Genomic DNA, 57,671 nt, shown 5'->3' on the forward strand with positions numbered 1-57,671 from the left:
GCGACTCCAGCCGCCAGTAGCGGACCTCGGTGGTCGCCGACCTGGTCACCCGTACCAGTCGGCCCGGCCGGACCTCGTTCAGCCCCCGGAAGAGCCCGTGGCCGGCGGTCGGGGCGGCGGGCAGCGCGAAGAGCTCGGCCACCCCCTGGGCGTCCAGCTCGGCGCGGAACAGCGGATTGGCCAGCAGCGCCTTCGGCTCGGAGCCGAACAGCACCCCCGAGCGGTGGGCGTGCCAGTAGAGCGGCTTGATCCCCAGGTGGTCCCGGACCAGCAGCAGTTCCTCATCGCGGGCGTTCCACAGGGCGTAGGCGAAGATTCCGTTGAAGCGCTCGGGGGCGGCGGCGCCCCACTGGAGATGCGAGCGCAGCAGCACCTCGGTGTCCGAGTCCGTCCGGAAGACGTGCCCGTGGGACTCCAGTTCCCGTCGCAGCTCACGGTAGTTGTACAGCTCGCCGTTGTAGCCCAGGACGACCTGCGGGGCGTGCGGGGCGTCCGCCAGCGGCTGCACGCCGCCGTCCAGGTCGATCACCGACAGTCGGCGGTGGCCCAGCGCGAGGTGCCGGGACAGCCACACCCCCTCGGCGTCCGGGCCCCGGCACACCAGGGTGCGGGTCATCTCGCGGACCGTCCGCTCCTCGCGGCGCAGGTCCGCCTCCCAGTCCAGCCAGCCCGTCACACCGCACATCACGCCTCCTGGCGGGGGTCGGAATCGGAAGGGGCCGAGGACTCCCAGCGGCAGCCGTGGCCCGTCGGGCCGCTCAGCAGCCGGACGGCCGGGCGGAAGCCCTTGGCGCGGATGTTGGAGGACACCGCCTCCGTGCAGTACGTGCAGGGGGAGGCCAGGGTGAGGCGGACACCGGAGCGGCGGGCCTGCTCGCGGTAGTCCCAGATGGCGCAGTGGGTGATGGTCAGCGCGGAGTGCTCCGCAGGGTCCTGGCCGGTGCCGTGGTCCTCGTCGAACTCGTAGTCGGAGCCGTACAGTTCGGCCTGGCGGGCGAGGCGGTGCATCGGGTCGGCGGCGCCGCGGCCGTAGTCCGGCTCCACCTCGCGGTGCACCTCGGCGTTCGACCGGGCCCACTCGGCGAGCACCGGCTCGCCGTACCGGGACACCAGGAAGCGCTCCATCAGCGCCTGGCCCCGGAAGAACACCCGCTGCCACTCGGGCGCGCCGGCCGAGCCCTCCTCGGGGAGGTCCGCGAACACGGCGGACTGCAGGGCGAACCAGTCGGTCAGGTGGACCTCGTCCCCACGGGACACCAGGAACCTGGTCAGGCCGGCCTCGGCCTCGTGCAGGCGGCGGCGCCACAGTGCCGAACGCTCGGCGTCCGACATCGAACGGTACGGGGACCGGGGCAGCTCGGGCGGCAGACCGGGGCCGGCCGCCGGCAGAACGGCGGTGGCCGGTGCGGGCGGTACGGCACCCTCGGGCGGAATGCTCAACGGGTCACTCCCTTCGGCGGATCGCGGTGTCGCAACCGTATGAAGGGGGGTGGTGGGGGGAGTAGCCCCGAACGGACCCACTGGTGGCGACGATCGGAGACCGGGAGTGCGCCGAAGGTCGCCCTCGGGGGCGTGCGGTGGCTGGGGTGGGTGGGGTGGTTGCGGGTGGGTTGCGGGTGGGGTGGGGGTCTGGCGCTGCGCGTGGTTCCTCGCGCCCCCGAGGTCGGTGGTGGGTCAGCCGGCCAGGCCGTGGCGGTGGGCGTAGAGGGCGGCGCGGAGACGGTCGGAGTGGCCGGTCTTGCGCATGGCGGAGGTGAGGTGCTTCTTCACGGTGGCCTCCGCGAGGGCGAGTTCGCGGCCGATCTCGGCGTTGCTGAGGCCCCGGGCGAGCTGGGCGAGGACTTCGCGTTCGCGTTCGGTCAGGCCGACCTGCTGGAGGGGTGGTTCGGCGGCCTGGCCGGCCAGGCTGGCGGGGTGGACGCGGGCCGGGGGCGGGGCGGGGAGGAAGACCGAGCCGCCGGCGGCGGCGAGTTGGACGGCGCCGATGATGCGGTCCTCGGGCAGGTCCAGCGGGAAGCAGCCGACGGCGCCGGCCAGCAGGATGCGGCTGGCCTCGGCGGTGGACTCGGCGCGTCTCAGCAGGACGACCCGGGTGTCCGGGGCGCCCTCCGGCCCGCGCAGGGCGGCGGCGGCGGCCAGGTCCTCGCCGAGCGATGCGCCCCGGCCCAGCAGGACGAGGTCCGGCCGGACCCGGCGGACGGCGGCCACGGCGGCGGCCGGGTCCCCGGTGCTGCCGACCACGGTCAGCCCCGGCGCCGTGGCCAGTACGGACCGCAGGCCGGCACTGGCCACGGGGTGCCGTTCGACCAGGAAGACCCGGGTGGCGCCGGCCGCGGCCTCCTCCCTGCCGCACATCGGGTGCCCGCAGTCGCAGGCGGCGGCCGGTGCGGTGGGCTGCGGGCCGGGCTCGGCCAGCAGCTGGTGACCGACGATCAGGTCGAGCGGGTTGTCGATCTCGCTGTGCAGTGCCTCGGCCCCGATCACCGGGCCGACGCCGATGTGGGAGAGCCGGCGGGCGCTGCCCCGGTGCGGGGCCCGGTGCGGATGCGGGTCGCGGGCGCCGGTGGGGAGGGCGCGCTGGGGGGCGTACTGCGACAGGGCGTACTGCGGCATGGCGGGTGCGGTCCCCTCGGACGTGGCGGGCCGGCTCGTGGGCACGGCTGCTGCGGCGGGGCCTGGTACGGAGGTCGCGGGCCGGAGGCGGCGGGCGGCGGGGCGTACGGGCCTGGTGCGGGAGCGCTGCTGCCGGGGTCGGGGCTCGGCGTCAGCGCTGGAGAGCGCGAGGACACAGCTCGTCGAAACACCTGCGGTGCCACGAGCCGCCGATACCGACCAGGGTGAAGCCGGTCCGCCGGATTGCCATGCCATCAGGGTAGTTCCGGGCCTCGTAGCAGGTCAAGGACGGGACGGCGGTCCGGCGGAGGCGGTAGCCGGTTACCCCGCGCGGCCGATCCTATGACCAGGGGTAACAGCATGAATTGCTGACTGGCTGTCAACGCCGCCCATCAGCGACCTTCATGACGTCGGCCTTCCGTCGCCCACCCGGTGCGCCGAGCTGTTCCGACGTACCCCGGACCGTTCCGGCGCGCCCCGGCCCGCCGCCAGGGCCGCCCCCTCGAAGGTCCCCCGCAGACTCCCCGCCGGTGCCACCGGCCCCGTCCGGAAAGGAATTCCGCCATGCCCGCCGCCGACCACCGGACGGCCGCCCGACCCGGCGCGGCCCAGCCCCGAGGGGTGAGCGGATGACCGGGTTCCTGCTGCGCCGCCTGCTGCTCGCGGTGCCGACCCTGCTCGGGGTGACGGTGGTGGTGTTCGCCACGGTGGCCCTGGTACCGGGCGATCCGCTGACCGCGCTGCTGGGGCCGGGCGCCCCGCCGGAGGCCCGCCTCGATCTGTCCGAACGACTGGGCCTGGACGAGCCGTTGCCGCTGCGCTACCTCCACTGGCTGGGCGGGGCGGCCGGCGGCGACCTCGGGGTCTCCGTATCGGCGCAGCGCCCGGTGGCCGAACTGCTCGGCTCCGCGCTCGGCCAGACCCTGCTGCTGGCCGGCGCCGCCTTCCTGCTGGTACTGGCCGGCGGGGTGCTGCTGGGGGCCCTCGGCGCGCTGCGGCCGAACGGCCCGCTGGGCCGGCTCTGCGACGCGCTGGGCACGCTGGCGGTCTCCGCGCCGCAGTACTCGGTGGCGCTGCTGCTGATCGCGGTGTTCGCGGTCAACCTGCGCTGGCTGCCGGCCGGCGGCACCCACGACGTGTTCGGCGGCGGCGGCGCGGGCGACCTGCTGCGCCACCTGGTGCTGCCCGCCGTGGCGGCGGCACTCGTACCGCTGGGCCTGACGGCCAAGGTGTTCCGGGCGGCGCTCTCCGCCGTGCTGGCGGGGGAGTTGGCGGACAGCCTGCGGGCCCGCGGCCTGAGCCGGTTCGCGGTGCTGCGGCACTGCGTGCACAACGCCTCGCCGGCCCTGCTGACCATCGGCGGCCTGCAACTCGCCTACCTGCTGGAGGGCGTGGTCTTCGTGGAGACCCTGTTCGCCTGGCCGGGCGTCGGCCGGCTGCTGTACGACGCGCTGACCGCCCGCGACCTGCCGCTCGTTCAGGGCGGGGTGCTGGTGGTGGCGGTCGCCTTCGTCGGGATCAACCTGCTGGTGGACGCCGCGCACGCGGCGATCGACCCGCGCGTGCGGAGCTGACCGTGACGCTGGCCGCCAAACCCGCCAAACCTGCCGGACCCGCCAAACCCGCCGGACCCGTCGAGCCCGGAGCCGTCCGGCGCGCCCCCCGGGACGTCCTGCTGCTGCTCTCCGCCGGGGCCGCCGCCCTGCTGGTGCTGCTCGCCCTCGGCGCGCCGCTGGTGGCCCCGTACGACCCGGCGGCCGGCTCGCTGGAGGACCGGCTGCTCGACCCGGGCGCCCCCGGCCACCTGCTCGGCACCGACGGCCAGGGCCGGGACGTGCTCAGCCGGCTGATCTGGGCCGGCCGGGCCTCGCTGGTCGGCGGCCTGGTACCGGTGCTGGTGGCCGTCACCGCCGGCACCCTGCTGGGCATCGCCGCCGGGCTGGGCGGCCGGGTCACCGAGCAGGCGCTGCTGCGCACCCTCGACGTGCTGTACGCCTTTCCCGGGGTGCTGCTCGCCATCGCGGTGGCCACCCTGCTGCGGCCCGGCCTGGGCGCCACCGTGCTCGCGCTCTCGGTGGTGCTCACCCCGGCGGTGGCCCGGGTGGCCTTCACCGAGGTGCGGCGCATCCGCACCGCCGAGTACCTGGAGGCCGCCCGGGTCAGTGGGGCCGGCGGGCTGGACCTGGCGGTGCGCCAGGTGGTGCCGGTGGTCGCGCCGGTGGTGCTGGTGTACGCGGCCTCGCTGGTCGGCCTGTCCGTGGTGTACGCGGCTGGGCTGTCCTTCCTGGGCCTGGGCGTGGCGCCGCCCACCGCCGAGTGGGGCGCGATGCTCGACGAGCTGCGCCCCAGCCTGTTCACCCACCCGTGGGTGGCGGTGCAGCCGGCCCTGGTGATCCTGCTGGTCTCGGTGGTCTTCAACACACTCGGCGAGCGGCTGCGCCGACGGATCGGCGACAGCGGAGCACACCTTCCGGAGGCGGGCCGATGAGTGTCCTGGACGTGGCCGGACTGGCCGTGGAGTACCCTGGCGGAGTCCGGGCGGTGGACGGGGTCTCCTTCTCCGTCGACGCGGGCGAGGCGCTGGTCCTGCTGGGCGAGTCCGGTAGCGGCAAGACCACCGCCGCCCGTACGGTGCTCGGCCTGCCCGGGCGCGGGGCCCGGGTCAGCGGCTCGGTGACGCTCTCCGGCACCGACCTGCGGGCCCTGGACGCCCGGAGCTGGTCCCGGGTGCGCGGCGCCCGGATCGGCTACGTCCCGCAGGACCCGACCGGCTCGCTGGACCCGCTGCGCCGGATCGGCCCGCAGCTCGCCGAGGTCCTGCTGCGCCACCGGCGGGCCGACGGCCGCCGGGCCGCCCGGGAGGCCGTGCCCGCCCTGCTCGCCGAGGCCGGGGTGGCGGAGCCGGAGCGCGTCGCCCGCGCCTACCCGCACGAACTCTCCGGCGGGCTGCGCCAGCGCGCGGCCATCGCCATCGCGGTCTGCTGCGGCCCCGAACTGCTGATCGCGGACGAGCCCACCACCGCCCTGGACGCGCTGGTGCGGGGCCGCGTCCTCGACCTCTTCGACGAACTGCGCCGCCGGCGCGGCATCGCCCTGCTGCTGGTCACCCACGATCTGACGGCGGCCCGCCGGATCGGCGGCCGGGTGGCCGTGCTGCGGGCCGGCCGGATCTCCGGCACCGGGCCGACCGAGCAGGTGCTCGGCGCGAGTCCCGCCACCGCCGCCGATGCCGATGCCGATGCCGACCCTGCCTCCGATGCCGCCGACGGCCTGGCGGTCGCCGAACCGGGAGGCCGTCGATGAGCGCCGAGTCCGCCGCCGGCACGCCGCTGCTGGAGGTCACCGAGGTCCGCAAGGGCTTCCGCCGGGGCACCCTCGCCCTGGACGGCGTCAGCCTGCGGGTGGCACCCGGCGAGACGGTCGGCCTGGTCGGCGAGTCCGGCTCAGGCAAGTCCACGCTGGCCCGGCTCGCCCTGGGCCTGCTCGCCCCCGACGAGGGCACCGTCCGGTTCGCCGGACAGGACCCGTACGGGCTGCGCGGGCGGCGGGCCCGGCCCGTCCGAGCCCGGCTCCAGTTCGTGCCGCAGCACCCGCGCGGCTCCCTCAACCCCGCGCTGCGGGCCGGCGAGGCGGTGGCCACCGCGCTGCGCCTGCACGGCACCCCGCGCCGGGAGCGGCCCGCCGCCGTGGCGGAGCTGTTCGGGCAGGTCGGCCTGGGCGCCGAGCTGGCCGCGCGCTACCCCCGGGAGCTGTCCGGCGGGCAGCTCCAGCGGGTGGCCGTGGCCCGGGCCCTGGCCACCCGGCCGGACCTGGTGGTCTGCGACGAGCCGACCTCCGCCCTGGACCCCGCGGTGCAGGAACGCCTGCTGGACCTGCTCGCCGGACTCCAGCAACGCACCGGCCTGGCCTACCTGTTCATCTCGCACGACCTGGCGGTGGTCCGCCGGATCGCGCACCGGGTGCTGGTGCTGAGGCACGGCCGGGTGGTCGAGGAGGGCGGCGCCGACACCCTGTGGTCGGCCCCCGCCCACCCGTACACCCGGGCCCTGCTGGCGGCCGCCGAGTGCGGGACGGCACCCACCCTCCAGGGCGCCCGCGACTGAGCCCGTCCACAACCGCACGTCCCGCCGCCCCATCGCCGCCCTTCCAGCCCCCGACCGCGCGCCCTGCCGCCGCACCTCCGCCGCCGTTCTCCCGTCCCCGTACCGCAGACCCGTCCCCGTCCCCGTACCGCCGACCCGACCAGCGACAAGGAACAGCCATGACGCACCACCGCCCCGCCCGCATCAGCCCCAGAGCCGGCGCGCTGCCGGCCGTCGCCGTCGTGCTGCTCGCCACCGCGGGCTGCGGCTCCGGGGCGGAGGCCCCGGCCGCCGGCGGCGAGGGCCGGGGCGGCACCCTGGTGGTCGGCGCCACCGGCAAGCTGCCCAACCCCGACACCGTGATCGGCGGGGCCGGCTTCGAGGGCAAGCGGCTGGTCAGCTTCCAGATCTACGAGGGCCTGACCCACTACGACCTGTCCGGCACCGACCGCCCGCCGGCCGTCACCGGCGCGCTCGCCGAGTCCTGGAAGGTCGCCGAGGACTCCCGCACCTGGACCTTCAAGCTGCGCAAGGGCGTCACCTTCCAGGACGGCACCCCCTTCGACGCCGACGCCGTGCTGTTCAACCTGGACCGCTACCTCAACAAGCAGAGCGAGAACTACACCGACGCGATCGGCGCCGCCGCCGCGGAGTACGCGGGCTCCATCACCACCTACCGCAAGCTCGACGCCGACCACGTCGAACTGGTCACCAAGGACCCCAACGGCCACTTTCCCGAGGACCTGGCGCACGTCCTGATCGCCAGCCCCACCGCGGTGAGGAAGACCGGCTCCAAGGACTTCGCCAAGCAGCCCGTCGGTACCGGCCCGTTCTCCTTCGTCTCGCACACCGAGGGCCAGCAGATCGAACTGGCCGCCAACAAGTCCTACTGGCGCGGCGCGCCCAAACTGGACCGGCTGATCGTCAAGCCGCTGCCGGACGCCGCCGCCCGCACCGCCGCACTGCGCTCCGGCGGGGTCAACTGGATCGAGTACCCCAACCCTGACGACATCGAGAGCCTCCAGCGGGACGGCGTCCGGATCGCCACCAACAGCTACGACCACATCTGGTACTGGATCCTCGACACCTCCAAGGCGCCCTGGAACGACCCCCGGGTGCGCAAGGCAGCCAACTTCGCCGTCAACCGGCAGGCCATCGCCGAGAAGCTGCTGCGCGGCACCGCCGACCCGGCCCTCCAGGCCGCCCCGCGCGCCACCTTCGCCTACGACCCGGCCGGCGACGCCTACGGCTACGACCCGGCCAAGGCCAAGGCGCTGCTCGCCGAGGCCGGGGTGGCCGGCGGCTTCAGCACCTCCGTCACGGTTCCCACCGGCGGCTCCGGCAACCTGCTGCCCGTGCCGATCTCCGAGGCCATCCAGCGCGACCTGGCAGCCGTCGGCATCAAGGTCGAACTGCGCACCACCGACTGGTCCACGCTGATCGGTGCCGAGGCCAAGGGCCAGGTCGCGCTCGGCTCGGACGCCATCGCGCAGTCCACCACACTGTTCCAGTCCGAGGCGCTGCTTCCGTTGTTCATCGGCTCCAAGAGCCCGTTCTGGACGGGCCACTACAGCAACCCCAAGGTCGACGAACTGCTGAAGTCCGCCTCCGCCCAGCCCGACCAGGCCAAGCGGCAGGCCGACTACCGGCAGGCGCTCTCCCTGGTGACCGCCGACGCGCCCTGGCTGTTCGTGGTCAACGACCGCAACCCGCGCGCCCTCTCGCCCAAGGTGCAGGGCCTGGTGCAGCCGCAGTCCTGGTTCATCGACCTGACCACCGTCTGGGTCGGCAAGCAGTGATCCCCGTACGAGAGAAGGCCGCTCGATGACCACCACGCACGCACCCGACCGCCGCGCCGAGCCGCCGAAGTGGGGCATCACCCTCCCCCTGCCCGGCCTGACCATCGACCGGCACCGCTTCATCGTCGAACGGCTGCCGGAACTCGGGTACACCGACGTCTGGAGCGCCGAGGGCGGCGGCACCGACGCCTTCACCCCGCTGGCCGCCACCGCCGCCTGGTCCCCCTCGCTGCGGATCGGCACCGGCATCGTCCCGGTTCACACCAGGGGCCCCGCCGTACTCGCCCAGACCGCCGCCACCCTGGCCCAACTCGCCCCCGGCCGCCTGCTGCTGGGAATCGGCGCCTCCGTGCCGGCGCACGTCACCGACATCAACGGCATCCCCTTCGACGAACCGTTCAAGCGCACCCGGGACGTGCTGCGCTTCCTCACCCGGGCGCTGCGCGGCGAGCACATCGCCGGGGACTTCGACACCTTCTCGATCACCGGCTACCGGCTGCCGCACCCGCCCGTCGAACCGGTCAAGGTGATCCTGGGCGCGCTGCGCCCCGGCATGCTGAAGCTCGGCTTCAACGAGGGCGACGGCGCGATCACCAACCTGCTCTTCCCCGAGGACGTGCCCAAGGTGCTGGACGCCGTCGGGCCGCAGCCGCCGGGCAAGGAACTGGTGGTCAAGGTGTTCGTCTGTCCCACCGAGGACACCGACTACGCGCACCGGGCCTCCCGGCCGTTCCTGGCCTGGATCCTCAACCGCGAGCCCTACCGCAAGTTCCACGAGTGGCTGGGCCACGGCGAACTGCTGAAGGAGGCCCACGAGCGCTGGGCGGCCGGCGACCCGGAGGGCTCGCAGCGGGCGCTGCCGGACGAGGTGGTCGACGGCCTGTTCGTCTCCGGCTCGCCCGAGGAGTGCCGGGAGCGCATCCTGCGGTACCACCGGCCCGGCGTCACCACCATCCAGCTGTACGTGTCGCTGCCGCCCGAGGTGTTCGTCAGCCGGGCCCGGCTGCTGGACACCCTGGCCCGGCTCGGCCCGGCCGCCGGGTAGCGCCGCCGGGCAGCGCGCCCCGGCCCATGGCACCCGGCCCCTGCCCAGGTACGGCCCGGCAGGGGCCCCGGGCCGGGCGCGCACCCCCCGTACACCCGCGAACGCGGAGGCAGAGCAATGGAGTTGGAGATCCGGGGCGGCGTGAGAGCCGCCCCCGTACACGGCCGGACACCGCGCGAGCGGCAGGCGCTGCGTTTCGCCCCGGACCTGCGGGAGCGCGCCGCCGACCCCGTGCACGTCGCCCGGACGGCCCGCGAGAACGAGGAGGACGGGCTGGACAGCGCCCTCGTGGTGCAGTCCAGCTCCTGGCCGGACCCGTGGCTGGTGGCCACCTGGGCCCTGGCCGCCACCAGCCGGCTGCGGATCGCCGTCGCCCACCGCGTCGGCACCACCGCGCCCACCGTCGCCGCCCGCCAACTGGCCACCCTGGACCGGCTGTCGGGCGGCCGGGCGGCGGCCCACGTGATCGTCGGCTCCAGCGACCTCGACGTCGCCCGGGACGGCGACCTGCTCGGTAAGCAGGACCGCTACCGGCGCGCCGACGAGTACCTCACCCTGCTGCGCCGCTCACTGGCGGCGGAGGAGGAGTTCGACCACAGCGGCGAGTTCTACCGCGTCCAGGGCGCCCGCCCCGGGCTGCGGCCCGAGCCGCGCGGCGAACTGCTCTCCTTCGGGGGCTCCTCCCCGCAGGGCGTACGGCTGGCGGCCCGGCACGCCGAGGTGTACGCCGTACCTGTCCTGCCGCTGCCCGACACCCGCCGCCGGATCACCGAAGTCCGGGAGGCGGCCGCCGGGTTCGGGCGGACGGTGCGGATCTGGCGGCACCTCACCCTGGTGCTGGCCGACACCGACGAGGCCGCCCGGGACAAGGTCCGCGAGCTGCGCCGGGAGGCGCTGCGGCTCACCGCCGGCCCGGACGGCCACCGGTTCGCCCAGGCCGTCGCCCTGGACCGCGACCGCGAGCGGGGCCGGGCCGCCGAGGAGCGGCCGGGAGGGCAGGTGGCCGCCTACGTCCGCCGCTCCTTCGCCGCCGCGTACGCGGGCTCGCCCGCCACCGTCGCCCGCCGGATCAACCTGCTGCGGGCGGCCGGGGTGGACATCGTCCAGCTCGACCTGTCCACCGAGACCGACCAGGACCGGGCCCTGCGGCGGGAACTCGTCGCGCTGCTCCGCTCGCCCGGGGCGGCGGCCGCCCGACGGCGGGGCTGGTAGCCGCGGGCCCGTTCGAACCGCTGTGTACCGCTGCGGTCCGCTGTGAAGCGCCATGAACTGTCATGACCCGCCACGACCTCGGGGACAACCAGATGGCCAAGGTGCGGGAGGAGGTCCTGGAGATCGGCTACGACTCCTCGGGGAAGGGCTTCGACGGGGCGTCCTGCGGTGTGTCGGTGTCGATCGGCGCGCAGTCGCCGGACATCGCGCAGGCTGTGGACACCGCGTACGAGGCCAGGGTCGGAGGCGCCGGCGAGGGCCAGGAGGGGGACGACCTGACCCACGTCCGCCCCACCTCCCCACCCCCACCTGACCGGCCCACCGCCCGGCACCGGACAGACGTCACCGGCGCTCCGTCCGGTACCGGGTCACCCCTGCCCGGTGCGCCACCCGAGCGACCGGATGGCCGGCCGACCGGCCGACCGGCAGCACCGGACACCGCGCCGGGTTCCACGACAGCCGACAGGAGACCGATGCCCGGCCGGCTCGCCCCGCCGCAGGCCGAGCCCATGCCCTCGGCCGTACCGAGGCCGAGGGCCGGGCTGCTGTTCTGGGCCGTCGCCCAGTGGCCGCTGGCGGGGACGAGGTCGCGCTCGACGCACGCGGCTACGTCTTTGCGCGGCCTCCGGAGCGGTGCGACCGCCGGACCGTCCCGTGGCTCGGGAGGACCTCCGGGCATCGCGGGAACCGGGCTAGGCGGGCGGGAGCACCTCCGAGAGCGCCTGCAGGACCGGTTCGCGGCGGATGTCGATGTGGGCGTAGGCGAGCGCTTCGGCGAGTTGGGGGCGTCCGGAGTAGATCACGCGGCAGATCTCCCGGTGCTCCTCGCAGTGCAGATGCGGGCCCGCCTCGGTGGAGGTGAGGCGGAACAGCCAGTGCATGAGACCGAGGGAGGGCTGGAGGGAGGCCTGCAGCAGCCGGTTGCCGGTCATGGTGATGATCTCGGCGTGGAAGGCGGTGTTGGCGGCGGCGATGCCGGCGGCGTCGCCGCGCCGTGTCGCCTCCTCGGCCCGGTCCATGATCTGCTGCAGCTCGGGAGGGCGGTGCCCCTGGGCGCAGCGCTCGGTGGCCCGGCGTGCGGCGAACACCTCCAGGCTCAGACGCAGGTCGAACAGCTCGTCCACGTCCCGGAGGGTCAGCTGGCGTACGGTTGCGCCGCGCCGCGGCTCGGTGACGACCAGGCCCTCCGCGGCGAGCCGCACGAGTGCCTCGCGCACCGGGATGCGGGAGACGCCGAGGGTCTCGGAGAGTTCGCGCTCCCGCAGCCGGGATCCCTGCGGATAGCTGCCGGAGTGGATCCCGGCCCGGATGGACGCTTCGGCACGGTCCACGTGCGTCGAGGTGGAGGGTTCGGCGGTCATGCCTGGATTCGGAAGTCGGGGAAGGTGGGCGGGAAGAGGGTGTCGGCGTCGCGGCCCATGACGTCCCGTTCGCCGTAGGCCGCCCGCATCTTATCGAAGAGGCCCTGGGCCTGCCGCCGGAGGGCCGGGAGGTCGATGCCGGGGAGCGCGCGGTCCACGAGGACCGGCCGGCCCGCGACGACGGAGTGGGTGGCCTGCCGGGCGGTGCCGCTGAGGAGGAAGGTGCGTACGGGGTCGTCCTGGACGCCGTCGCGGATGTCCCCGAGGTCGAAGGCGACGAGGTCGGCCTGCGCGCCGGGCTCGAGCCGTCCCAGGTCGGCGCGGCCCAGCGCGCGGGCGCCGCCGAGGGTCGCGGCCTCGACGTAGTGCTCGGCCGGGGCCGCGTCGAACCGGTCGTCGACGATCTTCGCGAGGTGCACGCCGACGTCCATCCCGCGGACCAGGTCGGGCGGGAAGGAGTCGGTGCCGAGGCAGAGGTTCACGCCGGCCGCCCGGTACGCGCCGAAGGAGTGCAGGACCGACCCGTAGCGCAGGGACGTCAGCGGGCAGTGCACGACGGACACGCCGGCCCGGGCCAGCCGTTCCAGATCGCCGCGGTCCTCGCCGTGCACGGACGGATGGCGGTCGACGAGCACGGTGTGGGGGATGAGCAGCCTGGTTCCGAACAGGCCGGTGTCCTCGATGAGTTGGATGGGCGTCGTGCCGTGCAGACGCTCGACCACGTCGCGTTCCAAGGCGCCCTGCAGGGCGTGCAGCCGCACCAGGACATCGCGGCGCTTCGCGATGTCCGCCGTCTCACGGAGCAGTTCCGCGGTCAGGGTCTCGATGCGGCACGGCAGCAGGACGCCGGTGAGCAGCGGGTCCGCGAGCCGGTCGAGGTGGTCGAGGAAGCGGACGGCGTCCCGGAGGCCGGCGCGGCCCCGCTCCTCGTCGAAGGCCACGTCCCGGCCGCCGTCCGGCAGCGCCACGTTGACGCCGGAGCGGTAGGCGGGCCCGAGGTAGCCGCGCAGCCCGATGCGGCGCGAGGTCTCGGCCATCGCCACGAGCTCGTCGTACGGCTCGGCCCAGGAGCTGTGCACCTCGGAGGCGATCGGCATGTAGGTGGTGATGCCGTGCAGGGCCAGCTGCGCCAGGGCGTACTCGCGCACGATGCGCCGCTCGTCGGGGGTGAAGACATCGTGGCGGCGGTGGCCGAAGTAGTCCTGGGACCACTGCAGCCCGCCGCCCATGGTGGGGCCGTGCCAGGAGTCGAGGACGAGGTGGTCGATGTCGGTGAGCGCGTCCAGGTCGATCAGACCGGGCATGACGAGCGATTCGCCGAGGTCCACCTCGGTGTCGACCGGGCCTTCGTAGCGCCCGCCGACATGGACGATGACGTCGTTCTCCCACACCACCTCCCCGTCGCGCAGCAGCGCGTGGCCGCCGTTCTGGTGGGCGAGTACGTGACGGGCGCGCCAACGCGTGCGCATGTGACCTCCTGAAGGCTGTCGGACACGGACAACCTAGAGCCTGGCATACCAAACGAGGAAGGGGCTGGCTTCCGGTGTTCTGATCGTGAGACGGAGTGCGACGCGTTCCGGCTTGGCCGGCCGTTCGGCCAGGTTTGCTATTTCCGCAGGTCAGAGTGCACATTGGCGGCCTCTTTGGAGAGCGGAGGAGGCCGAAACCGGCACGCCGTGGGATTTTTCGGTCGCGTCAGGTCTGGTGGCAGCTCCGAATTTCGGTATACCGTCCGGGGCACCCCCACCCCCTTGAGCGCCGGAGGACCGACGTGTTGGATCCGCATGTGCCGCCGAGCCGGACGCCCCGTGCCGACCCGTCGGAGCCCACTGCCGAGCAGGTGGCCACGCTCTCCCCGCCGTCCGCCACGACGCCCCCGGCACCCCCCGCCGCCGAGCAGGCCGGCGCCCGCACCCTCCTGGGCACGGCCTGGCTGCGCATCCGGCGCAGCCGCGTCGCCGTCGGCTCGCTGGTCGTGGTGGCCCTGATCGTGCTGTTCGCGGTCCTGGCCCCGGTGCTGTCTGCCATCGAGGGCCAGGACCCGTACACCTCCCTGACCGGGCCCGACTACCTCGACGAGGTCGACACCCCGGGCCTGCCGCTGTCCTACTACCGGTACCCGTCCACGGACCACTGGCTGGGCCTCGAACCGGGCCTGGGGCGCGACATCTTCGCGCGGATGGCCCACGGCGCCCGGATCTCGCTGGTCATCGCGCTGCTGTCCACGATGGTGTCGGTGTTCCTCGGCACCGTGATCGGAGCGGCCGCCGGGTACTTCGGCGGCAAGGTCGACATGGTGATCAGCCGGGTGATGGACCTGTTCCTGGCCTTCCCGCACCTGCTGCTCGTCCTGTCCCTGACCCCGATCCTGCAGTCCCGCCTCGGCGGCACCGCGCTCGACTCCGGAAGCCTGCTGCCGGTGGCCTCACTGGTGATCATCCTGGGCTTCTTCGGCTGGGCGTACCTGGCCCGCGTGGTGCGCGGACAGGTGCTGTCCCTCCGGGAGCAGGAGTTCGTGGAGGCCGCCCGGGCCTACGGCGCGTCCCGGCGCAGCATCATCTTCCGGCAGATCATCCCGAACGTGATGGGTGTCGTGCTGGTCTACGCGACCATGCTGATCCCCACCAACATCACCGCGGAAGCGGCCCTGTCCTTCCTGGGCGTCGGCGTCAAGGACCCCACGCCCTCGTGGGGGCAGATCCTCAACGCGGCCCAGGCCGGCAACTGGTACCTGTCCGACCCGTGGTTCCTGGCCGTCCCGGCGGGCGCCCTCGTGATCACGGTGCTGGCCTTCAACCTGCTCGGCGACGCCGTCCGTGACGCGCTGGACCCGAAGTCCTCCCGCCACTGAACCCTCGCCCCGCCCGCTCTCCCACCCGTTCCGAGCCCCTTCCGGCTTCGAGCCCTCATGCGCTTGGAGCCCCCACTCGTGGCGTTCGACGCCTCTCCCACCCTCACCCACCCACGAGGAGCCCCCAGTGCAACGACGCATCGCAGCGGCAGTCGCCCTGTCCCTGACCACCGCGATGGCCCTGACCGCCTGCAGCGGCAGCAAGCCCGCCCCCGGCGCCGGCGCCAAGAGCGCAACCGGCACCTTCGACCCCGTGCACGTCGGCAAGGGCTTCAGCACCAAGGGCGGCAACGTCAACGTCCTGATGTCCACGGACTTCCAGACGCTGGACCCCGGCAACAGCAACTACGTGCAGACCGCCAACGTGGGCCAGCTCTACTACCGCACGCTGACCATGGCCAAGGAGACGGCGGGAGCGCCGCCCACGATCGTGCCGGACCTCGCCACCGACCTCGGCACCCACTCCGAGGACGGCCTGACCTGGACGTACACCTTGCGCGAGGGGCTGAAGTTCGAGGACGGCACCCCGATCACCAGCAAGGACATCAAGTACGGCGTCGAGCGCACCTACGCACGCGACGTCTACACCCAGGCGCCGCAGGAGCTGAACTCCGTGCTCTCCGACGACACCTACAAGGGTCCCTACAGCGGCGGCGACTTCAAGGGCATCGACACCCCGGACGACCGCACGGTCGTCTTCCACCTCAAGCAGCCCTTCGCCGAGTTCCCGGCGCTGGTCTCGCGGTCGAACACGGCGCCGGTGCCCAGGGGCGCGGACACCAAGCTGGACTACACCAACCACCCCGTCTCCTCCGGCCCGTACAAGATCAAGTCCTACCAGCGCGGCCGGGCGATGCAGCTCGTCCGCAACGAGCAGTGGGATCCCGCCACCGACCCCAACCGGCCGGCCCTGCCGGACACGTTCACCTTCAGCCTCTCCACCGCGCAGGCCACCATCAGCCAGCAGCTGATCGCCGACTCCGACCCGACGGCCGTCACCCTGGACAGCAACGGCGGCCTCCAGGTCTCCGACGCCGCGCAGCTCAACACACCCGAGGTGAAGAAGCGCACCGCCGCCGGCCTGCTCGGCTGCACCGACGTCCTGGACCTCAACACCCGGACGATCACCGACCCGCAGGTCCGCAAGGCCATCGCCCTGTCCATCGACCGCAGCGCCATGCACCTGCAGTACGGCGGCACCCGGTTCGGCGCGCTCGCCCAGTCCTACATCAACCCGGCGCAGCGCGGCTACGTCGAGCAGCACACCGCACTGGACCCGTCCGGCAAGCCGAACCCGGACGAGGCCAAGAAGCTGCTGGAGGGCAAGACCTACCCCAAGAAGCTGGTGTACGGCTACGCCGACAGCAGCCCCCGCTACAAGAACATCGGCACGACCCTGCAGCAGAACCTCAAGCAGCTCGGCATCGACCTGGAGCTGCGCCCCATCCCGGCGGCCAACTACTTCACCACCCTGGCCGGCGACCAGATGCCCGACATCGCCCGCAGCGGCTGGTGCGGCGGCGCCGACAGCGGCTCGGTCCGCACCACGATCGACCCGAACCTCGGCCCGAGCGTGGACGGCACGACCTACGGCTTCTCCAACGTCCCGCGCTACTACGACCCGGAGGTCTCCCGGGCCATGTACGAGCTGCGGGGCGCCAACGGCACCAGCGAGGAGCTGGGCAAGAAGTGGGCGACCCTGTTCGACCGCGCCATGCAGGACTACCCGCTGGTGCCGCTCGTGCGCACCTACACCAACAGCGTCGTCGGCTCGAAGGTCCGCGGCGCGCAGGTGGGCTACTTCTTCGGCGGCATCGACCTGTCGACCGTCGGCGTCGAACGCTGACGCCCACCCCGCCACCCGACGCGACCACCCGCCTTCGCAGCCCATGAGAGGTACCACGGTGAGTTCCCTGCGAGCCGACAGGCCACGCCCATGACCGGATTCCTGCTGCGGCGTTCCGCCGCGATGATCGCCCTGCTGCTCGTCATCAGCTTCGTGACGTTCAGCCTGTTCCAGCTCGGTCCCGCCGACCCGGCCGCGGCGGCCTGCGGCCAGGAGTGCACCCCCGCCCGCGTGGCCGAGGCCCGGGTCGCCCTCGGGATGGACAAGCCGTTCCTCACCCAGTACGCCGACTACATGTCCGGCCTGCTGCACGGCCGGATGATCGGCGCGCCCGGCACCGAGACCCTCTGTGAATGGCCGTGCCTCGGCAAGTCGTTCCAGACCAACGAGGACGTCACGGCCGTCCTCGAACGGGCCCTGCCGTACACGCTCTCCGTGGCGGGCGGCGCGATCGTCCTGTGGACCGTGGTCGGCGTGGGCCTGGGCCTGCTCGCCGCGCTGCGCAAGGGCCGGTTCACCGACAAGCTGATCGTGGGCGCCGCCTCGGTCGGTGTGTCCCTGCCCATCCCGGTGACGGGTCTGTTGCTGCTGCTGGTCTTCGTCAGCACGCTGGACGTGCTGCCGTTCACCACCAACGCCATCTCCTCGCCGTTCGGCGCCGCCGGCCCGGGCGCCTGGTTCCTCAACTACCTGCTGCCGTGGGTCGCGCTGGCGGTGCTGTTCAGCGCGCAGTACATCCGTGTCACCCGGAGCAGCATGCTGGAGACCTTCGGCGAGGACTTCATGCGCACGGCGCGCTCCAAGGGCCTGGCGCGGCGCGGCATCGTCCTGCGCCACGGCGCCCGGGCCGGCCTCACCCCCATCGTCACCATGCTCGGACTGGACATCGGACTGCTCCTCGGCGGCGCCGTCCTCACCGAGCAGATCTTCTCCGTCCCCGGGGTCGGATTCACCGCGGTGCACGCCGCACAGTCCGGTGACCTGCCCGTGATCATGGCCATCACGATGGTGGCCGCGTTCTTCATCATCGTCTCCAACGTGGTCGTCGACGCCGTCTACGCGGTCATCGACCCGCGAGTGAGGGCTGCCTGATGACCACACCACACGCCGCGCCCCTGCTGGACATCCGCGATCTGCGGGTGAGCTTCCCGACCGACGACGGCCTCGTCCACGCGGTCAACGGGATGGACCTGAGGCTGTCGCGCGGGGAGACCGTCGGGATCGTCGGCGAGTCCGGCTCCGGCAAGACCGTCACGAGCCAGGCGCTGATGGGCCTGCTCAAGGACACCTCGGCCGTCGTCACCGGGCAGATCCTGCTCGACGGGCAGGACCTCAACGCGCTGACCGAGGCGCAGATGCGCGCCTACCGGGGCAAGAAGATCGCGATGATCTTCCAGGACCCGCTGTCCGCGATGCACCCCTTCTACCCGGTCGGCGTGCAGATCGCCGAGGCCTACCGGGTGCACAACACCGTGACCAGGAAGGCCGCGGCGGCCGCCGCCGTCGACATGCTCGGCCGGGTCGGCATCCCCGACCCGAGGAGGCGCTACGACGCCTATCCGCACGAGTTCTCGGGCGGCATGCGCCAGCGCGCGATGATCGCCATGGCCCTGGTCTGCGAACCGGAGCTGCTGATCGCCGACGAGCCCACCACCGCCCTGGACGTCACCGTGCAGGCGCAGATCCTCGACCTGCTCAGCGAGCTGCAGGCGGAGACCGGCACCGCGGTGATCATGGTGACCCACGACCTCGGTGTGGTCGCCGAGGTGTGCCACCAGGTCGTGGTGATGTACGGCGGGCTCTGCGTCGAGCGGGCCACCGTCGCCGACCTGTTCAAGGAGCCCCGGCACCCCTACACCCAGGGCCTGCTGGACTCCATGCCGTCGCTGACGGGCACCGGCGAGCGGCTGCGTCCGATCCCGGGATTCCCGCCCTCGCTCCTGGCCCTGCCCGAAGGCTGCCTGTTCGCCGACCGGTGCCCCCACACCGGCCTGGTCCCCGACGACGCCTGCCACACCCGCCGGCCCGAGCCGGCCGGCCCCGCGGCGCACCCGTCGCGCTGCCACCTGACCCGCCCGCAGCCGGCCCGAGAGGTGGCCCGATGACGCCGTTGCTCGAAGTGACCGACCTGACGAAGCACTTCCCGGTCCGCTCCGGAGCCTTCCGTTCCGGCGTCGGCGTCAAGGCCGTCGACCGCGTCAGCTTCTCGGTCGACGCCGGCCAGACCCTCGGCCTGGTGGGGGAGTCGGGCTGCGGCAAGTCCACCACCGGACGCATGCTCATGCGGCTGCTTCAGCCCACCTCCGGCAGCATCCGGCTGGACGGCCGCGAGATCTCCGAGCTGCGCCGCTCCGACCTCCAGGAGTACCGGCGGCAGGTGCAGATGGTCTTCCAGAACCCGTCCTCCTCGCTCAACCCGCGCCAGTCCGTGGGCAGCGCGATCGCCGCCCCCCTGCTGGCCCAGCGGATCACGCCGCGCGGCGGCGTCAAGGCGGCCGTGCGGGACCTGATGGACCGGGTCGGGCTGCGTCCCGACCACTACAACCGGTTCCCGCACGAGTTCTCCGGCGGCCAGAAGCAGCGCGTGGGCATCGCCCGGGCGCTCGCCCTGAACCCGCGGCTGATCATCTGCGACGAACCGGTCTCCGCACTGGACGTGTCCGTGCAGGCCCAGGTGATCAACCTGCTGGAGGACATCCAGCGGGAAACCGGCGTCGCCTACGTGTTCATCGCCCACGACCTGTCCGTGGTCAAGCACTTCGCCCACCGCGTCGCCGTGATGTACCTGGGCCGGATCATGGAGCACGGGGAGACCCGCGAGGTGTTCGACACCCCCCGGCACCCCTACACCCGGGCGCTGCTGTCGGCGGTCCCGAAGGCGGACCCGGCCGCGGACCGCAGCGGGCGCATCCGGCTGACCGGCGACCTGCCCAGCCCCACCGACCCGCCCTCCGGCTGCGTGTTCCGCTCGCGCTGCCAGTTGCGGCCGCGTCTCGATCCCGAACGCGCCGCCCTGTGCGCCGACAGCGTGCCGGGCGGCACCATCGCCTGCCACCACCACACCACAGGAATGTGACCACAGAAAGGTGACGACAACCGTGCTGATCCGTAACGTCCGCCCTTGGGGCGGCGAGCCCAGCGACGTGGAAATCTCCGGCTCCCGCATCGCCGGGATCCGCCCGTACGACCCCGCGGCCTCTTCGGTCCCTGCCGCGGGGGAGGTGGTGGAGGGCCGCGGCAGGCTGCTGCTGCCGTCGTTCAGCGACGTGCACGTCCACCTCGACTCGACCAGGATCGGCCTGCCGTTCAGGCCGCACACCGGAGGCCCGGGGGTGTGGACGATGACGATGAACGACCGGGACAACTGGCGCTCGGCCGAGGTGCCGCTCACCGAACGCGTCGCCGGCACGCTGGAGCGGATGATCGCCCACGGGACGACGCGGGTGCGCTCGTACGCGCAGGTCGACGTGGACTGCAAGCTTGAGAAGTTCGAGGCCGTGGTGGCCGCGAAGGAGAAGTTCGCGGGCCGGGCCGACGTCCAGATCATGACCTTCCCGCAGGCCGGCATCCTCCGCGAGGAGGGCACCGTCGACTACCTGGAGGCCTCGCTGAAGGCGGGCGCGGAGGTCATGGGCGGCATCGACCCCTGCACCCTGGACCGCGATCCCAGGAAGCACCTGGACATCGTGTTCGGCCTGGCCGAGAAGTACCAGGTCGAGGTCGACATCCACCTGCACGAGCCCGGCCACCTGGGCGTGTTCTCCACCGACCTGGTCATCGAGCGCACCCGGGCCCTCGGCATGCAGGGCAAGGTCACGATGTCGCACGCCTACGAACTCGGCTCGGTCGGCGAGTCCGTCAGCCGCCGCATCATCGACGAGTTCGCCGAACTCGACATCGCCATGGCCACCGTGGCGCCGTCCGGCCGCGGACACCTGTCGCTGGTGGACCTGGTGGAGGCGGGCGTGCGGATCGGCCTCGGCGAGGACGGCCAGCGCGACTACTGGAGCCCCTACGGCAACTGCGACATGCTCGACCGCACCTGGCAGCTGGCCTTCGTCAACAACTTCCGGCGCGACGACCTGATCGAGATGTCCCTGGCGGTCGCGACCCTCGGCGGTGCCTCGATCATGGCCCACGAGGTGCCCCGCCTGAAGGGAACCACCGACCGGCCCGGCCTCGCGGTCGGCGACCGTGCCGACCTCCTGCTGGTCGACGGCGAGACCCCGACCAGCGCGGTCATGGACCGCGGCACCGACCGCACGGTCCTCCACGACGGGGTGGTCGTCGCGGACCAGCTGTCCTTGACGAACGCCTGACCGGCGGGAGGCCGCGCAGCCGCCAGGCCCCGCCGACCTTCGGCGGGGCCTGGCGCGTCGCGCGGGACCAACCTCCCTGTGATGACGACGCGGCCTCAGACGGCGAAACAGTGTGCACGTCGATCTGGCTATCGGCTCGACCGCCATCAGCCGGTTCCACGCCTTGGTGGCGACCACGATGTTGTCGTAGTTCAGGAATAAGTCGACCGACATCGAGTCGTGGAAGATCCAGTTGCGGGGCCTCAGCAGCGAGTAGAAGCCGTCGACGGTGTCGGCCACGAGATCAGCCTGCTGCTGAAGAGCGGCGAGGTCCGGCCGCCTGTCGGCCGGCCTGAGCCACTGTGAACGGACGCCGGCCACCTCGGGAACGCGAGGGCGGGGCAGATCGATCGTTGTTCCGACATGTCGGCCGCCTGACCTGAATCTTCAAGATCCCTGCAAAACCCGCCGGGACCGTTGACACCGCGTTAACGGCCCGAGTAGCGTCACTGATCATCGCGCTGATAATACGTATTATCAGCGACGGCTTCGCAGCCTCCGGAGGAGTTCCCCCGTGTCAAGGATCACGCAGCGTGACATCGCTCGCCTCGCCGGCGTAAGCCAGGCGGTGGTCTCGCTCGTGCTGAACAACAGGACCGACGCGACGACCCGCATCGCTCCCGAGACCAGACAGCGCGTCCTCGACGTGATCCGGGAGACCGGGTACGCGGCCGACCCCGTGGCCCGCCGCATGGTGCGTCAGCTCAATCAGATCATCGGCGTGTTCACCTACGAATCGGTGTTCCCGAGCACCAGCGCCGACTTCTACTACCCGTTCCTGCGTGGCATCGAGGAGTGCGCCGAGCAGCTCAGGTGTGACCTGCTGCTGTTCACCAGCGCTCCGGTCATCGACGGGCGGCGCAAGGTGTTCCACGAGAACAACCGGCTGCGGATCGCCGACGGCTGCATCCTCCTCGGCCGGGACATACCGCACGACGAGCTGGCCCGGCTGAATCGCGAGAACTACCCGTTCGTGGCCGTCGGCCGCCGCGACGACGCGGGTGGCCCGGTGCCCTGCGTGGGGGCGGACTACGCCGCCGCCACCCGGAAGCTGGTCGAGCGGGCCCGGGAGCTCGGGCACCGGGAGTTCGCCTACGTCGGGGCGGGGGAGGGAGCGGAGTCCGCCGACGACCGGATGAAGGGGTTCCGCGCCGGCACCCGGGGGAGCGGCCGGCACGAGCCGACGGCCGGCCGATCCGCGGGGGAGACCCTGGACGCGCTGCTCGCCGCCGGGGTCACCACCGCCGTGGTCGAGGGCTACGCCGACGGGGTCGCGCTGATCCGGGCGGCCCGCGAGCGAGGCGTCGACGTGCCCGGTGACCTGTCGGTCGTGGTGACCGGCGTACCGGCCGATTCGGCGGACGCCGACATCAGGAGCACCGGCTTTCGCATTCCGCGCCGGGAGATGGGCTGGCAGTCGGTGGAACTCCTCGCAGCCTTACTGGAGGACCGGTCGACCACCACGCTCCAGCGGCTTCTGCCATGCCACTTCGTCGAGGGGCAGACCCTCGGTGAACCGAGAAAGGACCGTTCTTGACCGAGATACGCAGTGACGTGCTGGTGGTCGGCGGAGGGCTGGGCGGCGTCGCCGCGGCGCTCGCCGCCGCCCGCGCCGGCCGGACCGTGGTGCTGACCGAGGAGTTCGACTGGATCGGCGGGCAGCTCACCAGCCAGGCGGTGCCGCCGGACGAGCATTCCTGGGTGGAGCAGTTCGGCGTCACGGCGAGCTACCGCGCCCTGCGCGACGGCATTCGCGACTACTACCGCCGGCACTACCCGCTCACCGAACGGGCCAGGGCCCGCCTCGAACTGAATCCCGGTGGGGGCTGGGTGAGCAAGCTCTGCCACGAACCGCGGGTCGCGGTGGCGGTCATCGAGGCGATGCTCGCGCCCTACCGCGCCAGCGGGCGGCTCACCGTCCTCCAGCCGTACCGGCCGACCGCCGCCGACACCGACGGCGACCGGGTGACCGCGGTGACCCTGACCCACCGCGACACCGGCGAGAAGGTCCACGCCACCGCCTCCTACGTGCTGGACGCCACCGAGACCGGCGACCTGCTGCCCCTCACCGGCACCGAGTACGTCACCGGCTTCGAGTCCGCCGCCGACACCGGCGAGCCGAGCGCCCCGCAGGTAGCCCAGCCGCTGAACATGCAGGCCGTATCGGTGTGCTTCGCCATGGACCACGTCGACGGCGACCACACCATCGACAAGCCCGCGGACTACGACTTCTGGCGGTCCTACCGGCCCGAGGTGTGGGGCGGACCGCTGTTGTCCTGGCAGTACCCGCACCCCAGGACACTGGAGCGGGTCGGGCACGACTTCAGCCCCAACCCCAGCGACGACCCGCTGGCCGTCAACGCCGACCAGCGCGTCAATCCCGGCAACGCCAACCTGTGGACGTTCCGCCGGATCGCCGCCCGACGCACCTTCACCGACGGCGCGTACCCCAGCGACATCACCCTGGTCAACTGGCCGATGATCGACTACCTCGAAGGACCGGTCCTCGACGTCCCCGACGCCGCCGACCACCTGCGCCGGGCCAGGGAGCTGAGCTTCGCCTTCCTGTACTGGATGCAGACCGAGGCGCCCCGCCCGGACGGCGGCACCGGATTCCCGGGGCTGCGGCTGCGCGGCGACATCACCGGCGGCACCGACGGCCTGGCCCAGGCCCCGTACATCCGCGAGGCGCGCCGGATCAAGGCCGACTACACCGTCGTCGAGCAGGACCTCTCGCTCGCCGTCCGAGGGGAGCGGGGCGCCGTGCGCTACCTGGACTCCGTCGGCCTCGGCATGTACCGGATCGACCTGCACCCCTCGACGGGCGGCGACAACTACATCGACGTCGGCTGCAGCCCGTTCGAGATCCCGCTGGGCGCGCTCCTCCCGCAGAGGGTCGAGAACCTCCTGCCCGCCGGCAAGAACATCGGCACCACCCACATCACCAACGGCGCCTACCGGGTCCACCCGGTCGAGTGGAACATCGGGGAGGCCGCCGGCGCGCTCGCCGCCTTCTGCCTCGCTCACGGGACCGGCCCCCGCGCGGTCAGGGAGACCCCCGAGCTGCTCTCGGCTTTCCAGGACCAGCTCATCGCGGCCGGCGTCGAACTGCGCTGGCCCGACGTCACGGGCTACTAGGCCCCACGCACCACCGAGGAGAACACCATGTCGATTCGAAGAGGGCTGGCCACGGTCGCCGCCGCGATGTCCGCAACGCTCGTCCTGGCCGCGTGCGGTGGAGAGGGCTCGGAGGGCGAGAAGGGGCCGGTGAGCCTGCGGATGACGGTCTGGACCTCCAACAAGCCGCACCTGACGCTCTTCAACGAGATCGCCGCCGAGTACCTGGCGGCCCACCCCGAGGTCAAGGACATCAAGTTCGACCCGCTGCCGTTCGACAGCTACAGCACGGCGCTCACCACCCAGATGACCGGCGGCAACGCCCCCGACCTCGCGTGGGTGTTCGAGACGGACGCGGCCGACTTCGTCAGCTCCGGGGCCCTGGTGCCGCTCGACGACACCCTGAAGCAGACCAGCGGCTACCAGTACGAGGACCTGATCCCGAGCACCACCAAGCTCTGGAAGCGCGACGACAAACTGTACGCGTACCCGTTCTCCACCTCGCCGTTCGGTGTCTTCGTCAACCACGACCTGCTGAAGCAGGCCGGACAGCAGACCCCGGACGAGCTCATCGCGGCCGGCAAGTGGGACTGGGCGACCGTGCTCGCCGAGGGCGCCGAGGTGCACCGCTCCACCGGCAAGGCCGGCGTGGTGATCCGTGACTTCGAGTACAAGGAATGGGGCAACGCGGCCACCTTCTGGGGCGGCTGGAAGGCCGAGCCCTGGAGCGCCGACGGCAGGACCTGCACCTTCGACAGCCAGCCGATGGTCGACGCGATGACCGCCCTGCACAAGGGGATCTTCGAGGACAAGGCGATGCCGGGCCCCGGCGAGTCCGCCGACTTCTTCACCGGCGACGCGGCGATGACCATCACCCAGATCAGTCGGGCCTCGCTGCTGGACGGCGCCAAGTTCGACTGGGACCTGGTGCCGCTGCCGGCCGGACCGGGCGGCGACTACTCGGTGATCGGCCAGGCCGGCATAGGCGTGGTCAAGCGGGGCGGCCACACCAAGGAGGCCAAGGACTTCCTCGCCTACTTCACCAACCCGCAGAACTCCGCCAAGCTCGCCGCCTACTTCCCGCCGCCCCGGGAGTCCCAGCTCACCGCGGAGAACCTGGCCAAGACCAACCCGCTGCTGAAGAACGACCAGCTCGAAAGCGTGGTCGTCAGCGGCGTCAAGAAGGGTGCGGTCAAGCCGGGCCACACCGGCCAGGCCGAACTCGCGCAGCGGGTCCGCGCCGGACTGGACCCGCTGTGGACGCCGAACGCCGACGTCAAGGGCGTTCTCGGCGACCTGTGCAAGAACATCTCCCCGCTGCTGGGGAAGTGACCATGTCCGTCTCCCCGCGAACAGCGGTGGCGGACCCGCCCAGGAGCGGGTCCGCCCCCGCGGGGCAGCCGCCGCGACGTCCGTTCTGGACCCGGCGCCGACGTGACCAGCTCGCCGGCCTCGCGTTCATCGCGCCCCAACTCCTCGGCAGCGCCGTCTTCGTGCTGCTGCCCATCGCCCTGGTCTTCCGGTACAGCCTGCACGAGTGGAACGTGCTGGCCGGTGACTTCACCTACACGGGCGGCGACAACTACACCCAGCTGCTGGACGACGCCAACCTGCCCGAGGTCCTGAAGTCCACGGCCCTGTTCTCGGTCGGCCTGGTGGTGCTCAACCTCTCCCTGGCTCTGATGCTCGCCGTCCTGCTCAACCAGAAGCTGCGCGGAATGACGGTGTTCCGCACGCTGTTCTTCTCCCCCGTCGTGGTGTCGCTGGTCGCCTGGACCATCGTGTGGGGCTTCCTGCTCCAGAACAACGGCGGCATCAACGGCCTGCTGCGCACCGTCGGCATCGACGGACCCAACTGGCTGCGCGGCGAGGGCACCGCCATGCTCTCGGTCATCGTCGTGCAGGTGTTCAAGAACGTCGGTCTGAACATGGTGCTGTTCCTGGCCGCGCTCCAGGGCGTGCCCAAGGAGCTGTACGAGGCGGCCCGGGTCGACGGGGCCGGCGCGTGGATCCGGTTCCGGTCCATCACCCTGCCGCTGATCAGCCCGACGATCCTGCTGACGTCGGTGATCACCATCGTGGGTTCGCTCCAGGTGTTCGCGCAGATCGCGGTGCTCACCCAGGGCGGCCCGAAGCTGTCCACCACCGTGCTCGTCTACTACCTCTACCAGCAGGCCTTCCAGTTCCATCACTTCGGCTACGGCGCGACCCTGTCCATCCTGCTGCTGCTGATCGTGCTGGCGCTCACCGTGCTGCAGTGGCAGATGCGCAAGAGGTGGGTCTTCTATGAATCGTAAAATCCCGCTGCGCACCCGAGTCGCCCTGTACGGCCTGCTCTGCGTGCTCGCGATCCCCTTCGTCTTCCCGACCTGGTGGATGGTGACGTCGTCGTTCAAGCCCATCGGCGACATCTTCGCCTACCCGCCGAAGCTCTTCCCGACCAACCCGACGGTCTCGGCCTACCGGGACGTCTTCGACGGGCGCCCGTTCGTCCAGCAGTACGTCAACAGCCTCTACATCGCCGTGCTGGTGACGGCGGGGACGATGATCGTGTCCTCGCTCGCCGGGTACGCCTTCGCCCGCATCAGGTTCCGCGGCCAGAACGCGCTGTTCCTGGTGGTGCTGGTGGGCCTGCTCATCCCGAGCGAGGTCACCATCGTCCCGCTCTTCCAGATGTTCAACGACCTCGGCCTGACCAACACCCACTGGCCGTTGATCCTGGTGCCGATCTTCGGCGCGCCCAGCGTCATGGCCACGTTCATCATGCGGCAGTTCTTCATCAGCCTGCCCAACGAACTGGAGGAGGCCGCCCGGATCGACGGCATCGGCTACTTCGGCACGTTCTGGCGGATCGCGCTGCCGCTGGCCAGGCCGGCCCTCGGCGCCGTCGGGATCTTCACCTTCCTGCAGAGCTGGAACCTCTACCTGGAACCGGTGGTGTACCTCTCCTCGCCGGAGAAGTTCACCCTGCCGCAGGCGCTCACCCAGTACGTGGACTCCTACGGCGGGGCCATGTGGAACGTCCAGCTCGCCGCGGCGTCGCTGACCGCGGTCCCGGTGCTGATCGTGTTCGTCATCGCCCAGAAGCAGTTCATCGAGGGCCTCGCCCATACGGGGCTGAAGTGAACGCCACACTCGGCATCGACATCGGTGGCACCAAGACGCTCGCCGCCCTCGTCGGACCCGACGGCGCCGTGCTCGACCAGGCGCGGGCCGACACCCCGGCCGCGCAGGGCCCGGCCGCGGTGCTGCGGACCGCCGCCGACCTGGCCCGGCGCCTCGGCGGCACCGGCCCGGTCGGCGTCGGCGCCGCGGGTCTCATCGACCCGGCCACCGGCGTCGTCCGGTACGCCACCGACTCCCTGCCCGGCTGGGCCGGTACACCGGTGGCCGACGCGCTGGCCCAGCGCATCGGCCGGCCCGTCGTGGTGGACAACGACGTCAACGCCGCCGCCCTCGGCGAGAGCTGGGCCGGGGCCGCCCGCGGTCACGCACACGTGCTGCTGGTCGCGGTCGGCACCGGCCTCGGCGGCGGCCTGGTCCGCGGCGGCGCCGTCGACCACGGGGCGCGCGGCGGCGCCGGAGAGACGGCTCATCTTCCGGCGCCGGACGCCGACGAGCTGACCTGCGGCTGCGGGCGCACCGGGCACCTGGAGGGCGTGGCCTCCGGCACCGGGCTCGCCCGCGCCTATCGGCTGCGCACCGGGGCGGACGTCACCGGCCGCGAGGTCGCCGCCCGCTGCGCCGCCGGCGACCCGGCCGCCGTGGAGGTCCTCGCCACCGCCGGCCACGCCCTCGGCCGGGCCCTCGCGGGTCTGGTGGCGCTGCTCGATCCGCAGACGGTGGTGGTGGCCGGAGGGGCCGGCCGAGCGCTGCTGCCGTACGCCCGGAGCGCGTACGCCGCCGAGCGGCTGCCGGTCCACGCCGACGTGTCGCTGGTCCCGGCCGCGCTCGGTGACGCGGCGGTCGCCGTCGGCGCGGCCCGGGCGGCGATGGTCCGGCGAGCCATGAGCCTGCCGTCCGGTCCGGGGCCTACCGGTCCCGGGCAGGTCGATCCCGGGTCCGCCGGTCCCGGTCCTGCCGAACCCGGCAGCCGGCCGCGAGCGGCCACCTTCCCGCGCACCACCGAAACGGAGCCCCAGTGAACGTTCTCGACACCCTCCGCGGCGGTCTGGTGGTCTCCTGCCAGCCGCTGCCGGACGAACCCGCCGACCCGATGCGCGACGCATCCGTGCAGGCGAAGGTCGCCGCCGCCGCGGTGCTCGGCGGCGCGGCCGGCATCCGCGCCAACGGCCCCGAGGACATCGCCGCCGTGCGGGCGGCGGTGGACGTGCCGGTCATCGGCCTGTGGAAGGACGGCCCCGGGCCGGTCGTGATCACGCCGACCGCCAGGCACGTCCGAGCCGTCGCGCGGGCCGGGGCGCACCTGGTCGCCATCGACGCCACCGACCGTTCGCGGCCCGAGCCGTTCGAGGCCGTCGTCGCCGCCGCGCACGCCGCAGGCGTTCTCGTCCTGGCGGACGTGTCCACCGAGGCGGAGGGACGGACCGCGGCCGACGCTGGCGCCGACGCTGTTGCCACCACGCTCTCCGGCTACACCTCGCACAGCCCGAAGACCCCGGGGCCCGACCTCGGCCTGCTGGAACGCCTCGTCAAGCGGCTGTCCGTTCCGGTGATCGCCGAAGGCCGCTACCGCACAGCGGACGACCTGCGACGCGCCTACGCCGCCGGGGCACACGCCGTGGTGGTGGGCAACGCCATCACCTCACCCCTGTACCTGACCAGGGAGCTGGCCCGGTCGGCTCCCGCTCACGCCGACGCGAACGGAGTGCACCCCTGATGAGAAGACGCACGGTCCTTACCGCCGGAGCCGCCGTCCTGGCCGCCCCGCTGCTGGGCCTCACCCCGCAGGCGGCCACCGCGGCCCCACGTCCGAGCCGCCGGATCGCCCTCGTCCCGCTCGACGACCGGCCCGTCAACGTCTACTGCCCGACCATGACCGCCGCCGTCGCCGGCGTCGACCTCGTACTGCCGCCGCGCGAGACCCTCGGCCGATTCTTCCAGCCCGGGGACGGCGCGGCCGTCGCCCGCTGGCTGGGCTCGGCCGGTGGGGACGAGTACGTGATCTCGGTGGGCATGCTCGCCTACGGCGGCCTGATCGCCTCCCGCACGGGTACGCCCACCCTTGAGTCGGCGCGGGCCAACATCGCGGCGATCCGGGCACTGCGGGCGGCCCGCCCGCGCGCGCAGATCGTGGTCCACGACACCATCCAGCGCCTCGCGCTGACCCCCGGCAATCCCGACAACGAACAGTACGTGGCCGCGCTGGTCGAGTGGGCCAAGCTGTACGACCAGGTGGAGAACCTCGGCCGGGAAGAGTTGCGGCCCCGGCTCACGGCGGTGCGGGCCACCATCCCGGACGCGGTGGTCGACGACTACCTGAAGGCGCGGGCCCGCAACCACGAGGTCAACCGGCAGATGGTCGAGTGGGTGGCCGACGGAACCATCAGCCATCTGGTGCTCTCCGAGGACGACACCGCCCCGGTGGGCCTGGCCCGGGCCGAACGCGTCGAGCTCGAAGAGCTGGTCGAGCGGTTGGGGGTCGGCCCGCGGGTGGAGGTCTTCCCCGGCGCGGACGAGGTCGACGCGCTGCTGGTCGCCCGGCTGATCGCCGCGGGCACCTCGCCCACCTACCGGGTGGAGTACGCCGGGATCTCCGGCGAGCAGTGGACGGCGGAACTCGAGGGCATCCCGTTCGCGGAGAACATCCGCCGACACGTGAAGTCCGCCGGCGGCACCGTCGTCAGCGGCAACGCCGACCTGGTGCTCATGGTCAACACCCCGTCGGCGGACAAGGACCAGCGGGCGGCCGACCTCGCCGCGTTCGCCCGCCGGGTCGCCGGGCTGACGGCGGCCGGGGAGTCGGTCGTCGTGGTGGACCCGGTCTTCGTCAACCGCGCCGACCACGACCTGGTGGCCGAGCTGGAACAGCGCGTCGACCTGGCCGCGCTGCTGTCGTACTCCGGCTGGAACACCGGCGGCAACGCCCTCGGTCTGGCCCTGGCCCACGGCACCGCTCGCTGGGCCTTCCTGAAGCGCTCGACCAGCGGACTGGGGGTACCGGCGCTGACCGGGCCGGGCCGGGCGCACGCGGAGTACCTGCTCTACCGGTTCGTCAAGGACGACCACTGGAAGAACGTCGTTCAGAAGGCCGCCTACGCGGAGGCCAGGTCCAAGGGGTGGAACCCGTTGAACCTGACGGCCGAGCAGAAAGCCGTCTTCGACGGCTGGGTCCAGGACCGCCTCGCCCCGGTGACCCGGCAGTACTTCACCGACCACTTCGCCGGCCACCACCTCCTCCTCGGCCGCCGCGGCGCGACCACCCGCACCGCCAGGCTCGCCGCCGTCAGTGACGTCCACATCGAGCTGCCTTGGGACCGCCTCTTCGAGGTGACGCTCGAACCCCACCTCACCCTGGGCTGAGAGGAGAGGAGGACGAACGATGCGGCACAGCCCCCGCCATCGCTGCTGGGCATCGCCGCGGCCACCGACCTGAGCCCTCCTGGCCCGGACGCCGCAAGGTCCCGTCGCTCCGGACATCCTCCGAAGCCTGTACCGAGACGTCGAGCGCGGAGGTGATCTCGTCGGCGATCAGCAGGTCGGGTCCGACGGCGAGGGCGCGGGCGATGGCCACTCGTTGGCGTTGTCCGCCCGACAGTTGGTGGGGGAGGCGGTCGGTGAGGTGGGGGGCCAGGTCGACGAGGTCGAGCAGGTCCGTGATGCGGGCGGCACGTGCGGTCCGGTCGAGCCGGTGGAACGCGGTGGCGGCTTCGGTGAGGGTCCGGCGGACCGTCATCCGGGGAACGAGTGCGGTGTCGGGGTCCTGGAAGACCATCTGGACCGCGCGGCCCAGTCGTCGCCGCTCGCGGCCGGTGCGGGCGCCGGCCGGCTGGTCGCCGAGCAGGTCCGGCCGCGGTGGACGGGGACGAGTCCGACGATCGCGCGGGCCAGGGTCGACTTTTCCCGAGCCGGCCGTCGCGGCCGTCGCCGACGGCGTCGAATCCTGCGGTGGCGCGCCCTTCGAACTCCTCGTGCCCGGTCTCGATGCCGGTGTCGAGCATGTAGGCCGTGACGCCCTCGCCTGTTCCCTCGACTGTGAAGAGGCCGTCAAGGGGGAGCACCGGCGCACGGGCACGGCGTCCGGAACGGGGGGCGATGGCCCGGCGGGGCCTCCGTGCCATGCAGCCGGGAGGATGGGGGAGGCCCCGGGGCCGGGTCGTGGTCCGGGGGCCGCGGGGGTGCCAGGACCGTGCGTGGAACCTGTTGGAATGCGACGGGTCGGCGTCGGTGGCCCCCTACTGTGCGGTGAGTGCTTGGGCGCGCTGCCTCAGGTCTTGGGGAACGTCGTCCCGCTGGGCGACATCGCGGACAAGGTCCCGCAGTTCCGCCGTCGTGCCGTCGGCTCCGTCGTCGCAGGGACGGGGCCGGACACGGGAACCCCGCTGGTGTGCCCAGGGCCACGGGAACGCGGCCTGCGTGGCCCTCGGCTCCGGAATCGTCGGAGGCCACCATGGCCATCGACGGCTGAGGGGCCGGCTGATCCCCGATCGCGGGATTGTGCCAGCAGGCGGAACCGGGGCGAGGCGCCCCGCCCCTGGACAGTCACGTGCCGGCTGGCTCCTCGCACCGGGGCGTACGGCGCCGGCCCTTCTGGGAGGGGGCCGGGTCGTCCGCCGTGGTCGGGCTGCAGGGTCAGTCGGTACAGCCGGGGACCGGGGCGGTGGATCCGGTGCAGTTGTTCGGCAGGTTGCCGGTGACGGGTGAGTGCGAGGTGGTGACGGTTCCTCCGTTGAGGATTCCGCCGGCGGTCTCCGCGGCCTCGTTGCCGGTGACGGCGGTATCGGCCAGGTGCAGCTCGCTGAGGCGGCCGTTGTTGAGGATGCCGCCGCCGACTCCTCCGGTCGTCCGGTTCGCCACGACGCGGCTCCCGGTCAGGGTGGTGGTTCCCGCATTGCCGAAGAGGCCGCCGCCGCCGACGCCCGCCGTGTTGTCGCGCACGGTCGTGTCGGTCAGCGTCGTGACGGCGCGTTCGCCGTTGGTGGTGATACCGCCGCCGAACTCCCGCGCGTGGTTCGACTCCACCGTGCTGCTGGTGAGGGCGAGGGTGGCGAAGTTGTTGAAGATCCCGCCGCCGCTGCCGAAGGAGCCGCCCCGGACCGTGATGCGCTCCAGGGTGAGCCGGCCGCCCATCTCCACTTCCAGGACCCGGAAGTCTGGCGTTCCGTCGGCCGTGCCGCGGGCGATCACCGCGGCGGACGGGCCGCGTGAGCGGATCCGAATGTCGCCGGCGACTGCGGTCAGGGCGTTCATCCTCCCGTACGGGCGGGCGAAGGTGTATGTGCAGCCCGGCTGGAGGACGATCTCCCAGGGCGTTGCGGGGTGGTTGTTCCCGGCGGTGACCGCCTCGTTCAGCAGCCGGTCCCGGTCCTGGACACAGGGGACGACGGCCCCGGGCCGCACATCCGTGCCCACCGCGGGGGGTACCGGGCCCAGAACGGCCCCGGCGGCGACCGCACCGCACTGGATCCATCGCATACATCCCATGGGGGAAGCATCCGTGGCGTCCCGGCGGCCCGCACGCGGGAGGATGCCGTCCGGGCGACCGTCCCGGCGAGGGGCTCCGGGCAAGGTCATCGGGTGGTGCGCGCGTGCCGGAACACGGCGCCGACCGCGATCGCCGTGGCGGCGGCGAGTACGGCGAGGGCCACAACGGTCGCGGCGTCCGGATCGGTGAAGGGCTGGGCGCGGCGCGCCTGCCAGGTCAGGACGAGGGTGAGGCCCAACCAGGCCGCTGCGGCGATCCAGACCAGCGCGGTGCGGTGGCGCTGGTCGAGCCGCCGGGGCCCGCGGGTGAGGAGCAGCCCCAGCAGGGCCAGCGCCTGGAGGGCATGGACACCGACGAAGTGCGCCACGCGCACGTCCCCGCCGGCGGTGCTGAAGTTGGTGACCGCCATCCCCGGTCCCCCGTCGGGCGGGCCCACCGTGTGGGCGCCCACGACCGGCATGCCTGCGCCGAGGTCTGCGGCGGCCTTCTGCGCCGGGGTCGGGGTGACCATCAGGGCCGCGACGGCCATGCCGACGAGCGAGAGCAGCAGGCCCAGGCGCAGTGCCCAGGCGAGTGCGGGCGGTTCCACGTGCTGTCGCAGGAGCAGGGCGGCGGTGAGCAGGGCCATCGCGGTGACCAGGGAGATGACCGCCAGTGCGGCGAAGGTGAGCGTGGAGGCGGTGGGGGTGGTCAAGTTGAAGTGGCTGGTCGTCCCCGCCGCCGCCGCGCGGAAGACCCACGCCACCTCCAGGACGACACCGGCCGCGGTGGCCCAGGAGATCAGCCGGACCAGGCGCGCATGTCCGCGGACGAAGGTCAGCAGCCACAGCAGGGTGAGCGCGTAGAGGCCGAAGGAGAAGGAGAACCGGGCGGGCTTGGCCCAGGCTGGCTGTCCGGTGATGTCGCGCGGGTCCACGGCCACGCCGACCAGGGCCGCCAGGCAGCCCAGGCCGAGGAGCACACCGGCCGCGGTGAGCGGGGGGTCATCCGCCCACGCCCTCCGCACCGCAACCCACGGCCCGTATGCCGCCACCACGGCCCTCCTTTCCGCCTTCCCCGCCGGTCACCTCACCGGCACTGTGCAGCACACCGGGACGGCAGGCCCCTCCGGCCCGCCACGGCCTCACCCGCACGTGGCCGCCTCCTGGGCCCGTTCGGACCTCTCCGCTGCCGAGGGGCGCGGGAAGGGCCCGTGCGAATGAGGCCTGTCGTGACGTCAACAGCGACAACACGGAGATCGTCGTCGAGAAGACCTCCACCTCCCAGGACTACGACGACTTCATCGCGGACCTTCCGGAGGCGGAGTGCCGCTGGGCCGCCTACGACTTCGAGTTCGAGAAGGAGGGGCCGGAAAGCGGAACAGGCTCACGTTCGTGTCCTGGGCGCCGGACACGGCCAGGATCAAGCAGAAGATGCTCTTCGCCTCCTCCAAGGACGCGCTCCGGAGGTCGCTCGTGGGCATCGCGGTGGAGATCCAGGGCACCGAGTACAGCGAGGTCGCCTACGAGTCGGTCCTCGACAAGGCGAACCGCGGCAACTGACCGCCGACCCGCCAGGGCCACGACCGGACCCGCACCCCGGCACCTGGTCAGCAGCCCGGGCCAAGGCCCCGGCTCGGTCCAGGCCCTCTGCTCGGTCTCGGTGGCCTGAGCGGCACGAGGCGGCGCAGCGGGCTGCCGGCAGGGAAGGGACGCACCACCCCGCAGCCCGCGTAGCTCAGCCAGACGCTGCCCTTGCGTCCGGCGGCAATCCCGCTGATCACGGTCTGCTCACCCGCGGAGCGGTGATGGCGGGGTTGTCGCAGCCTGCGGTGATCCGCTGGATCGCGGCGTGCTCGGCGGGGTCGGTGCTCAGGCCCCGCCTGGTCTTCACGGTGACCCGGTCGGAGATGTAGCGGCAGGTCGCGGTGGCGGCCGGGGGCATCCACTGTGAGGGGTCGCGATCCGCTTTGCTCTGGTTGGCGCTGTCGTGGACCGCGAGGAGGGAGCGCCGGTCGTCGAGGTCGTTGGCGTAGGCCTGGCGCTCGGCCGCGCTCCACACCGCCGCTCCGACTGGTGGGGAGCGTCATTCGAGGTGTGCGGTATTCCGGACCGGACGGAGAGCAAGCGCCGCCTGTTTGGGCGCAAGTGAAATGCCCGCCGGGGTCACGGGTGGGTTCCGTGACCCCGGCGGGCGCCGGTTGTGGGGACTGGTCGGTCGGGTCCGCTACTGGTTGCGGCGGCGCCTGCTGTGGCCGAGGGCGAGGGCGCCGACGATCAGCAGTCCGCCTGCGATGCCCACGACGGTGAGGACGGCGGTGCCGGTGTGGGCGAGGATGCCGGACGGCTTGGGGGCCGCGGGGCCACCGGGCTTGCCGGGCGCCGCAGGGGTGTCGTGCTCGACCTTGACCGTGGCGGTGGCCTCGGGGGAGGTGAGCGTGGCGTTGCCGGCCTTGCCGGTGGCGGTGGCGGTGTTGACGACCTTTCCGCGCTGGGCGTCCTGGGTGGTGATGGTGTGCGGCTGGGTGGTGCACATCATCGTCTCGCCGGGGGCGAGGCTGGTCCTGGGGCAGGTGACGTCACCGGCGGTGGGGTCGTCGACCTTGATGTCGGTGACGGTGAGGGTGCCCTGGTTGGCGATGGTGAGCTTCCAGTCGATGCGGTCGCCGGTGTCGTTCCTCCCGGTCTTGTTGGTGTCGGTGACGTCGGCGGTCTTGGTGAGGCCGAGGACGCCCTTGCCGTTGGAGGGGATGGTCACGTCGGAGGGCGGGGACACCGGGGGCTCGCCGCGCGGCGGGGTGCCGGTGGCGGTGGCCGTGTTCTTCACCGTGCCCGCGTCCACGTCGGCCTGGGTGACCGTGTAGCCGGCGGTGCAGCTGACGGTGGCGCCCGGAGCCAGGGAAGCGGCGCCGCTCGGGCAGGTGACGGCGTCGAGCTTGCCGTGCCCGGTGAAGGCGCCCTCCTTGATCGTGACGTCCTTCAGCGTCACGTTGCCGGTGTTGGTGACGGCGAAGGTGTAGGCGACCTTCTCGCCGGTGACCAGTCGGCCGGGCTTCTCGGTCTGGGCCGACTTGACGAGGGCCACGGCAGGCTTGGGTGCCTGGGGCAGTTCCACCTCCGACGGCGGGGACACCGGGGGCTCGCCGCGCGGCGGGGTGCCGGTGGCGGTGGCGGTGTTCGTCACCGAGCCCGCGTCCACATCCGCCTGGGTGACCGTGTAGCCGGCGGTGCAGCTGACGGTGGTGCCGGGCGCGAGGGCGACGGCCTCCTCTGGGCAGGTGACCGGGTCGAGCGTGCCGTGGCCGGTGAACCGGCCCTCGTTGATCTTGACGTCCTTGAGGGTGACGTTGCCGGTGTTGCGGACGGTGAAGCTGTAGGTGATCTTCTCGCCGGTGACGAGCTTGTCGTCCTGGCCGGTGGTGGCGGACTTGAGCAGGGTCAGGGAGGGCTGGTCGGTGGTGGTCGCCGTGGTGTCGGACGGCGGGGACACCGGCGGCTGGCCCTTGGGCGGGGTGCCGGTGGCGGTCGCGGTGTTCTTCACCGAGCCCGCGTCCACATCCGCCTGGGTGACGGTGTAGGCGGCGGTGCAGAGCACGGCGGCGCCGGGCGCCAGGGTGGCGGCCTCCTTGGGGCAGGTGACGGCGGAGACCTTGCCGCTGCCGGTGAACGCGGTCTCGTTGATCTTGACGTCCGTGAGGGTGACGTTGCCGGTGTTGGTGACGGCGAAGGTGTAGGTGATCCGCTCACCGGCGACCAGGGTGCCGGTGGAGGAGGACTTCACCAGAGCCACGGCCGGCTGTTCCGGCGCCGGGAGGAGCGCGTCGGCCGGCGGGGAGACCGAGGCCTCGCCGCGCGGCGGGGTGCCGGTGCTGGTGGCGGTGTTCTTGATCGACCCGGCGTCGACGTCGGCCTGCGTCACGGTGTAGGTGGCGGTGCAGGTGACCGTGGCGCCCGGGGCCAGGGACGCGGCCTCGGCGGGCGGGCAGGTGACCGCCGACAGCTGGCCGCTGCCGGTGAAGGCGGTCTCGTTGACCTTCACGTCCTTCAGCGTGAGGTTGCCGGTGTTGGTGACGGTGAAGTGGTAGCGGACGGTCTCGCCGACGACGAGCTCGTCCGGCTTGCTGCTGTGCCCGGTCTTGACCAGGGACAGGGCGGGCTTGTCGGCCGTCGTCGCCACGGTCTGGGCCGGCGGGGAGACCGGGGGCTCGCCGCGCGGCGGCGTGCCGGTGGCGGTGGCGGTGTTCTTGATCGAGCCGGCGTCCACGTCGGCCTGCGTCACGGTGTAGGTGGCGGTGCAGGTGACCGTGGCGCCCGGGGTCAGGGACGCGGCCTCGGCGGGCGGGCAGGTGACCGCCGACAGCTTGCCGCTGCCGGTGAACTCGCCCTCGTTGACCTTCACGTCCTTGAGGCTGACATTTCCGGTGTTCTTCACCTCGAACTTGTAGATGACCTCCTCACCGGCGACGAGGGTGCCGGTCGAGGACGACTTCACCAGGGCCACGCCCGGTGCGTCGGTCGTGGTCAGCACGACCTGGGACGGCGGCGACACCGGGGGCTCGCCCGAGGGCGGGGTGCCGGTGCTGGTGGCGGTGTTCTTCACCGAGCCCGCGTCCACATCCGCCTGCGTCACGGTGTAGGTGGCGGTGCAGGTGACCGTGGCGCCCGGGGCCAGGGATGCGGCCTCGGCGGCGGGGCAGGTGATCGCCGACAGCTTGCCGCTGCCGGTGAATTCCCCTTCGTTGACCTTCACGTCCTTGAGCGTGACGTTTCCGGTGTTGGTGACGGCGAAGCTGTAGGTGACCGCCTCACCCGCGACCAGCGTGCGGGTCGAAGCCGACTTCACCAGGGACACCGCGGGCTCGCTCGGAGCCGGGACAACGGCCTCGCTCGGCGGGGAGACGGGCGGCGGGCCGCTCGGCGGGGTGCCGGTGCTGGTGGCGGTGTTCTTGATCGACCCGGCGTCCACGTCGGCCTGCGTCACCGTGTACGTGGCGGTGCAGGTGACCGTGGCGCCCGGGGCCAGGGATGCGGCCTCGGCGGCGGGGCAGGTGATCGCCGACAGCTTGCCGCTGCCGGTGAACGCGGTCTCGTTGACCTTCACGTCCTTGAGCGTGACGTTCCCGGTGTTCTTCACCGCGAACGTGTAGTTGACGGTCTCACCGACGGTCAGCGTGTCGGGCTGGCTGCTGCTCGCGGTCTTGACCACGGTCAGGGCCGGGTTGCTCGGTGCCGGGACGGTCACCTCGCTGGGCGGGGAGACCGGCGGCGGGCCGCTCGGCGGGGTACCGGTCGCCGTGGCGGAGTTCTTGACGGAACCCCCGTCCACGTCGGCCTGGGTGACGGTGTAGGTGGCGGTGCAGAGCACCGTCGCGCCCGGAGCCAGCGAGGCGGCACCGTTCGGGCAGGTGACGGGGGAGAGCTTGCCGCTGCCGGTGAACGTGCCCTCGTTGACCTTGACGTCCGTGAGGGTGACGTTGCCGGTGTTGGTGACGGCGAACGTGTAGCTGATCTCCTCCCCGACGGTGGCCTTGTCGGTGGAGGCGGTCTTCACGAGCGCCACGGCCGGCTGCTCCGGTGCCGGGAGGAGCGCGTCGGCCGGCGGGGAGACCGGGGGCTCGCCGCGCGGCGGGGTGCCGGTGCTGGTGGCGGTGTTCTTGATCGAGCCGGCGTCCACGTCGGCCTGCGTCACGGTGTAGGTGGCCGTGCAGGTCACCGCCGCACCAGGGGCCAGGGATGCGGCCTCGGCGGGCGGGCAGGTGACCTGAGACATGGTGCCGCTGCCGGTGAACGCGGTCTCGGTGACCTTCACGTCCTTCAGCGTCACGTTGCCGGTGTTGGTGACCGTGAAGTCGTAGCGCGCCTGCTCGCCGACGATGAGTTCGTTCGGCTTGCTGCTGTGGCCGGTCTTGACCAGAGCCAGCGCGGGCTTGTCGTTCGCGGTGACCGTCGCGTCGGCCGGCGGCGACACCGGGGACCCGCCACGGGGCGGAGTGCCGGTGGCGGTGGCCGTGTTCTTCACCGAACCCGCGTCCACGTCCGCCTGCGTCACCGTGTAGGTCGCGGTGCAGGTGACCGTGGCGCCCGGGGCCAGGGATGCGGCCTCGGCGGCGGGGCAGGTGATCGCCGACAGCTTGCCGCTGCCGGTGAACGCGGTCTCGTTGACCTTGACGTCCTTGAGGGTGACGTTTCCGGTGTTCTTCACGTCGAACGTGTAGGTGATCTCCTGACCCGCGACGAGCGTGCCGGTGGAGGCGGACTTCGTCAGCGTCAGCTTGGGGTCGTCCGGGATCGGCACGTCGCTGCGGCAGGCGGGGTCGGTATTGCCGGGGACGCAGCTGCCGCCCGAACCCGGAGGGCTGGTGACCGTGTTGTGCAGCAGGCGGTCGCCGTTGTCATCGGGGGTGTTCACGGTCACGCTGTAGGTGATCGTGGCCGAGGCGCCCATGGCCAGCGGGCCGGACCAGGTGAAGGTGGGCGCGGTGTACTGGACGGCTCCGGCGGTGGCCAGGGCGTTGTCGTTGTAGGTGGCGTCGTCGAGGACACCGCTCAGGTCGTCGGTGAACGAGGCCGGGTCCGCGGCGGTGTAGTCCGTGGCCCCGGTGTTGGTGACCTTCAGGGTGTAGGTGACGGTGTCGCCGAGGTTGGCGGTGGGCTGCGAGGCGGTCTTGACGAGGGAGAAGGCCTTCGCCGGGATCTGCACGCGACAGGCCGGGTCGGTCGAGCCGGGGGCGCAGTTGCCGCCCGAGCCGGTCGGCGTGACCACGGTGTTGTCCAGCTTCTGGTCACCGGTGCCGGGGTTGTTGACGCGCACGGAGTAGGTCACCGTCACGGTGCCGTTCACGGGGAGCGGGCCGGACCAGGACAGCGTCGGCGCGGCGTAGCTCACCGCACCGGAGGTGGCTGCCGCGTCGTTGTTGTAGACGGCGTCGTCGAGGACGGCGGTCAGGTCGTCGCTGAACGACGCCGGGGCGGCGGCGGTGTAGTCGGCGGCTCCGGTGTTGGTGACCGTTACCGTGTAGTCGACCTTCTCGCCGGCCGTCACCTGGGTGGCGGGAGTCGTCTTCACGACCCGCAGGGACTGCACGGGGACGTCTGCGGCGCAGTCCTTGTCCGTGGAGGCCGCGGCGCAGTTCGACGCGGTGCCGGGCGGGGTGACGACCCGGTTGGTCATCAGGTGGGCGCCGGTGTCCGGGTCGTTGACCTTCACCGTGTAGGTGATGGTCGCGGTCGCGCCCGCCGCGAGGGGGCCGGACCAGCCGATCACCTTCCCGGCCTGGTCGTACGTCGCGGTCCCGGCCGACGCCTGCAGGCTCGCGGGGTCGAAGGAGGAGTCACCCAGGACCTTGGTGATGCTGTCGCTCAGCGAGGCCGGGTTGGCGGCGACGTAGTCCTGAGTACCGGTGTTGGCGACCTTGATCGTGTAGGTCACCGGATCACCCGGTCTGGCGGTCGCGGGGTTCGCGGTCTTGATGAGGTGCAGCATGCACTGCTCGGCGGACGGGGCCACGTTGAAGGTCACGGTGCCCGTGGTCTGGCCGGGCGCGTCACTCGTGCCGCCCGCCGTGGTGACGGCGGTCGCGTTGTTGGTGACCGGCAGGGTCTGCTGGCAGGACACCGGCGGGGCGACCGTCCGGTAGCAGACCTGCACGCTGTCGCCGACCCACGTGACCTTGACCTTCGCGGCATCGACCGCGGTGGGGCTGTTCACGGCGGCCAGGCTGACCGTCGCGGTGAGTGAGGCGGTGTTGCCCGAGACGGGTATCGAGGAGATGTCGATGGACTGGGGGCCGGACTTGGGGAAGGGCACGTCGGTCCACCCCGGCACGGGGGCGCCGTTGGCCCCGGTGAGCGTCAGGGTGGCGCCGTAGTACTGCGAGCCGTCCAGGCCGGGCAGCGAAACGCTTCCCCACGAGGTGGTGTGCCCGGACTTGCCGTCGCAGTAGTAGACGTCCGGGGTCAGCTGCACGCTCCGGGACGCCGAGGCGCACGGGGCGCCGGTCTCGCCGTTGAAGATGCCGATGCGCCCGCCGTCACCGTTCGACGCGAAGCAGCCGGGCAAGTTCGCCAGAGGACGCACCGTGTAGCTGCGCAGGTTCGGGGGATGGGTCGTGAACCTGGTGCAGGGCTGGACCTTGCCGGCGACCAGCGGCTGCGCGAAGTCGTAGCAGTCCACCACGTTGGCGTTGCCCGTGTAGTACTTCGTCCCGACCAGCACACCCGTGCCGTAGCCCTGGCCTGCGGCCCCGTAGGAGTAGATCCGCTGGCTCCACGGGTTCGCGAGCGCCGCGCCCGTGGGCGCGTAGCAGACCGAGCCGTAGACCGCACAGGCTCCGAGGAGATCGCCGTTCGACGAGACGACCGGGAACACCTCGCTGCTGAAGCCAACGGGTTGCGGAGCACCGGTCGCGATCGGGAAGCCCGCGCACAGCTGGCGGGTCACGGTGTCGAAACACGACAGGTAGTCGCTGGTCCGCGCGGCATTGATGTACGTGACGTAGACGTAACGGCCGTACGTCCCCACCTCGAAGCTGTACCCGGTTGCGAGAATCCCACCAACCGTGACGTTCACGGCGCCGCACGCGGTGCCGTCCGGCGCGACACAGTGCAGGTTGCCGCCGAGGGCCAGGTAGTAGTAGTTGCCGTCGGCCGCCGCGATGCCGTCGCCGGCGAGGACGTGTGTGGCGGCCGGGCTCGTTCCGAGATGGGTGTAGCCGCAGCTGACCCGGGCGTCCAGGTCCAGGCACTGCATCCCGTATTCGAGGTTCAGCGACACCGGCCAGTACAACCGGCCGCTGGAAATGAACGAACCGTTGATGTGCGCGGTGTGGTAGGCGCCGGCGGTCCCGGTGCCCAGTGGCGTCCCGGCCTTCGGGTCCACGTACGTCGAGAGCGCGGGCCAGCCCGGGCAGACCGCGCCGGCCAGCGTCGCGCAGAACACGACCGTGCTGGAGTTGTTGTGGTGGAAGACGGTGTAGATGTTGTTCTTGTAGCCCTCGACCGAGTAGCCGTCACCGCCGGGGGTGTTGAAGTTGACGGGCTGCGAGCTGAAGACGGGCGACGCGGCCGAGGTCGTCCCCTGGAGGACGGGGCCCTTGGCGGTCAGCGTGCCGTTCGCCACCGAGCCGGTGAAACCGGGCGGCAGCTGCAGCGAGTTGTCGACGTAGGTCTGTCCGCCGGTGATCGGGTCGGTGATCGACACGTCGGCGTCCGTGGTCGTGCTGTTCTTGTAGTCCAGCACCCACTTGACGGTGTCACCGGGCCGGGCCGAGCCGGCGGTCGTGGCGGTCGCCGTCGACGGGTTGGTGAGGTCGATTCCCGTCTTCGAGAAGGTCGACAGCGGCGCCGCCTCGGCGGCCGGCGCCGTATTGAGGCCGCTCACCCCGAACCCGGTGAACGCCACGAGCATCCCCACCAGCACACAGAGCAGCCGTGACGGCCTACGCCTCCTGCGTCTCCCCCGCCCTGGGCTGCCCCCGACTGCCTCCGGCTTCGCCCGACGTGGGCGGCCCAGCCTGCGCAGTGTCATGTTGTTTCCCCTCGGATCAGTGTCCGGTGCCCCCAGCTATGGGATGAGAGCAACCCGATCGAACCGATGTATCACAGATGGGCATCGCTTCATATGGTTTACGTAAAGAGTCCGATATGGGGTGATCGACCTGTAATCAGGCCGTTAGAGAGTCAGACCTTGTCCATGGTGCTCTTCCAGGGCCGTTCCAGTGCTGCCGCCCTTGACGGCGGTAGCGATCTGGTCAAGGCGGTCGAGCGTCGCCGTCTCGTCCTGGACGGGGCCGCAGACCCCGGGGCGCCGTCCCCGGCCCACGACCTGGCGGCCCACCAGGATGCCGACCACACCACTGCCCGTCTCCTCGTTCGCGGGCGCCGGCACCGTCGACGGCGAGCGTCTCGGAGCCCACCCGTCCGCCCACGGGTGATCCTGGTGACGGCAACCGGGGTCGCGACCCTCCCGAAGGCCCAGTGTTCAACACCGTCCCGGGTGTCGGACGCAGCGGCGGCTCGGGGACGTACAAGCGCTCCAGTGTCCGGATCACCTGCCCGGTGTTGCCTCGTGCCGTCGGCGTCGGCCCGGGCGATGTTCCTCTGCACCAGCCGGCCCTGGGTCTCTGCCGCCCTGTCCAGCAGGCCCAGAGCCGGTGCGCCGAAGCCGGACCTCTCTGGGGCCGGCCCGATGTGGCTGCTCGCTGACATGTGTAACTCATCGGTGACTGTGTCGCGTTGAGTCCCTCGCCGATCACCGAGGGCCTTGACAGGGCTGGTGCAGCATGACCACACGCCTGGCCGTGATTGTTCGCCGTGCTGTGCCGGCGACGAGCTTCGCGCCCTTTGTCGGGCACGGCCGCCGTCGTCGCCGAGACCGACACCATGGCCCTCCTCGAACAACCTGCGCTGCGGCCGGGAGATCATGTTGGTTTCAGCGTGTGGTCCCGGGGTGCATTTCGGGACACGGTCGAGTGGAACAGGTAAACGGGATGAAGGTCGGGTTCGGGTGGAAGCTGCACGGGGACGGGCGTGCGCCGCGGCCCGGGGCTGTGGTGCGGCCGGACGAGCGGTTGTCGTGGGGGCGGACGGTCGGGCTCGGGGCGCAGCACGTGGTGGCTATGTTTGGGGCCACTTTTGTGGCACCCATTCTCATGGGGCTGGATCCGAACCTCGCGGTGATGCTGTCGGGTGTGGCGACGGTGTTCTTCCTGCTGGTGACGCAGGGCCGGATCCCGTCGTACCTGGGTTCCAGTCTGTCGTTCGTGGGCGTGGCCGCGGTGATCAAGTCGCAGGGCGGGGACACGGCGACGGTGACGGGTGCGCTACTGGTGGCGGGTGCGGTGCTCGCGGCGTGCGGGGCGGTGGTGCAGGGGCTCGGGGCGAAGGTGGTGCACGCGGTGCTGCCGCCGGTGGTGACCGGTGCGGTGGTGATGCTGATCGGGTTCAATCTGGCACCGGTGGCGGCGGGGACGTACTGGCCGCAGGACCAGTGGACGGCGCTGCTGGTGATGGCGTTCACGGGGTTGGCGCTGGTGGTGTTGCGGGGGTTCTGGTCGCGGATCGCGATCTTCCTGGGGCTGGTGTTCGGGTACGCGGTGTCGTGGCTGTTCGACCGGGTCTTCGGGAAGATCCACTCTCCGGTCGGCGGCGGGGCCGCGACGGAGCACTGGCGTCTGGACCTGTCGGGCGTGGGGAAGGCGGACTGGATCGGTCTGCCGTCGCTGCACGCGCCGAGCTTCCAGGCCTCCGCGGTGCTGGTGGCGCTGCCCGTGGTGGTGGCGCTGATCGCGGAGAACGCGGGGCACGTGAAGGCGGTTTCGGAGATGACGGGTGATCCGCTGGACGACCGGATGGGTGCCGCGATCATGGCGGACGGCACGGCGACGGTGCTGTCGACGGCGGTGGGTGGTCCGGCGACGACGACGTACGCGGAGAACATCGGCGTGATGGCGGCGACCCGGGTGTACTCGACGGCGGCGTACTGGTGCGCGGCCGGCTTCGCGATCCTGTTCGGCCTGTGCCCGAAGTTCGGCGCGGTCGTCGCGGCGATCCCGGGCGGGGTGCTGGGCGGGATCACGGTGGTGCTGTACGGCATGATCGGCCTGCTGGGCGCGCAGATCTGGATCCACAACAGGGTGGACCTCACCAATCCGCTCCACCTCGTCCCGGTCGCGGCCGGCGTCATCGTCGGCATCGGCAACGTCACCCTCAAGTTCACCGACAGCTTCGAGCTGTCCGGGATCGCGCTCGGCACGATCATCGTGCTGACGGGGTACCACGTGCTGCGGCTGATGGCGCCGGCACACATGAAGCAGCCGACCGGGACACCACTCCTGGACGAGGGCACCTCCTCCTACGACGTGGGCGCCGGGGACTCCGGGGATCCCGGCGAGCGGCCCGCCCGCTAGCGGACGGCCGGCCGGCCGGAGCGGTGCCCGAAAGGGCCTTCTCCGGCCGGTCCGCTTGGCCCGGCCGGACGCCGGGTGGTCGAATCACCTCCTACGTCCGTCGCGGCCACTCGATCCCGGGGAGAACCATGTTCCTTCCGACCCGCCACCGCAGGACCACCGTCGGCCTCGTCGCCGCCACCGCGCTCGCGCTCACCTGCGGCTGGGCCACCGCGGGGAGCTCCGCCGCCGAGGCCGGCACGGTGCTGTGGACCCCGAGCACCGCCAAGGGCCCCTCCTCCTTCACCGCCGTCCAGTGCGCCGCCGGTGGCCTCAAGGTCGTCAAGGACCCCGTCAAGGGCAGCGTGTGGCGGGCCTTCCAGGCCGCGGGCGAGGAGCGCTGCGAGACCCTCGGCCCCGACCTGGAGGAGGGCGACACCTTCTACCTCGGCTGGTCGTCCAAGGTGGACATCAAGGACACGAACAGCCGCTACGTCTTCCAGCTGAAGTGCTCGCCGAGCTCCGGCACCGCCAACCACCCGATCGAGATCGACGCCACCAGCGGGCGCATCCGCCTCCAGGAGTGGGACACCGACCACGTCGCGCACACTCTGTGGACCGCGCCGACCGCCAACAACCAGTGGCACTCCTACGCGCTGAAGATCCGCCTGGGCCGCACCGACGGCACCATCGACTTCTGGTTCGACGGCGTCAAGCAGACCTTCACCACCGGCTCCGGCACCTTCACGGGCACCACCTGGGACGGCACCCGCAACTACCTCAAGTGGGGCTCCTACCACCTCTCCACCGGCGACGCGTCGAACACCTTCACCAGCCCGGTGATGGCGACCACCCTGGAAGCGGCCACCGCCGGCTCCTGAGACGGCCCCGACCCGTACGCTACGGGCCATGACGCACACACCAGCGGTACGGCGGCCCGGGCTGGCCGAGCACCTGCGCGACAAGGGCGCGGCCATGCGCGATGCCGCCCGGCGGCGACCGGACGGCGCGGACTGGGAGGAGGAGGTCGGCGCGGTCTGCGTCGCCGACGACGCGACCGGGGTCCGCAAGGTCCGGGTGGCGGACTGGTCCCTCATCGGCGACGGCGGACCCGACATCGGCGGGTTCGGTCTCGGCCCGTCCTCGCCGGAACTGTTCTGCGCGGTGGTCAGCACCTGCCTGACCCACACCGTCCTGTGCGTCGCGGCGCTGGCGGACGTCCCGCTCGACCGGGTCGAGGTCCGGGTCAACGCGCGCAACAACGACGCCCGGTTCTTCGGCGTGCCGACCGACGCGCCGGCCGTGCCCTACGACCTGACGGCGGAGGTCGAGCTGCGGAGCCCGGCCGAGCCGCAGGTCCTGGCGGAACTGCTGGCCACCGCGGACGCCCGCTGCCCGATGCTGCGCCTGGTCCGCGCCGAGCACAGCGTCACCGTCCGCCTCGCCGCGGACGTCCTCGCGCAGCTCCCCGCCGGCCTCCCCGCCGGGGACTGATCCGCCCGGCCGCCGCCCCGTTCCCCCGGCCGCCCCGGTGGCGTACCGTGCCGGACATGGCGAACCCCTCCTCCCGGCACGACGTCGTGATCGTCGGCGGCGGCCACAACGGCCTGGTGGCGGCGGCCTACCTGGCCCGCGCCGGCCGGCGGGTGCTGCTGCTCGAACGGCTCCCGCAGGTCGGCGGCGCGGCGGTGTCGGCCCCCGCCTTCACCGGCGTCGACGCCCGGCTGTCGCGCTACTCCTACCTGGTGAGCCTGCTGCCGCGCCAGGTGGTGCGGGACCTCGGGCTGCGCCTGGAGCTGCGCCGGCGCCGGATCGCCTCCTACACCCCCGCCGTGCGCGACGGCAGGCCCACCGGGCTGCTGGTGGACGCGGCCGACGCCGGCCGCACCCGGGAGTCGTTCCGGGCGCTGACCGGCACCGACCGCGAATGGGAGGCCTGGCGCCGCTTCTACGCGATGACCGGCAACGTCGCCGAGCGGGTCTTCCCCACCCTCACCGAACCGCTGCCCACCCGGGCGCAGCTGCGCCGGCGGATCGGCGACGACGCCGCCTGGTCGGCCCTGTTCGAGCGGCCGCTGGGCGAGAGCGTCGAGCAGGCCTTCGCCGACGACCTGGTGCGCGGCGTGGTGCTGACGGACGCGCTGATCGGCACCTTCACCCACGCCCACGACCCGTCACTGCGCCAGAACCGCTGCTTCCTCTATCACGTGATCGGCAACGGCACCGGGGACTGGGACGTCCCGGTCGGCGGCATGGGCGCGGTGAGCGGCGCCCTCGCCGAGGCGGCCCGGGCGGCCGGCGCCGAACTGCGCACCGGCTGCGAGGTCACCGCCCTCGCCACCGACGGCGTGGGCGAGGCCGAGGTGACCTACCGCCACCGGGACGGCGAGGCGACGGCGGTGGCCCGCCGGGTCCTGGTCAACGCCGCCCCGGCGACCCTGGCGCGGCTGCTCGGCGAGGACCCCGGGCCGGCCCCGGAGGGCGCCCAGCTGAAGGTCAACATGGTGCTGCGCCGACTGCCGCGCCTGCGGGACCCGGCCGTCGACCCGCGCGAGGCCTTCGCCGGCACCTTCCACATCGCCGAGGGTTACCGGCAGCTGGAGAGCGCCTACGCCGAGGCGGCGGCCGGCCGGATCCCCTCGGCGCCGCCGTCGGAGATCTACTGCCACTCGCTCACCGACCCGTCCGTCCTGGGGCCGGAGGCCGTGCGGCAGGGGTGGCAGACGCTCACCCTGTTCGGCCTGCACCTGCCCGCCCGGCTGTTCGCCGATCCGGCCGCCAAGGAGCGCGCCCTGGCGGCGAGCCTCGCCCAGCTCGACGCGGTGCTGGCCGAGCCGCTCGCCGACTGCCTGGCCGTCGACGGCGACGGGCGGCCCTGCGTGGAGGCGAAGACCCCGCTCGACCTGGAACGGGAGATCGGCCTGCCGGGCGGCCACATCTTCCACCGCGACCTGGCGTTCCCGTTCGCCGAGGACGGAGCCGGGGAGCCGCAGGGCGCCGCCGCCCGCTGGGGTGTCGCGACGGCGCACCCCGACGTCCTGCTGTGCGGCGCGGGCGCCGTCCGGGGCGGCGGCGTCAGCGGAATCCCCGGCCACAACGCGGCCCGCGCCGTTCTGGAGGACCTCCGCGGGTAGGGGCCGCCGCTGAATCGAAAACGGGCTGTTCGCTCCAGGCTCGCCCGGAACCGCCGGGGTTGAACGCCCGCAGGCGACGGGGCAGTATCCGTCGCCATGACAGCCCTCCGGAGGACCGCCAAGTCCTTCCTGACAAAGTCGAGTTCACCCACACCCACACCCACCCCCACCCCCGGCGCCGGCGGGGCCGGAACGGCCGACGGCCCCGACCGCCCCGAACTCCCCGACGGCGGCGCCGATGACTCCGTGATGATGGAGTGGCAGCCCCCGGGCAGCGACGCGGAGATCATCGACGGTACCAAGACCACCCTGCGGGCCACCGCCCGCGCCCTGCCCCGGCTCCTCGCCCTCGCGCTGCGCCTCGGCCGGCAGGCCGACCGGCCCGCCCTGGCCGCCCTCCTCGCCTGCGCCGCGGCCTCCGCCGTCGCGCAGGGCTTCGGCCTGCTGGCCACCACCGGCATGATCACCCAACTGGTCGCCGGCACCGGCTCCATCGCCGACCGCCTGGCCCGCTCGGTCCCCTCCGTGGCGTTCCTCGCCGCCATGTCCGCGACCGCCGCCCTGCTGCGCATCACCAGCGAGTGGGCCGCCGAGCGGATCGGGCCGAAGGTCGCCCGCGCCGCCGAGCTGGAACTGATCGACGCCGCGACCCGTGCCGAACTCGTCGCCTACGACAACCCCAGCTTCCAGGCCGCCTGGGACGCCGGCGACCGCGGCGCGGGCGCCACCCGGGACCTGCTCTCCCAGGCCCGCGACGTGATCGGCTACACCGCCAACCTCGCCGCCGGCGGGATCGTGATCGCCACGATCCACCCCGTGCTGCTCCCGCTGCTCGTCCTCGCGGTCATCCCGCAGGCCCTGGCCCGCACGGCCGCCGCCAACGCCTTCTACCGGGCGATGATGTCCACCTTCGGCGCGACCCGCGCGGCCAATGTGCTGCGCTGGTTCCTCTGCGACCGCCGACTGGCCGCGGAGGTCCGCTCCAGCACCATCGCGCCGTTCCTGCTCCGCATCCACCGCAGGGCCGTCGCCAAGGTCACCGAGGCGAGTGACACGGCCGCCCGCCGCAGCGCCGTGCTCGGCCTGTACGGGGCGGCGGCCTCCGGCGTGGGGGCGTGCCTGGTCTGGGGCGGCCTCGCCTGGCTCCTCGCGGACGGCCGCGTCACCCTGGCCTCGGCCGGTACGGCGGTGATCGCGCTGCGCGCCGCCGCCTCGGACCTGCACGTCGCCGCCAACTACAGCGCCGCCGTGCACCGCACCGGCCTGTACGTCGGCGACTGGCAGAAGTTCATCGCGATGGCCCGGGCGCAGCGGCTGGACCGGGGAACCCTCGCCCCGCCGGCCGGGGCGGCGGTGATCGAGGCACGGGGCGTCACCTTCAGCTACCCGGGATCGGATCGGGCCGCCCTCAAGGGGGTGGACTTCCGGGTCGGCCGGGGCGAGATCGTCGCCGTGGTCGGGGTCAACGGGGCGGCGAAGTCCACGCTGATGAAGCTGCTGTGCGGCCTCACCCTGCCCGACAGCGGCACGGTGACCTGGGACGGCGTCGCCACCCGCGACCTCGATCCGGACCTGCTGTGGCGCCAGACGGCGCTGGTCCAGCAGGACTTCGCGCACTGGCCGCTCACCGCGCGGCAGAACATCACCCTCGGCCAGCCGGACGGGGCGGGCGACAGCGCCGTGCTGGAGGCGGCGGCGGCCACCGGCGCGGACGAGGTGATCGCCGAGCTGGCGCACGGCCTGGACACCCTGCTGGCCAAGGAGTTCTGGGGCGGTGCCGAGATCAGCGAGGGGCAGTGGCAGCGGGTGGTGACCGCGGCCGCGTTCCACCGGGCCAGGTCCGGCACGCTGCTGATCCTCGACGAGCCGACCAGCGCGATGGACCCACGGGCCGAGCACCGGATCTTCACCGGTCTCGCGGAGGTCGCCAGGGACTGCGCGACGGTGCTGGTCACCCACAACCTGGAGAACACCAGGGTGGCGCACCGCATCGTGGTGCTCGACCACGGCCGGGTGATCCAGGAGGGGACGTTCGAGCGGCTGGCCGCCGAGCCGGGGATGTTCGCCGACCTGCGGGCACTCCAGCACGACCGGGCCCCGACCGTGCCCGCGCAGCGGTCGGACACCACCCGCCCGTAGCGCTTGCGGGGCCGGCCCGGTGGACTCCGGGCCGGCCGTCCGGGTGGGCCGTCCGGGCGGGGGTCAGGCGTGCAGCTGGGCGGCGAGCTTCTCGGCCAGCGCGCGCAGCGGCTCCCCGGTGAGCGCCGTGTCCGTGCTCGGAGCCTCGGTCCCCTGGCTGACCAGCAGCGCGAGGTCGCCCTTGTCCGCGACCCCGACCCGGGCGATGGCGACCGATCCCCGGCCGGGGGAGGTCTTCGCCTGCCCCGGGGAGGGCTGCTCCGCGGAGACGGTGACCACCTGTTCGGTCGTGAGGTCGCCGGCCCGCTGGATGTAGGGGAGGACGAGGTTGACCGCGATCCCCTCGGCCGGGGCGGCGACCACGCCGATCTCCACCGGCGTCCGCCCGGCGTTGTAGGAGCACCACACCTGGACGTTCTCGGGCCGCGCGGGCAGTGTCGCCGGGGCCGGGGCGGGCGTGGTGCCGGTCGGGAGCGGCACGGCCTGCTCGGGCGGGACGACCTCGGCCCGAACCGGGTGGCCCGTGCCGCTCCCCGGGGTGATACCGCGCTCGATCCCGACCGCCTTCAGCGCGCCGGCCAGGTCCAGGCCGAACGGGCACGCGGGGTCCGGACCGAGGCCCTGCACCGTCGACTTCAGCCTGGTGAAGGAGAGCGTCCCACCGCCGGACGCGGCGTCCGTGCCGCCGGACGACGCGCAGGCGGCCGTCCCGAGCAGGAGCCCGGCCAGGGCCGACGCGACGAGCGCGGTCTTGGGGTTGGTTGTCATCCGGTCAGCCTATGGTCCGCGGCACGGCCCCACGCTCGCCAGGATGTTCGGCGGCGGGGCCGCGGGCCGTGCTGCCGGGGCCGGTGGTTCAGGAGTCCGGCCCTTCGCCCGGGTGGAAGCGGTGGGCGCCGTCCGGGGGCGGGCCGTCCCCGCGTCCGGCGGGGGAGAGGCGGCCCTCCTGCTCCCCGGCGCTCCGGCAGGTGCTGCACGTGTGCCAGTGCGGCCGGGGCTGCGGCCGGTCGGGATCGTCCGCCCGGTGCGGAGCGAGGGTCATGTCGGAGGTGTCCAGGCCGCACAGGGTGCGGGGGCCGCAGGCGCCCGAGGCCTCCGTGGGGGCGCTGTGCGCGCGGCGCACCGGGATCCCGGGCTCGGCGGGCAGGTGGCCCGGGCCGAGGATCCTGATGTTGGTCGGTGTGTCCGGTTCCAGTACGACGACGATGTCCATTTCCTCAACGTGGCCTCAGGTCCGGTCCGCCGCACCCGCACGCGGGCATCCGGCCCAACCGGCCGGCCCCGGGCGCGCGCGGCGCCCGGGCCGGCCGGCGGCGTGGTCAGAACGCCGAGGTGTAGGCGGTGAGGAAGCGGGACGGGACCGGGGAGCCGGAGCCGTTGAAGCACAGCGGGTAGAGGTTCACCGTGCCGGCGCTGCGGGCCCAGGGCGTGGCCAGGCCGCAGTAGTCCGGGCCGGGCCCGAAGGCGGTGACCTGCGCGGTGTCCGCGGGTACGGCGATGTTCGGCAGGTTGACGGTGTAGGGGACGGAGCCGGTGAGCGTGTTCGGCGGGCCGGAGGAGTTGAAGTTGGTGCCGGCCGGCACGCCGCCGTTGAACCACAGGTAGCCGTAGGACTTGGGCGGAATCGCCGCGCCGTGCACGGCCCGCTTCTCCGAGTAGCTCAGCGTCCAGCGGGTGTCGTACGGGGCGTTGGCGGCGTTGTAGCAGTTGACCAGGACGGTCTGGCCGCTCGCCGAGGGCACCCAGTCGCCGACCTTGCAGCGCGCGCCGGCGGCCGGGTCGACGGCGGTGACCTCGATGTTCCCGGAGTGGGTGGACTGGCCCAGGCCGGGCAGCCAGACCTTCCAGGCGCCGGTGCCGCCGTAGCCGACCGCGTTGGTGGCGCCGGTCGAGTTGTACTGGGTGATCACCGCGCCGGTGGTGTTCGAGTAGACGTAGCCGTAGCCGCCGACGGCGGGCGCCGGCACCCCGCTGCTGGTGGTGTAGAGGACGGTGAACCGGGTGTTCTCGGGGGCGCCGCCGGGCCGGTAGCAGCCCACCGCGACGTCCTGCCCGGTGCCGGCCGTCGCCCAGCCCCTGACCTGGCACCAGCTGCCGGTGCGGCCGACGGCCGTCACATGGGCGATGCCGCCGGGACCGGCGATCAGCGGGAAGTGCACGACATAGGTCCCGGTGCCGGTCTGGTCCACCCGGACCGGGTTGGTGGCCGGCGTCGGCCAGCTGCCCCACTGGCGGGTGGTGTCGGGCACGTAGCCCGCCGGCGGGGTCGGGTTGTCGAGGTACGCGAAGCCCCAGCGGTCGGGCACGGCGGCGTGCGCCGCGCCGGCCGCCGGGAGGCTGACGCCCACCAGGGCGGCCAGCACGGCGAGGACGAGCAGCAGGGTGCGGACGGCGCGCAGCGCGCGGTCGGCGGGGACGGGTCTGACCGGTGGTACGGCGGTGCCGGCGTGCATGGGCATACCCCTTGGGTGTGAGGAATCACGAACGGCCTGCGCGGTGGTGCCCGTCCTGCGGTTCCGCCCGTGCCCGGGGTGAGCCGGCGGGCGGGGGCCGACGGGTGGCGGGCGGTCCCTCAGGGAGGGGACCGGTTCCGCCCGGCGTCGGCCGGCAGTGACGGGGTCGGGGGTCAGGCCCGACGGCGCTCACATCGTAGGGGCGCGCCGCGCGGCCGCACAGGCCTGCGGTACGCGCCGCCCGGCCCTTCGCGGGGCACCCGGAGGCCGCACCTCCGGGTGCCTCCCGCCCCGGCGGTCCCGCCCGCCGCCGCACCGGCCCCACCCGCCCCACGGCGTCCGTGCCGTTCCGCCGGAGCGCTGACCGGAAACCGCCCTTCCGGCTGTGCGCCCCCGCACCCCCGCGCCCCCGCGCCCCCGGTGGGTGCAGGGAGTGCGGGGGCGCGGAGGCCGGGGGCGTCAGTCGGAGAGGTTGACCGGGCGGTAGGCGTGGTAGCCGTCGCCGGACTTCAGGCCGTAGTCGTGCTTGGCGTGCCTGGTGCCGACGCGGCCGGCCTGCTCGTAGGAGGAGTAGGACTTCCTGCCGCTCTCCCACTTGTCGAAGATGACGACGTGGCGGTGGTCGGGGTCGTTGCTGTTGGCCTTGATGACCAGGTCGCCCTGGCGCAGCTCGGACATCTTGATCGGCTTGGTCCAGCCGTCGTTCTTCAGCGCGACGGTGTTCGGCCCGGACTTGGGGAGCCTGAGCGCCATCGAGACGAAGCCGGAGCAGTCCTGGCGGTAGCCGTCCTTCCAGTTCCGGTGCTGGGAGTAGGGGACGGGCTTGCCGCCGTTGGCGGTCAGCCACAGCTTGGCGCGGCGGATCTCCTCGGCCCGGGTGATCTTCGGCGCGGCGGCCCGCAGGCCGTCCTCCTGGGCGGCCGTGGCCACGGCAGCGCCGTCGAGGGGCGCGGTCGCGGCGGCGGGCCCGGCGAGGGTGAGGGAGCCGAGGAGGGCGGTCGCGGCGAGCGCGGGGACGGTCCAGCGGTGGAAGCGGCGGTTCATGAGGGGTCCTGCCTTTCTGATGGGGTGTCTGTTCCTGGTGATGGTTCTGGGGGCGGTGTCAGCCCAGGTGGGCGAGGCGGCGCAGCGCGGCCCGGTCGCCGTGGAACACGTCGGCGTCCATCGGCAGGCCGGCCGTGCCGGGCACCTGGGCCCGCTCGCTGTACTGCCAGAAGTCCCAGCCGGCGGCGCCGGGCAGCGGCCGGGGCTCGGCACTGCCGTAGCGGGCGAGCCAACTGCGGTAGCCGGAGAGCTCCTCGGTGCCGCCGAGGCAGTCGTCGACGACGTCGCGCCGGGTGTAGACGACCGGCTCGGTGCCGGTGGCCTGCCGGACGCGCTGGAGGAACGCCTTGACCTGGCCGAGCGGGATCCGCCCGTCCTTGCCGCACTCCTCCAGGTCCAGCGCCGGCGGCAGCTCGCCGGGCCCGCCGCCGGTGAGGCCCTCGCGGCGCAGGACGTCGACGAAGTGGTCCGCCTGCGCGGCGCCGTCCTTGTCGGGCTCGAAGAAGTGGTAGCCGCCGTGGACCAGGCCCACCGAGCGGGCTCCGGCGAGGTCGCGGCCGAACCAGCCGTCGTCGAAGGTGAGGCCCTCGGTGGCCTTGAGGTAGACGAAGGACTGGCCGCCGCCCGCCACGGCGGGCCAGTCGAAGGCCTTGTCGCCGTTCCTCGTCTCGTGGCTGTGGTGGGAGCTGTCGAAGCCGCGCACGGTGTAGGCGTCCGGGCCGGTGCCGGCGGCCCCGGCGGGCGTCACCGGTCCGGGGGCGGCCAGCGTCGCGGCGAGTGCGGCGACCGCGACGGCCGCCGCCCGGAGCGCTCCGCGGAGCGGACGGCGGGGCAGGTGCGACATGGTGGGGTTCTCCTCTGCGGTGAGGCGTGGACGGAGGGTGGTGACGGGGCGTCGGCCGGGCGATGCGACCGGGGTTGTGGCCGGTGTGGCGACTGGTGGTGCGGCCGGTGGTGTGACCGGTGGTGCGCCGTCTCGTCGTCGGGCCTGATGAGAGCTTCGCCCGCCGGCCGCCCGGCCTGCACCGGGTGCCTGTTGTCGCCCGCCGCCGACACCTCGACAACACCTCCGACCTGCCGTTTCGACTCGCGGCCCGGGGCCCGTGACGCACCGCCGGCCGACTCGTTGACCGGTTGGGACACGATCTGACCGGGGGTGGCGGATGGACGCGGAGCACGGCGGGCGGCGGCCGGCGCACGGAGGGAAGCCCGATCCGCCGTCGGCACCGGCCGGCGGCGACGCACCGGACTTCGGCGCAGCCCTGCGGGCCCTGCGCCAGGCCCAGCGCCTCTCGCTGACCGACCTGTCCGCCCTGGTGCACTACGACCGCAGCCACATCAGCAAGGTGGAGACCGGCGCCAAGCCCGCCACCACCGACTTCGCGCACGCCTGCGACACCGCCCTGCGCGCCCGCGGCGCCCTGATCGAACTGGCCACCCGGGGCCAGTGCCCGTACCCGGGCCTCGCCTCCTTCAAGGCGAAGGACGAGCGCTGGTTCCACGGCCGCGACCGGGCACGCGCCGAACTGCTCGGCCTGCTCGGCGAACGCGCGGGCGACCGCGGCGGCCCGGTCCTCGTCGTCGGCCCCTCGGGCGCCGGCAAGTCCTCCCTGCTCTGCGCCGGCCTCGTCCCCGCCCTGCGGCGCGGCGCCCTCGCCGGCCCCGGCCCCGTGACGGCCGAGGTCCTGACCCCGGGCGCCGAACCCCTGGCGAGACTCACCGCCCTCGCCGAGCGGCCCGCCACCCCGGTCTGGATCGTCGACCAGGCCGAGGAACTGTTCACCCTCTGCCCCGATGCCGACGAACGGCGCGCCTTCCTCGACCGGCTCTGCCACGAGGCAGGCCCGGACGGCAGCCGACTGGTCGTCCTCGGCCTGCGCGCCGACCTCTACGGCCACTGCCTCGCCCACGACGGCCTGCTGCGCGCCGTGCGGCGCGGACAGCTCGCCCTGGGCCCGATGACCGGCGGCGAACTGCACGCCGCGATCACCGCCCCGGCCCGCACCGCCGGCCTCGACCTCGAACCCGGCCTGCTCGACCTGCTGACCGCCGACCTCGGCCTGGACCCCGGCCACCCCGAACGCGCCTACGACCCCGGCGCGCTGCCCTTGCTCGCCCACACCCTGCGCGCCGTCTGGCAGCAGCGCGCCACCCGCTCCCTCACCCTGGACGGCTACCGGACGATCGGCGGACTGCACGGCTCCGTCGCGCTGACCGCCGAGCGTGCCTGGTCACGGCTGGACGAGGAGGCCAGGGCCACCGCCCGCCGGCTGCTGCTGCGCCTGGTCCACGTCGGCCCGGACGGCCAGGTGGTGCGCCGCCGCGCCGAACGCTCCGCGCTGGCCGCCGCCGACAGCGACCCGGAGCGGCTCGACCGCGTGCTCGCCTCCTTCGCCGCCGACCGGCTGATCACCCTGGACGCCACCGGTGTGGCGCTCAGCCACGAGGCGCTGCTGCGTGCCTGGCCGCGCCTGGGGGAGTGGATCGAGGAGGCCGGGGCGGGCCTGCGGCTGCACCAGCAGCTCTCCCAGGACGCCGAGCACTGGACCGCCTCGGGGCGCGAGGACGCGCTGCTCTACCGGGGCAGCCGGCTCGACGTCGTTCGGCAGTGGGCGCAGCCCCCGGTGGGGGACGCGGCGGGGGCAGCGGCGGGGGACTCAGCGGGGGACGCGCCCGCCCTGACGCCGGACCTCGCACCGGACCTCACGCCCGCCCTGACGCCGGACCTCACGCCCGACGAGCGGGAGTTCCTGGCGGCCGCCGAGGCCCGGGCCCGCCAGGACCGGCGCGCCGAACGGCGCCGGGTGCGCACCCGGCGCCAGCTGGTGGCCGCGCTCGCCGTCGTGGTGGTGTGCGCGCTGCTGGCGTGGCACCAGCGGAACGCGGCGGCGACGGCGAGCCGGGTGAACCTGGTGTACGCGCTGCTCACCGGCGCGGAGCGGAACGCGGGCCACGACCCCTTCGCCGCGTTCCTGCAGTCGGTCGAGGCCCGGCGCGCCGCGCCCGCCGACGTGCCGGAGCTGCGCCGCTCCGCCGAGGACGCGGTGCTGAGCACCCAGGCCCGGTACCTGACCGGCCGGATCCCGGGCTTCGCCTACGGCGTCAACGCCCTCGCCCTCAGCCCCGACCGCCGCCTGGTCGCCACCGGTGACTCCAAGGGGCAGGTCGCGCTGTGGGACACCGCCACCACCACGAGGGTCGGCGAACTGCTGGACCACGGCGTCGGCTACCCCGTCCAGGACGTCGAGTTCAGCCCGGACGGCACCCTGCTGGCCGCCGTGCTCACCCGCGACCCGGCGCACCGGGTCCTGCTGTGGCGGGTCGCCGACCGGCGGCCGCTGCCCTCCCCGGTGATGCCGATGAGCACCACCGGCAACACCTCCGTCGCCAAGCGGGTGGCGTTCAGCCGGGACGGCACCCTGCTCGCGGCGGGCAGCAGCGACGGTGACCTGCCCGGCCGGGTGTGGATCTGGCGGGCCGACGGCGGCGCCGCCCCGCCGGTCCGGACGCTGCTGGACCACACCGGAGTGATCCAGGGCCTCGGCTTCGGCGACGGCCACCGGCTGGCCTCGGCCGACACCGACGGCACGGTCCTGGTGCGGGACCTGGACGCCCCGCCGCGGCCGGACGGCGGAGCCCCGGTGCTGCTCTCCGGGCGGATGCCGATGCCTCGTTCACTAGCCTTCGCCGCCGACGGCCGGCTGCTGGCGGTCGGCGGCGAACAGGGCGGCATCCGGCTGTGGCGCCCGCCCGCCGGAACGGCGGCAGGCGTCCCGGCCGATCCGCAGGACTGGCCGTCCCAGGACCTGCCGCAGCGTCACCTCGGCTCCGTCAACGCCCTCGCCCTCACGCCCGACGGCGCCACCCTGGTCTCGGCCGGCGCCGACCAGGCCGCCAGGGTCTGGGACCTGCCCACCGGACGGACCACCGCGGAATTGCGCGGCCACCCGACCTTCGTCCTCGGCGTCGCCGTCGGCAGCGACAACCGCACCGTCGTCACCTCCGCCGGGATCAGCTCCCCGTCCGGCAGCGTCCTGCTCTGGGACCTGCGCCGCGGCACCGACCTCGCGCCCGGCCCGGACCGTCCGGCCGTCACCGCCGTCGCCGCGGCCGGTCCCCGGGCCGTGGTCGGCACGGCCGACGGCCGCA

42 protein-coding genes and 2 pseudogenes (1 of these 44 running past the window's edge) are annotated in these 57,671 nt (G+C 73.0%); 29 read left to right on the forward strand and 15 right to left on the reverse strand.

All coding sequences use genetic code 11. From position 1 onward, the window contains the following. The 3 genes from ACFU74_RS07685 to ACFU74_RS07695 form a co-directional block, all read right to left on the reverse strand. The coding region (locus ACFU74_RS07685) for an asparagine synthetase B family protein (protein ID WP_380753342.1) at positions 1 to 685 on the reverse strand (685 nt) is incomplete at its 3' end. Continuing rightward, positions 685 to 1,440 carry a hypothetical protein gene (locus ACFU74_RS07690; protein ID WP_380753345.1) on the reverse strand — a complete coding sequence of 252 codons (756 nt, stop codon included), beginning with the start codon at positions 1,438 to 1,440 and terminating at the stop codon, positions 685 to 687. The genes ACFU74_RS07685 and ACFU74_RS07690, both read right to left, overlap by 1 nt. Before the next feature lie 234 nt (positions 1,441 to 1,674). Next, positions 1,675 to 2,613 (reverse strand): LuxR C-terminal-related transcriptional regulator, encoded by a 939-nt coding sequence (locus ACFU74_RS07695; RefSeq protein ID WP_380753348.1) that lies wholly within the window; start codon positions 2,611 to 2,613, stop codon positions 1,675 to 1,677. Positions 2,614 to 3,242: 629 nt separating this feature from the next. Here ACFU74_RS07695 and ACFU74_RS07700 point away from each other — a divergent pair. From ACFU74_RS07700 to ACFU74_RS07735, 8 genes and pseudogenes are all read left to right on the forward strand, one after another. After that, a complete protein-coding gene (locus ACFU74_RS07700; protein WP_380753351.1) occupies positions 3,243 to 4,187 on the forward strand; it encodes an ABC transporter permease in 945 nt (314 codons plus the stop codon). Between the two features lie 2 nt (positions 4,188 to 4,189). Beyond that, on the forward strand, positions 4,190 to 5,101 hold the full coding sequence (locus ACFU74_RS07705; protein WP_380753354.1) for an ABC transporter permease: 912 nt from the start codon (positions 4,190 to 4,192) through the stop codon (positions 5,099 to 5,101). Continuing rightward, entirely contained in the window at positions 5,098 to 5,916 is an 819-nt protein-coding gene (locus tag ACFU74_RS07710) for an ATP-binding cassette domain-containing protein (RefSeq protein WP_380753357.1), read from the forward strand. The genes ACFU74_RS07705 and ACFU74_RS07710 overlap by 4 nt, the downstream gene beginning before the upstream one ends. Then, the gene (locus ACFU74_RS07715) at positions 5,913 to 6,716 is read left to right on the forward strand and encodes an ABC transporter ATP-binding protein (protein ID WP_380753360.1); all 804 of its coding nucleotides are present in this window, start codon (positions 5,913 to 5,915) and stop codon (positions 6,714 to 6,716) included. Before ACFU74_RS07710 ends, ACFU74_RS07715 begins: the two co-directional genes overlap by 4 nt. Positions 6,717 to 6,874: 158 nt before the next feature. Continuing rightward, positions 6,875 to 8,494 carry an ABC transporter substrate-binding protein gene (locus ACFU74_RS07720; protein WP_380753362.1) on the forward strand — a complete coding sequence of 540 codons (1,620 nt, stop codon included), beginning with the start codon at positions 6,875 to 6,877 and terminating at the stop codon, positions 8,492 to 8,494. A 25-nt stretch (positions 8,495 to 8,519) separates the two neighbouring features. Further along, on the forward strand, positions 8,520 to 9,539 hold the full coding sequence (locus tag ACFU74_RS07725; RefSeq protein WP_380753364.1) for an LLM class F420-dependent oxidoreductase: 1,020 nt from the start codon (positions 8,520 to 8,522) through the stop codon (positions 9,537 to 9,539). A gap of 117 nt (positions 9,540 to 9,656) precedes the next feature. Then, positions 9,657 to 10,751 (forward strand): LLM class flavin-dependent oxidoreductase, encoded by a 1,095-nt coding sequence (locus tag ACFU74_RS07730; protein ID WP_380753367.1) that lies wholly within the window; start codon positions 9,657 to 9,659, stop codon positions 10,749 to 10,751. A 101-nt stretch (positions 10,752 to 10,852) separates the two neighbouring features. After that, positions 10,853 to 11,029 (forward strand): annotated as a pseudogene (locus tag ACFU74_RS07735) (methionine adenosyltransferase); the annotation flags it as partial. Between the two features lie 414 nt (positions 11,030 to 11,443). Here ACFU74_RS07735 and ACFU74_RS07740 read toward each other — a convergent pair. Further along, positions 11,444 to 12,112: a GntR family transcriptional regulator gene (locus tag ACFU74_RS07740; RefSeq protein ID WP_380753370.1), complete on the reverse strand. Its 669-nt coding sequence runs from the start codon at positions 12,110 to 12,112 to the stop codon at positions 11,444 to 11,446. Next, positions 12,109 to 13,581 (reverse strand): chlorohydrolase family protein, encoded by a 1,473-nt coding sequence (locus ACFU74_RS07745; RefSeq protein WP_380753372.1) that lies wholly within the window; start codon positions 13,579 to 13,581, stop codon positions 12,109 to 12,111. The genes ACFU74_RS07740 and ACFU74_RS07745 overlap by 4 nt, the downstream gene beginning before the upstream one ends. Before the next feature lie 371 nt (positions 13,582 to 13,952). On the opposite strand from ACFU74_RS07745, the gene ACFU74_RS07750 reads away from it, so the two are divergent. The 14 genes from ACFU74_RS07750 (at position 13,953) to ACFU74_RS07815 (ending at position 30,767) form a co-directional block, all read left to right on the forward strand. Further along, positions 13,953 to 14,963, forward strand: a complete 1,011-nt coding sequence (locus tag ACFU74_RS07750; protein ID WP_380753470.1) for an ABC transporter permease — start codon at positions 13,953 to 13,955, stop codon at positions 14,961 to 14,963. Positions 14,964 to 15,090: 127 nt separating this feature from the next. Next, complete coding sequence (locus tag ACFU74_RS07755; RefSeq protein WP_380753375.1) at positions 15,091 to 16,809, forward strand: ABC transporter substrate-binding protein; 1,719 nt, start codon at positions 15,091 to 15,093, stop codon at positions 16,807 to 16,809. Positions 16,810 to 16,899: 90 nt separating this feature from the next. Then, positions 16,900 to 17,901 carry an ABC transporter permease gene (locus ACFU74_RS07760; RefSeq protein WP_196948965.1) on the forward strand — a complete coding sequence of 334 codons (1,002 nt, stop codon included), beginning with the start codon at positions 16,900 to 16,902 and terminating at the stop codon, positions 17,899 to 17,901. After that, on the forward strand, positions 17,901 to 18,914 hold the full coding sequence (locus ACFU74_RS07765) for an ABC transporter ATP-binding protein (RefSeq protein WP_380753378.1): 1,014 nt from the start codon (positions 17,901 to 17,903) through the stop codon (positions 18,912 to 18,914). Before ACFU74_RS07760 ends, ACFU74_RS07765 begins: the two co-directional genes overlap by 1 nt. Further along, positions 18,911 to 19,885 (forward strand): ABC transporter ATP-binding protein, encoded by a 975-nt coding sequence (locus ACFU74_RS07770; protein ID WP_380753381.1) that lies wholly within the window; start codon positions 18,911 to 18,913, stop codon positions 19,883 to 19,885. Before ACFU74_RS07765 ends, ACFU74_RS07770 begins: the two co-directional genes overlap by 4 nt. A 22-nt stretch (positions 19,886 to 19,907) precedes the next feature. Then, the gene (locus ACFU74_RS07775; RefSeq protein ID WP_380753383.1) at positions 19,908 to 21,128 is read left to right on the forward strand and encodes an amidohydrolase family protein; all 1,221 of its coding nucleotides are present in this window, start codon (positions 19,908 to 19,910) and stop codon (positions 21,126 to 21,128) included. A gap of 553 nt (positions 21,129 to 21,681) precedes the next feature. After that, the gene (locus ACFU74_RS07780; protein WP_380753386.1) at positions 21,682 to 22,704 is read left to right on the forward strand and encodes a LacI family DNA-binding transcriptional regulator; all 1,023 of its coding nucleotides are present in this window, start codon (positions 21,682 to 21,684) and stop codon (positions 22,702 to 22,704) included. 5 nt (positions 22,705 to 22,709) lie between these two features. Then, on the forward strand, positions 22,710 to 24,305 hold the full coding sequence (locus ACFU74_RS07785) for an FAD-dependent oxidoreductase (RefSeq protein WP_380753473.1): 1,596 nt from the start codon (positions 22,710 to 22,712) through the stop codon (positions 24,303 to 24,305). A gap of 27 nt (positions 24,306 to 24,332) precedes the next feature. Next, a complete protein-coding gene (locus ACFU74_RS07790; protein ID WP_380753389.1) occupies positions 24,333 to 25,616 on the forward strand; it encodes an ABC transporter substrate-binding protein in 1,284 nt (427 codons plus the stop codon). Between the two features lie 2 nt (positions 25,617 to 25,618). Beyond that, positions 25,619 to 26,581: a carbohydrate ABC transporter permease gene (locus ACFU74_RS07795; RefSeq protein ID WP_380753392.1), complete on the forward strand. Its 963-nt coding sequence runs from the start codon at positions 25,619 to 25,621 to the stop codon at positions 26,579 to 26,581. Further along, complete coding sequence (locus ACFU74_RS07800) at positions 26,571 to 27,410, forward strand: carbohydrate ABC transporter permease (RefSeq protein WP_380753395.1); 840 nt, start codon at positions 26,571 to 26,573, stop codon at positions 27,408 to 27,410. Before ACFU74_RS07795 ends, ACFU74_RS07800 begins: the two co-directional genes overlap by 11 nt. Next, entirely contained in the window at positions 27,407 to 28,429 is a 1,023-nt protein-coding gene (locus tag ACFU74_RS07805) for an ROK family protein (protein WP_380753398.1), read from the forward strand. The genes ACFU74_RS07800 and ACFU74_RS07805 overlap by 4 nt, the downstream gene beginning before the upstream one ends. Then, positions 28,426 to 29,124 carry an N-acetylmannosamine-6-phosphate 2-epimerase gene (locus ACFU74_RS07810; protein WP_380753401.1) on the forward strand — a complete coding sequence of 233 codons (699 nt, stop codon included), beginning with the start codon at positions 28,426 to 28,428 and terminating at the stop codon, positions 29,122 to 29,124. The genes ACFU74_RS07805 and ACFU74_RS07810 overlap by 4 nt, the downstream gene beginning before the upstream one ends. Continuing rightward, a complete protein-coding gene (locus ACFU74_RS07815) occupies positions 29,124 to 30,767 on the forward strand; it encodes a DUF4127 family protein (RefSeq protein WP_380753404.1) in 1,644 nt (547 codons plus the stop codon). Before ACFU74_RS07810 ends, ACFU74_RS07815 begins: the two co-directional genes overlap by 1 nt. On the opposite strand, the gene ACFU74_RS07820 is transcribed toward ACFU74_RS07815, so the two are convergent. The 3 genes from ACFU74_RS07820 to ACFU74_RS07830 form a co-directional block, all read right to left on the reverse strand. Then, complete coding sequence (locus ACFU74_RS07820; RefSeq protein WP_380753407.1) at positions 30,754 to 31,179, reverse strand: ATP-binding cassette domain-containing protein; 426 nt, start codon at positions 31,177 to 31,179, stop codon at positions 30,754 to 30,756. The genes ACFU74_RS07815 and ACFU74_RS07820 overlap by 14 nt on opposite strands. A gap of 857 nt (positions 31,180 to 32,036) precedes the next feature. Then, positions 32,037 to 32,888 (reverse strand): hypothetical protein, encoded by an 852-nt coding sequence (locus ACFU74_RS07825; RefSeq protein ID WP_380753410.1) that lies wholly within the window; start codon positions 32,886 to 32,888, stop codon positions 32,037 to 32,039. 86 nt (positions 32,889 to 32,974) lie between these two features. Further along, on the reverse strand, positions 32,975 to 33,850 hold the full coding sequence (locus ACFU74_RS07830) for a hypothetical protein (protein WP_380753413.1): 876 nt from the start codon (positions 33,848 to 33,850) through the stop codon (positions 32,975 to 32,977). Between the two features lie 62 nt (positions 33,851 to 33,912). On the opposite strand from ACFU74_RS07830, the pseudogene ACFU74_RS07835 reads away from it, so the two are divergent. Then, a pseudogene (locus ACFU74_RS07835) lies at positions 33,913 to 34,430 on the forward strand (actin-binding ADF family protein). A gap of 217 nt (positions 34,431 to 34,647) precedes the next feature. On the opposite strand, the gene ACFU74_RS07840 reads toward ACFU74_RS07835, so the two are convergent. Together ACFU74_RS07840 and ACFU74_RS07845 are read right to left on the reverse strand one after the other, a co-directional pair. Continuing rightward, positions 34,648 to 34,929, reverse strand: a complete 282-nt coding sequence (locus ACFU74_RS07840) for a hypothetical protein (RefSeq protein WP_380753415.1) — start codon at positions 34,927 to 34,929, stop codon at positions 34,648 to 34,650. 165 nt (positions 34,930 to 35,094) lie between these two features. Beyond that, entirely contained in the window at positions 35,095 to 42,273 is a 7,179-nt protein-coding gene (locus ACFU74_RS07845; protein WP_380753417.1) for a hypothetical protein, read from the reverse strand. A 1,081-nt stretch (positions 42,274 to 43,354) separates the two neighbouring features. Here ACFU74_RS07845 and ACFU74_RS07850 point away from each other — a divergent pair. The 5 genes from ACFU74_RS07850 to ACFU74_RS07870 all read left to right on the forward strand — a co-directional run bounded on the left by ACFU74_RS07850 (position 43,355) and on the right by ACFU74_RS07870 (position 50,025). Beyond that, the gene (locus ACFU74_RS07850; protein WP_380753420.1) at positions 43,355 to 44,773 is read left to right on the forward strand and encodes a uracil-xanthine permease family protein; all 1,419 of its coding nucleotides are present in this window, start codon (positions 43,355 to 43,357) and stop codon (positions 44,771 to 44,773) included. A 128-nt stretch (positions 44,774 to 44,901) separates the two neighbouring features. Further along, on the forward strand, positions 44,902 to 45,633 hold the full coding sequence (locus ACFU74_RS07855) for a hypothetical protein (RefSeq protein ID WP_380753423.1): 732 nt from the start codon (positions 44,902 to 44,904) through the stop codon (positions 45,631 to 45,633). A 28-nt stretch (positions 45,634 to 45,661) separates the two neighbouring features. After that, positions 45,662 to 46,246: an OsmC family protein gene (locus tag ACFU74_RS07860; RefSeq protein WP_380753426.1), complete on the forward strand. Its 585-nt coding sequence runs from the start codon at positions 45,662 to 45,664 to the stop codon at positions 46,244 to 46,246. A 56-nt stretch (positions 46,247 to 46,302) separates the two neighbouring features. Continuing rightward, positions 46,303 to 47,886, forward strand: a complete 1,584-nt coding sequence (locus ACFU74_RS07865; protein ID WP_380753429.1) for a phytoene desaturase family protein — start codon at positions 46,303 to 46,305, stop codon at positions 47,884 to 47,886. A 96-nt stretch (positions 47,887 to 47,982) separates the two neighbouring features. After that, on the forward strand, positions 47,983 to 50,025 hold the full coding sequence (locus tag ACFU74_RS07870; RefSeq protein ID WP_380753432.1) for an ATP-binding cassette domain-containing protein: 2,043 nt from the start codon (positions 47,983 to 47,985) through the stop codon (positions 50,023 to 50,025). Between the two features lie 63 nt (positions 50,026 to 50,088). Here the strand turns inward: ACFU74_RS07870 and ACFU74_RS07875 are convergent, their stop codons facing one another. The 5 genes from ACFU74_RS07875 to ACFU74_RS07895 all read right to left on the reverse strand — a co-directional run bounded on the left by ACFU74_RS07875 (position 50,089) and on the right by ACFU74_RS07895 (position 54,366). Next, positions 50,089 to 50,793: a hypothetical protein gene (locus tag ACFU74_RS07875; protein ID WP_380753435.1), complete on the reverse strand. Its 705-nt coding sequence runs from the start codon at positions 50,791 to 50,793 to the stop codon at positions 50,089 to 50,091. An 88-nt stretch (positions 50,794 to 50,881) separates the two neighbouring features. Next, positions 50,882 to 51,238: a hypothetical protein gene (locus ACFU74_RS07880; RefSeq protein WP_380753438.1), complete on the reverse strand. Its 357-nt coding sequence runs from the start codon at positions 51,236 to 51,238 to the stop codon at positions 50,882 to 50,884. Positions 51,239 to 51,344: 106 nt separating this feature from the next. Continuing rightward, positions 51,345 to 52,478 carry a hypothetical protein gene (locus ACFU74_RS07885; protein ID WP_380753441.1) on the reverse strand — a complete coding sequence of 378 codons (1,134 nt, stop codon included), beginning with the start codon at positions 52,476 to 52,478 and terminating at the stop codon, positions 51,345 to 51,347. A gap of 459 nt (positions 52,479 to 52,937) precedes the next feature. Then, on the reverse strand, positions 52,938 to 53,522 hold the full coding sequence (locus ACFU74_RS07890; protein WP_380753444.1) for a hypothetical protein: 585 nt from the start codon (positions 53,520 to 53,522) through the stop codon (positions 52,938 to 52,940). A gap of 58 nt (positions 53,523 to 53,580) precedes the next feature. Beyond that, positions 53,581 to 54,366, reverse strand: coding sequence for a glycoside hydrolase family 25 protein (locus ACFU74_RS07895; RefSeq protein ID WP_380753447.1), 786 nt, complete (start codon positions 54,364 to 54,366; stop codon positions 53,581 to 53,583). Positions 54,367 to 54,685: 319 nt separating this feature from the next. Between ACFU74_RS07895 and ACFU74_RS07900 the strand changes: the two genes are divergently transcribed. Next, positions 54,686 to 57,671, forward strand: partial view of a helix-turn-helix domain-containing protein gene (locus tag ACFU74_RS07900; protein ID WP_380753450.1) — the 5' portion only. The gene runs 896 nt beyond the window's last position; 2,986 of the gene's 3,882 nt are visible here — the first part of the coding sequence; the start codon lies at positions 54,686 to 54,688; the stop codon falls past the right edge of the window.

Source organism: Kitasatospora sp. NPDC057500, from assembly GCF_042802195.1.
Classification (GTDB): domain Bacteria; phylum Actinomycetota; class Actinomycetes; order Streptomycetales; family Streptomycetaceae; genus Kitasatospora.

Bases quoted from the DNA above. Each gene is read 5' to 3' on its own strand.
- ACFU74_RS07880 (WP_380753438.1), bottom strand. From the start codon at position 51,238: ATGGACATCGTCGTCGTACTGGAACCGGACACACCGACCAACATCAGG.
- ACFU74_RS07710 (WP_380753357.1), top strand. From the start codon at position 5,098: ATGAGTGTCCTGGACGTGGCCGGACTGGCCGTGGAGTACCCTGGCGGA.
- ACFU74_RS07720 (WP_380753362.1), top strand. From the start codon at position 6,875: ATGACGCACCACCGCCCCGCCCGCATCAGCCCCAGAGCCGGCGCGCTG.
- ACFU74_RS07790 (WP_380753389.1), top strand. From the start codon at position 24,333: ATGTCGATTCGAAGAGGGCTGGCCACGGTCGCCGCCGCGATGTCCGCA.
- ACFU74_RS07725 (WP_380753364.1), top strand. From the start codon at position 8,520: ATGACCACCACGCACGCACCCGACCGCCGCGCCGAGCCGCCGAAGTGG.
- ACFU74_RS07740 (WP_380753370.1), bottom strand. From the start codon at position 12,112: ATGACCGCCGAACCCTCCACCTCGACGCACGTGGACCGTGCCGAAGCG.
- ACFU74_RS07765 (WP_380753378.1), top strand. From the start codon at position 17,901: ATGACCACACCACACGCCGCGCCCCTGCTGGACATCCGCGATCTGCGG.
- ACFU74_RS07815 (WP_380753404.1), top strand. From the start codon at position 29,124: ATGAGAAGACGCACGGTCCTTACCGCCGGAGCCGCCGTCCTGGCCGCC.
- ACFU74_RS07760 (WP_196948965.1), top strand. From the start codon at position 16,900: ATGACCGGATTCCTGCTGCGGCGTTCCGCCGCGATGATCGCCCTGCTG.
- ACFU74_RS07800 (WP_380753395.1), top strand. From the start codon at position 26,571: ATGAATCGTAAAATCCCGCTGCGCACCCGAGTCGCCCTGTACGGCCTG.
- ACFU74_RS07860 (WP_380753426.1), top strand. From the start codon at position 45,662: ATGACGCACACACCAGCGGTACGGCGGCCCGGGCTGGCCGAGCACCTG.
- ACFU74_RS07865 (WP_380753429.1), top strand. From the start codon at position 46,303: ATGGCGAACCCCTCCTCCCGGCACGACGTCGTGATCGTCGGCGGCGGC.
- ACFU74_RS07845 (WP_380753417.1), bottom strand. From the start codon at position 42,273: ATGCTCGTGGCGTTCACCGGGTTCGGGGTGAGCGGCCTCAATACGGCG.
- ACFU74_RS07730 (WP_380753367.1), top strand. From the start codon at position 9,657: ATGGAGTTGGAGATCCGGGGCGGCGTGAGAGCCGCCCCCGTACACGGC.
- ACFU74_RS07695 (WP_380753348.1), bottom strand. From the start codon at position 2,613: ATGCCGCAGTACGCCCTGTCGCAGTACGCCCCCCAGCGCGCCCTCCCC.
- ACFU74_RS07895 (WP_380753447.1), bottom strand. From the start codon at position 54,366: ATGTCGCACCTGCCCCGCCGTCCGCTCCGCGGAGCGCTCCGGGCGGCG.
- ACFU74_RS07770 (WP_380753381.1), top strand. From the start codon at position 18,911: ATGACGCCGTTGCTCGAAGTGACCGACCTGACGAAGCACTTCCCGGTC.
- ACFU74_RS07825 (WP_380753410.1), bottom strand. From the start codon at position 32,888: ATGGGATGTATGCGATGGATCCAGTGCGGTGCGGTCGCCGCCGGGGCC.
- ACFU74_RS07745 (WP_380753372.1), bottom strand. From the start codon at position 13,581: ATGCGCACGCGTTGGCGCGCCCGTCACGTACTCGCCCACCAGAACGGC.
- ACFU74_RS07855 (WP_380753423.1), top strand. From the start codon at position 44,902: ATGTTCCTTCCGACCCGCCACCGCAGGACCACCGTCGGCCTCGTCGCC.
- ACFU74_RS07715 (WP_380753360.1), top strand. From the start codon at position 5,913: ATGAGCGCCGAGTCCGCCGCCGGCACGCCGCTGCTGGAGGTCACCGAG.
- ACFU74_RS07820 (WP_380753407.1), bottom strand. From the start codon at position 31,179: ATGGTCTTCCAGGACCCCGACACCGCACTCGTTCCCCGGATGACGGTC.
- ACFU74_RS07875 (WP_380753435.1), bottom strand. From the start codon at position 50,793: ATGACAACCAACCCCAAGACCGCGCTCGTCGCGTCGGCCCTGGCCGGG.
- ACFU74_RS07885 (WP_380753441.1), bottom strand. From the start codon at position 52,478: ATGCACGCCGGCACCGCCGTACCACCGGTCAGACCCGTCCCCGCCGAC.
- ACFU74_RS07795 (WP_380753392.1), top strand. From the start codon at position 25,619: ATGTCCGTCTCCCCGCGAACAGCGGTGGCGGACCCGCCCAGGAGCGGG.
- ACFU74_RS07700 (WP_380753351.1), top strand. From the start codon at position 3,243: ATGACCGGGTTCCTGCTGCGCCGCCTGCTGCTCGCGGTGCCGACCCTG.
- ACFU74_RS07890 (WP_380753444.1), bottom strand. From the start codon at position 53,522: ATGAACCGCCGCTTCCACCGCTGGACCGTCCCCGCGCTCGCCGCGACC.
- ACFU74_RS07850 (WP_380753420.1), top strand. From the start codon at position 43,355: ATGAAGGTCGGGTTCGGGTGGAAGCTGCACGGGGACGGGCGTGCGCCG.
- ACFU74_RS07870 (WP_380753432.1), top strand. From the start codon at position 47,983: ATGACAGCCCTCCGGAGGACCGCCAAGTCCTTCCTGACAAAGTCGAGT.